The organism is Chamaesiphon sp. VAR_48_metabat_135_sub (assembly GCF_031418915.1).
In the GTDB taxonomy this organism is placed as follows: domain Bacteria; phylum Cyanobacteriota; class Cyanobacteriia; order Cyanobacteriales; family Chamaesiphonaceae; genus Chamaesiphon.
The window spans coordinates 1-52,453 of the sequence record NZ_JANOJV010000186.1; the positions used below are offsets into that span (position 1 = coordinate 1).

Annotated in this window: 50 protein-coding genes and 5 pseudogenes; 39 read left to right on the plus strand and 16 right to left on the minus strand. The window is 44.2% G+C overall.

Annotated elements, in window-relative coordinates:
* Window positions 1–165: 165 nt before the first annotated feature.
* The 6 genes from RMO55_RS13500 to RMO55_RS13525 all read left to right on the plus strand — a co-directional run bounded on the left by RMO55_RS13500 (window position 166) and on the right by RMO55_RS13525 (window position 5,656).
* Window positions 166–246, plus strand: coding sequence for an element excision factor XisI family protein (locus tag RMO55_RS13500; protein WP_310427360.1), 81 nt, complete (start codon window positions 166–168; stop codon window positions 244–246).
* Between the two features lie 133 nt (window positions 247–379).
* A complete protein-coding gene (gene aroC / locus RMO55_RS13505) occupies window positions 380–1,468 on the plus strand; it encodes a chorismate synthase (RefSeq protein WP_310427283.1) in 1,089 nt (362 codons plus the stop codon).
* 181 nt (window positions 1,469–1,649) lie between these two features.
* Window positions 1,650–2,468: a DUF6816 family protein gene (locus tag RMO55_RS13510; protein WP_310427285.1), complete on the plus strand. Its 819-nt coding sequence runs from the start codon at window positions 1,650–1,652 to the stop codon at window positions 2,466–2,468.
* 36 nt (window positions 2,469–2,504) lie between these two features.
* Window positions 2,505–3,281 carry a hypothetical protein gene (locus tag RMO55_RS13515; RefSeq protein ID WP_310427287.1) on the plus strand — a complete coding sequence of 259 codons (777 nt, stop codon included), beginning with the start codon at window positions 2,505–2,507 and terminating at the stop codon, window positions 3,279–3,281.
* A gap of 115 nt (window positions 3,282–3,396) precedes the next feature.
* The gene (locus RMO55_RS13520; protein ID WP_310427288.1) at window positions 3,397–4,752 is read left to right on the plus strand and encodes a DUF697 domain-containing protein; all 1,356 of its coding nucleotides are present in this window, start codon (window positions 3,397–3,399) and stop codon (window positions 4,750–4,752) included.
* A gap of 118 nt (window positions 4,753–4,870) precedes the next feature.
* The gene (locus RMO55_RS13525; protein WP_310427289.1) at window positions 4,871–5,656 is read left to right on the plus strand and encodes a nuclear transport factor 2 family protein; all 786 of its coding nucleotides are present in this window, start codon (window positions 4,871–4,873) and stop codon (window positions 5,654–5,656) included.
* Window positions 5,657–5,733: 77 nt separating this feature from the next.
* On the opposite strand, the gene RMO55_RS13530 is transcribed toward RMO55_RS13525, so the two are convergent.
* The 3 genes from RMO55_RS13530 to RMO55_RS13540 all read right to left on the minus strand — a co-directional run bounded on the left by RMO55_RS13530 (window position 5,734) and on the right by RMO55_RS13540 (window position 7,864).
* A complete protein-coding gene (locus tag RMO55_RS13530; RefSeq protein ID WP_310427291.1) occupies window positions 5,734–6,462 on the minus strand; it encodes a GUN4 N-terminal ARM-like repeat domain-containing protein in 729 nt (242 codons plus the stop codon).
* Between the two features lie 95 nt (window positions 6,463–6,557).
* Window positions 6,558–7,682 (minus strand): THUMP domain-containing protein, encoded by a 1,125-nt coding sequence (locus RMO55_RS13535; RefSeq protein ID WP_310427292.1) that lies wholly within the window; start codon window positions 7,680–7,682, stop codon window positions 6,558–6,560.
* Window positions 7,683–7,735: 53 nt separating this feature from the next.
* The gene (locus RMO55_RS13540; protein WP_310427294.1) at window positions 7,736–7,864 is read right to left on the minus strand and encodes a hypothetical protein; all 129 of its coding nucleotides are present in this window, start codon (window positions 7,862–7,864) and stop codon (window positions 7,736–7,738) included.
* A 15-nt stretch (window positions 7,865–7,879) separates the two neighbouring features.
* Between RMO55_RS13540 and RMO55_RS13545 the strand changes: the two genes are divergently transcribed.
* A complete protein-coding gene (locus tag RMO55_RS13545) occupies window positions 7,880–8,770 on the plus strand; it encodes a metallophosphoesterase (RefSeq protein ID WP_310427295.1) in 891 nt (296 codons plus the stop codon).
* Window positions 8,771–8,828: 58 nt separating this feature from the next.
* Entirely contained in the window at window positions 8,829–9,680 is an 852-nt protein-coding gene (locus RMO55_RS13550; protein ID WP_310427297.1) for a metallophosphoesterase, read from the plus strand.
* 54 nt (window positions 9,681–9,734) lie between these two features.
* Here RMO55_RS13550 and RMO55_RS13555 read toward each other — a convergent pair whose 3' ends face one another.
* Window positions 9,735–10,337 carry a DUF3177 family protein gene (locus tag RMO55_RS13555; RefSeq protein ID WP_310427298.1) on the minus strand — a complete coding sequence of 201 codons (603 nt, stop codon included), beginning with the start codon at window positions 10,335–10,337 and terminating at the stop codon, window positions 9,735–9,737.
* Window positions 10,338–10,471: 134 nt separating this feature from the next.
* Between RMO55_RS13555 and RMO55_RS13560 the strand changes: the two genes are divergently transcribed.
* Complete coding sequence (locus RMO55_RS13560; RefSeq protein ID WP_310427300.1) at window positions 10,472–11,542, plus strand: DUF2817 domain-containing protein; 1,071 nt, start codon at window positions 10,472–10,474, stop codon at window positions 11,540–11,542.
* 75 nt (window positions 11,543–11,617) lie between these two features.
* Here the strand turns inward: RMO55_RS13560 and RMO55_RS13565 are convergent, their stop codons facing one another.
* Together RMO55_RS13565 and RMO55_RS13570 are read right to left on the minus strand one after the other, a co-directional pair.
* Window positions 11,618–12,331, minus strand: a complete 714-nt coding sequence (locus tag RMO55_RS13565) for an ABC transporter ATP-binding protein (protein ID WP_310427301.1) — start codon at window positions 12,329–12,331, stop codon at window positions 11,618–11,620.
* Window positions 12,332–12,515: 184 nt separating this feature from the next.
* Complete coding sequence (locus RMO55_RS13570) at window positions 12,516–12,785, minus strand: hypothetical protein (RefSeq protein ID WP_310427302.1); 270 nt, start codon at window positions 12,783–12,785, stop codon at window positions 12,516–12,518.
* Window positions 12,786–13,207: 422 nt separating this feature from the next.
* Between RMO55_RS13570 and psbD the strand changes: the two genes are divergently transcribed.
* Both psbD and psbC read left to right on the plus strand, forming a co-directional pair.
* Window positions 13,208–14,266, plus strand: a complete 1,059-nt coding sequence (gene psbD, locus RMO55_RS13575; protein WP_310427303.1) for a photosystem II D2 protein (photosystem q(a) protein) — start codon at window positions 13,208–13,210, stop codon at window positions 14,264–14,266.
* Window positions 14,267–14,385: 119 nt separating this feature from the next.
* Window positions 14,386–15,750, plus strand: a complete 1,365-nt coding sequence (gene psbC, locus RMO55_RS13580; protein ID WP_396134305.1) for a photosystem II reaction center protein CP43 — start codon at window positions 14,386–14,388, stop codon at window positions 15,748–15,750.
* 245 nt (window positions 15,751–15,995) lie between these two features.
* Here psbC and RMO55_RS13585 read toward each other — a convergent pair whose 3' ends face one another.
* Window positions 15,996–16,271 (minus strand): cytochrome P450, encoded by a 276-nt coding sequence (locus RMO55_RS13585; protein WP_310427362.1) that lies wholly within the window; start codon window positions 16,269–16,271, stop codon window positions 15,996–15,998.
* Between RMO55_RS13585 and RMO55_RS22280 the strand changes: the two are divergent.
* Window positions 16,263–16,691, plus strand: a pseudogene (locus tag RMO55_RS22280) (hypothetical protein); the annotation flags it as partial. The gene RMO55_RS13585 and the pseudogene RMO55_RS22280 overlap by 9 nt on opposite strands.
* 57 nt (window positions 16,692–16,748) lie before the next feature.
* A pseudogene (locus tag RMO55_RS22285) lies at window positions 16,749–16,848 on the plus strand (IS1 family transposase); the annotation flags it as partial.
* 207 nt (window positions 16,849–17,055) lie between these two features.
* Here RMO55_RS22285 and rbfA read toward each other — a convergent pair.
* Together rbfA and RMO55_RS13600 are read right to left on the minus strand one after the other, a co-directional pair.
* On the minus strand, window positions 17,056–17,484 hold the full coding sequence (rbfA, locus tag RMO55_RS13595) for a 30S ribosome-binding factor RbfA (RefSeq protein ID WP_310427306.1): 429 nt from the start codon (window positions 17,482–17,484) through the stop codon (window positions 17,056–17,058).
* Window positions 17,485–17,521: 37 nt separating this feature from the next.
* A complete protein-coding gene (locus RMO55_RS13600) occupies window positions 17,522–17,731 on the minus strand; it encodes a DUF751 family protein (protein ID WP_310427308.1) in 210 nt (69 codons plus the stop codon).
* A gap of 90 nt (window positions 17,732–17,821) precedes the next feature.
* On the opposite strand from RMO55_RS13600, the gene RMO55_RS13605 reads away from it, so the two are divergent.
* Together RMO55_RS13605 and RMO55_RS13610 are read left to right on the plus strand one after the other, a co-directional pair.
* Complete coding sequence (locus RMO55_RS13605) at window positions 17,822–18,205, plus strand: hypothetical protein (RefSeq protein WP_310427310.1); 384 nt, start codon at window positions 17,822–17,824, stop codon at window positions 18,203–18,205.
* Window positions 18,206–18,285: 80 nt separating this feature from the next.
* Entirely contained in the window at window positions 18,286–19,287 is a 1,002-nt protein-coding gene (locus RMO55_RS13610; RefSeq protein WP_310427311.1) for a folate-binding protein, read from the plus strand.
* Between the two features lie 123 nt (window positions 19,288–19,410).
* Here RMO55_RS13610 and RMO55_RS13615 read toward each other — a convergent pair whose 3' ends face one another.
* A complete protein-coding gene (locus tag RMO55_RS13615; protein WP_310427312.1) occupies window positions 19,411–19,809 on the minus strand; it encodes a PadR family transcriptional regulator in 399 nt (132 codons plus the stop codon).
* Between the two features lie 274 nt (window positions 19,810–20,083).
* On the opposite strand from RMO55_RS13615, the gene RMO55_RS13620 reads away from it, so the two are divergent.
* Window positions 20,084–20,656: a DUF3611 family protein gene (locus RMO55_RS13620; RefSeq protein ID WP_310427314.1), complete on the plus strand. Its 573-nt coding sequence runs from the start codon at window positions 20,084–20,086 to the stop codon at window positions 20,654–20,656.
* A 21-nt stretch (window positions 20,657–20,677) separates the two neighbouring features.
* Here the strand turns inward: RMO55_RS13620 and larE are convergent, their stop codons facing one another.
* Window positions 20,678–21,493 (minus strand): ATP-dependent sacrificial sulfur transferase LarE, encoded by an 816-nt coding sequence (gene larE / locus RMO55_RS13625; RefSeq protein ID WP_310427315.1) that lies wholly within the window; start codon window positions 21,491–21,493, stop codon window positions 20,678–20,680.
* 128 nt (window positions 21,494–21,621) lie between these two features.
* Here larE and RMO55_RS13630 point away from each other — a divergent pair, with 128 nt between their 5' ends.
* The gene (locus RMO55_RS13630) at window positions 21,622–21,930 is read left to right on the plus strand and encodes a DUF3067 family protein (RefSeq protein ID WP_310427316.1); all 309 of its coding nucleotides are present in this window, start codon (window positions 21,622–21,624) and stop codon (window positions 21,928–21,930) included.
* Between the two features lie 137 nt (window positions 21,931–22,067).
* Here the strand turns inward: RMO55_RS13630 and RMO55_RS13635 are convergent, their stop codons facing one another.
* On the minus strand, window positions 22,068–23,009 hold the full coding sequence (locus tag RMO55_RS13635) for a serine hydrolase (RefSeq protein ID WP_310427318.1): 942 nt from the start codon (window positions 23,007–23,009) through the stop codon (window positions 22,068–22,070).
* 99 nt (window positions 23,010–23,108) lie between these two features.
* The gene (gene thiL, locus RMO55_RS13640; protein ID WP_310427320.1) at window positions 23,109–24,152 is read right to left on the minus strand and encodes a thiamine-phosphate kinase; all 1,044 of its coding nucleotides are present in this window, start codon (window positions 24,150–24,152) and stop codon (window positions 23,109–23,111) included.
* Window positions 24,153–24,431: 279 nt separating this feature from the next.
* Between thiL and glpX the strand changes: the two genes are divergently transcribed.
* From glpX to RMO55_RS13665, 5 genes are all read left to right on the plus strand, one after another.
* Complete coding sequence (gene glpX / locus RMO55_RS13645) at window positions 24,432–25,469, plus strand: class II fructose-bisphosphatase (protein ID WP_310427322.1); 1,038 nt, start codon at window positions 24,432–24,434, stop codon at window positions 25,467–25,469.
* Window positions 25,470–25,754: 285 nt separating this feature from the next.
* A complete protein-coding gene (locus RMO55_RS13650) occupies window positions 25,755–27,053 on the plus strand; it encodes a glutamyl-tRNA reductase (protein WP_310427323.1) in 1,299 nt (432 codons plus the stop codon).
* Between the two features lie 145 nt (window positions 27,054–27,198).
* Window positions 27,199–27,684: a hypothetical protein gene (locus tag RMO55_RS13655; RefSeq protein WP_310427325.1), complete on the plus strand. Its 486-nt coding sequence runs from the start codon at window positions 27,199–27,201 to the stop codon at window positions 27,682–27,684.
* A 139-nt stretch (window positions 27,685–27,823) separates the two neighbouring features.
* A complete protein-coding gene (locus RMO55_RS13660; protein ID WP_396134306.1) occupies window positions 27,824–28,057 on the plus strand; it encodes a type II toxin-antitoxin system HicB family antitoxin in 234 nt (77 codons plus the stop codon).
* 8 nt (window positions 28,058–28,065) lie between these two features.
* Window positions 28,066–28,299 carry a type II toxin-antitoxin system HicA family toxin gene (locus RMO55_RS13665; protein WP_310427328.1) on the plus strand — a complete coding sequence of 78 codons (234 nt, stop codon included), beginning with the start codon at window positions 28,066–28,068 and terminating at the stop codon, window positions 28,297–28,299.
* Window positions 28,300–28,660: 361 nt separating this feature from the next.
* Here RMO55_RS13665 and RMO55_RS13670 read toward each other — a convergent pair whose 3' ends face one another.
* On the minus strand, window positions 28,661–29,353 hold the full coding sequence (locus RMO55_RS13670; RefSeq protein WP_310427330.1) for a PEP-CTERM sorting domain-containing protein: 693 nt from the start codon (window positions 29,351–29,353) through the stop codon (window positions 28,661–28,663).
* A gap of 277 nt (window positions 29,354–29,630) precedes the next feature.
* Here RMO55_RS13670 and RMO55_RS13675 point away from each other — a divergent pair, with 277 nt between their 5' ends.
* Together RMO55_RS13675 and recQ are read left to right on the plus strand one after the other, a co-directional pair.
* Window positions 29,631–29,903, plus strand: a complete 273-nt coding sequence (locus RMO55_RS13675; RefSeq protein ID WP_310427332.1) for a hypothetical protein — start codon at window positions 29,631–29,633, stop codon at window positions 29,901–29,903.
* 149 nt (window positions 29,904–30,052) lie between these two features.
* On the plus strand, window positions 30,053–32,290 hold the full coding sequence (gene recQ, locus RMO55_RS13680) for a DNA helicase RecQ (protein ID WP_310427334.1): 2,238 nt from the start codon (window positions 30,053–30,055) through the stop codon (window positions 32,288–32,290).
* Between the two features lie 70 nt (window positions 32,291–32,360).
* On the opposite strand, the gene RMO55_RS13685 is transcribed toward recQ, so the two are convergent.
* Window positions 32,361–32,705 carry a hypothetical protein gene (locus tag RMO55_RS13685; RefSeq protein WP_310427335.1) on the minus strand — a complete coding sequence of 115 codons (345 nt, stop codon included), beginning with the start codon at window positions 32,703–32,705 and terminating at the stop codon, window positions 32,361–32,363.
* Window positions 32,706–32,871: 166 nt separating this feature from the next.
* Here RMO55_RS13685 and pyrE point away from each other — a divergent pair, with 166 nt between their 5' ends.
* From pyrE to RMO55_RS13730, 9 genes are all read left to right on the plus strand, one after another.
* On the plus strand, window positions 32,872–33,483 hold the full coding sequence (gene pyrE, locus RMO55_RS13690; RefSeq protein WP_310427336.1) for an orotate phosphoribosyltransferase: 612 nt from the start codon (window positions 32,872–32,874) through the stop codon (window positions 33,481–33,483).
* A 209-nt stretch (window positions 33,484–33,692) separates the two neighbouring features.
* Window positions 33,693–35,513: an acyltransferase family protein gene (locus RMO55_RS13695; protein ID WP_310427338.1), complete on the plus strand. Its 1,821-nt coding sequence runs from the start codon at window positions 33,693–33,695 to the stop codon at window positions 35,511–35,513.
* 7 nt (window positions 35,514–35,520) lie between these two features.
* A complete protein-coding gene (locus RMO55_RS13700) occupies window positions 35,521–36,312 on the plus strand; it encodes a peroxiredoxin-like family protein (protein WP_310427339.1) in 792 nt (263 codons plus the stop codon).
* 135 nt (window positions 36,313–36,447) lie between these two features.
* Window positions 36,448–37,164: a DcrB-related protein gene (locus RMO55_RS13705; protein ID WP_310427341.1), complete on the plus strand. Its 717-nt coding sequence runs from the start codon at window positions 36,448–36,450 to the stop codon at window positions 37,162–37,164.
* Between the two features lie 160 nt (window positions 37,165–37,324).
* Window positions 37,325–38,173, plus strand: a complete 849-nt coding sequence (locus RMO55_RS13710; protein WP_310427343.1) for a M48 family metallopeptidase — start codon at window positions 37,325–37,327, stop codon at window positions 38,171–38,173.
* A 149-nt stretch (window positions 38,174–38,322) separates the two neighbouring features.
* Window positions 38,323–38,781, plus strand: a complete 459-nt coding sequence (gene rplI, locus RMO55_RS13715; protein ID WP_310427345.1) for a 50S ribosomal protein L9 — start codon at window positions 38,323–38,325, stop codon at window positions 38,779–38,781.
* Between the two features lie 264 nt (window positions 38,782–39,045).
* Window positions 39,046–43,188 carry a replicative DNA helicase gene (locus tag RMO55_RS13720; protein ID WP_310427346.1) on the plus strand — a complete coding sequence of 1,381 codons (4,143 nt, stop codon included), beginning with the start codon at window positions 39,046–39,048 and terminating at the stop codon, window positions 43,186–43,188.
* 106 nt (window positions 43,189–43,294) lie between these two features.
* Window positions 43,295–44,146, plus strand: coding sequence for a dihydropteroate synthase (gene folP / locus RMO55_RS13725; protein ID WP_310427347.1), 852 nt, complete (start codon window positions 43,295–43,297; stop codon window positions 44,144–44,146).
* A gap of 167 nt (window positions 44,147–44,313) precedes the next feature.
* On the plus strand, window positions 44,314–45,240 hold the full coding sequence (locus RMO55_RS13730) for a bifunctional riboflavin kinase/FAD synthetase (protein ID WP_310427349.1): 927 nt from the start codon (window positions 44,314–44,316) through the stop codon (window positions 45,238–45,240).
* Between the two features lie 187 nt (window positions 45,241–45,427).
* On the opposite strand, the gene RMO55_RS13735 is transcribed toward RMO55_RS13730, so the two are convergent.
* The gene (locus RMO55_RS13735) at window positions 45,428–46,414 is read right to left on the minus strand and encodes an ABC transporter ATP-binding protein (protein ID WP_310427350.1); all 987 of its coding nucleotides are present in this window, start codon (window positions 46,412–46,414) and stop codon (window positions 45,428–45,430) included.
* 162 nt (window positions 46,415–46,576) lie between these two features.
* Between RMO55_RS13735 and ruvB the strand changes: the two genes are divergently transcribed.
* From ruvB to RMO55_RS13765, 6 genes and pseudogenes are all read left to right on the plus strand, one after another.
* On the plus strand, window positions 46,577–47,728 hold the full coding sequence (ruvB, locus tag RMO55_RS13740) for a Holliday junction branch migration DNA helicase RuvB (protein ID WP_310427351.1): 1,152 nt from the start codon (window positions 46,577–46,579) through the stop codon (window positions 47,726–47,728).
* A 155-nt stretch (window positions 47,729–47,883) separates the two neighbouring features.
* Window positions 47,884–48,195, plus strand: a pseudogene (locus RMO55_RS13745) (serine/threonine protein kinase); the annotation flags it as partial.
* A gap of 161 nt (window positions 48,196–48,356) precedes the next feature.
* The gene (locus tag RMO55_RS13750) at window positions 48,357–49,052 is read left to right on the plus strand and encodes an IS5 family transposase (RefSeq protein ID WP_396134307.1); all 696 of its coding nucleotides are present in this window, start codon (window positions 48,357–48,359) and stop codon (window positions 49,050–49,052) included.
* A pseudogene (locus RMO55_RS13755) lies at window positions 49,033–49,752 on the plus strand (RNA-guided endonuclease InsQ/TnpB family protein); the annotation flags it as partial. The gene RMO55_RS13750 and the pseudogene RMO55_RS13755, both read left to right, overlap by 20 nt.
* 593 nt (window positions 49,753–50,345) lie before the next feature.
* The gene (gene ltrA, locus RMO55_RS13760; RefSeq protein ID WP_310427356.1) at window positions 50,346–52,151 is read left to right on the plus strand and encodes a group II intron reverse transcriptase/maturase; all 1,806 of its coding nucleotides are present in this window, start codon (window positions 50,346–50,348) and stop codon (window positions 52,149–52,151) included.
* Window positions 52,152–52,207: 56 nt separating this feature from the next.
* Window positions 52,208–52,453, plus strand: a pseudogene (locus RMO55_RS13765) (AAA family ATPase); the annotation flags it as partial.

Below are 52,453 nucleotides of genomic sequence, written 5' to 3' on the forward strand. Positions count from 1 at the left end.
GTAAATCTTCTGGTGAAACTTGGCTTTCCTGTGCTAATTGCTGCAATTTCTGAAGTTGCTCATCTGGAATAGTGACTGTGATAGAAGCCATCGATAATTCCTCAATATTCTAGATATTTAATATTATAACCACTGAGATCGTCTCGATCTGTTAAATTACCAGAAATGGGTATTTCTAAACAAGATATCGTCAATGGGTTCCATTCGATCTATATGCGACAGTTTACGGAATTTGCCGTTGGTTAGAATCGATCGAAAAGCTATTTGTCGATAGCAATCCTATTTGATTTGGGAGTAGGGGCAATTCATGAATTGCCCCTACTCATACCCTCGATGCAAGGTAAACTAAGAACTAGTCACTGAAGATCGATCGAGTAAGATGGGAAACACGTTTGGGCATTTATTTAGAATTACGACCTATGGCGAGTCGCATGGGGGTGGGGTAGGTGTAATTATTGATGGTTGTCCGCCGCTGGTAGAGATTAGTGAGGCGGAAATCCAAGTCGAACTCGATCGTCGTCGTCCAGGACAGAGTAAAATTACGACACCCCGCAAGGAAACTGATACTTGTGAGATTTTGTCTGGGGTGTTTGAAGGGAAGACTACGGGTACGCCGATTAGTATCCTGGTGAGAAATAAGGATGCCCGCTCTCAAGATTATAGCGAGATGGTGCAGACTTATCGTCCTTCCCATGCCGATGCGACTTATGATGCCAAGTACGGAATTCGGAATTGGCAAGGTGGCGGTAGATCCTCGGCGCGAGAAACGATTGGGAGAGTAGCGGCTGGGGCGATTGCCAAGAAGGTTTTACAGATTTTCAATCATGTCGAAGTTATCGGCTATGTCAAGCGGATTCAGGCTATCGAGGCGACTGTCGATAGTAATACGGTTACGCTGGCACAGGTAGAGAGTAACATCGTCCGGTGCCCAGATCTGACATGTGCGGATCGAATGATCGATCGCATCGAAGAGATCGGCAGACAGGGCGACTCGATCGGCGGCGTGGTAGAATGCGTGGTACGGAATGTCCCTAAAGGTTTAGGCGTTCCAGTGTTCGACAGGTTGGAAGCAGATATTGCTAAGGGTGTGATGTCGCTCCCTGCAACTAAGGGGTTTGAAATCGGTTCGGGGTTTGCAGGTACGCTGATGACGGGTAGCGAACATAATGATGAATTTTACACTGACGAACATGGTGAAATTCGGACGCGAACAAATCGCTCTGGCGGTACCCAAGGCGGAATTTCCAATGGCGAGAATATTATTATCAGGGTAGCTTTTAAACCGACAGCGACAATTCGTAAGGAACAAAATACTGTGACGCAATCGGGGGCAGAAACCACGCTAGCGGCGAAGGGTAGGCACGATCCTTGTGTGTTACCGCGTGCGGTACCGATGGTTGAAGCGATGGTGGCGTTGGTATTGTGCGATCATTTATTGCGCCATTACGGACAGTGTAAGGTGTTGTGAGAGATCGTTGGAATTGTTGCGTAGATCTACCCACCCCCCCCTTTGGGTACCCCTGTCTTGTCGTTTTTTTATTCTGGGGTTCCCCGAGAATAAAAACGCCGCTCCAAGGAGGGGATTTTCCACCCCAAGATCTAAGGGGGGTTGTGAGGTAACACCATCTCAAACGAAGTCAGGATCGAGAATGAATAGTTTAGTATCAAAAATTTTAGCTTGTGTCGGCGCGATCGCGATTTGGTGGATGGCTGCTCAGAGTGCGGTCGCTGGGGTTTTGAGCGACAGGATCGATCGATACCCCAATTGGGATACTCAAGCACAAGTCAGGCTGCACGAGGGCGAATTGACCTATCCTGAGTGGTTTCGGGGACGCTGGATTGCTACAAGTACGCTAATCGAACAAATTGCGCCATTAGCACCGGAAATAGTTACGCCTGGATTTGAAAGCAATCGCCAATATATTAATAAGCCGATCGAATTTACCGTTCAATTTGTGCCAATCGATCTGGCTAAAGTCGCCAAGTTTTCGCCGCTTAACTTACCCAGATTAAAATCTAGTTTACCAGAACCACAAATCGTGGCCGATCGCGCGTTTAACGGTTTAAATATCGCCACTGCTTATTTAGGTGCGTCCAATATCGAGTCCGTAAAAATAGATCCTCAAAACCCGACTAAACAAATTACCCAGCTCACCCAAGATCGAGAGTTAGAGGCTTTTGTAACGGGATTCGATTTAGAAAACTTGAATCCTCATCGTTTTATTTCAACCGAACTTTCTCAACAAATTTTTCGGACTAGTTCGACGATTTATCTTAATACTGTCGAAACTACGACGAGTTATCAATTCTCACCTACCCCCACACCCTCAATTACCGCAACTCAGATTTCAGCAATCTATCTCTCCCCTCAAGATCCCGACTATTTCCGCAGCATTGGTAAACTGCAAAATCATCCGGTAGCTTTATATAAATATCGATTAAATTTAGTACCAACGCCCAGAGTGTAGAATAATACCCAGGAATTTATTGATAGAAGTACAATCGTGTTTAATTTAGTTAAGTGGGGCATTCTGAGTAAAGTTTTGCCGTGGACGGGATTATTTTGTATTGTTAAATTGGGAATGCACTGGTTAGATTTTGAGCCGTGGGCATTTGACGCACTAACAGGTGCTTTATTTAGTGCGGCTACCTTTGTCATTGCCTTGATTTTAAGTGGCACACTAACAGATTATCGGGCTTGTGAGGGGATGCCTTCACAAATTGCTAATGCACTAGAAACTATTAAGGATACCAATCACACGATCGCGGCTAGATACCCAGATTATCAGCCGCAGCCATTACAACAGGCTCTTACTAGTGTGAGTAGATCGATCTTAGACTGGCTCAAAGATGGCAAGGAATTCACCGTAGTTGATGACTCGATCGATCGACTCAATCCGTTACTTGCTGAAATTTTAGTCATAGATGGCTGTGCCGGATTTGTCAACTATATTCAATCAGAACAGGCGAAGATTCGATCGATCTCTAGGCAAATGTGTGGTAATCGCGACACCGAATTTTTAGGAGCTGCTTATGTGCTGTTATGGTTATTCTTAGGTGGATCGATCGTTGCTTTATTATTAATTGATGCAGAAAGGTTTAGCGAAAATTTGACCGTCTCCACTTTTATGTTTACTTTATTTGTCTATTTATTATTCTTAATTGAAGATTTAGATAACCCGTTTCAATATGATGGTAAATCTAGTGTCGATGTTGGTTTATCTCCACTAGAGAACGTTTGCCTGAAGCTAACGATCGTGGAAACACCCAAGTTGGAATAAAGGGCTACGGATCAGGCTGTTGGCGGTAAATACTACCGTAATAGTACGCCATCTGGATCGATCGAGTGTTGGATAATTAAGTTAGTAGTTCAGTGCCGTCATTCCCCCCAAGATCGTGCCACAATCACCAGAATCCTCATCAACGACACCGCCAGCAACAGCCATATCCACCGATTTACCCGAACCCAAGTCCACAAATGTTTGGACAGATCGCTTAACAGGAGGCTGGAACGCGGTGACAGATCGAGTGATGCAAATTTTGCCTGTAGATAAAGCAACACAAACAGTCGGACAATGGTTTACCGTTGATGAGACTCAGGTAGCCGAGATATTAGCTAGCGTGCGCGCTCAATTACCGACTACTGAAGCATTATTAATTGGCAAACCCCAAGCGGGGAAAAGTTCGATCGTGCGGGGATTGACGGGGGTTTCAGCGGAAATTGTCGGACAGGGATTTCGTCCCCATACCCAATCGACGATGCGCTATGCTTATCCTTCTAAAGAACTACCACTATTAGTATTCACAGATACAGTCGGATTGGGCGATGTCGATCGAGATACTAATAGCCTAATTCAAGAGCTAGTCAACGATCTCGAAGCAGAAACCAGTCGTCCCCGCATTATCATTCTCACTGTCAAAATCAATGATTTTGCGATCGATACACTCCGCCAAATTGCCAAGGAATTACGTCAAAAGTATCCAGCAATTCCCTGTTTATTAGCCGTTACTTGTCTGCATGAAGTTTATCCCACCAGTCAAACCGATCATCCTGAAGAACCGACTAGTATAGAATCAGTAAGTCGAGCCTTCACAGCTATCCAACAGGCATTTACAGGGCTGTTCGATCGATCTGTGCTGATTGACTTCACTTTGGCAGATGACGGCTACACGCCCGAATTTTATGGCTTAGAGACGATGCGGGAAACTTTAGCCGATTTGCTTCCCGAAGCTGAAGCTAGAGCGATGTCTCAATTACTCGAAGCTGGTGCTTCACCTAGCGGTGGTGAATCGGGTGACAAGCTCGGCAATATTTATCGCGATGTCGCTCGCCGTTATATCTTACCCTTCTCGATCGCGGCTGGAACAGTTGCCGCGATTCCGTTACCTTTTGCCGATTTACCCGTACTCACCGCCATTCAAGTTTCGATGGTAGGATTATTAGGAAAATTATACGGGCAAACCTTGACTCCATCTCAGGCTGGTGGGGTAGTTAGTGCGATTGCAGGTGGCTTTGTCGCTCAATTAGTAGCCAGACAGTTAATTAAATTTATCCCTGGTTTTGGTAGCGTTATTTCTGCTTCCTGGGCGGCTGCATATACTTGGGCACTAGGGGAAGGTGCTTGTGTTTATTTTGGCGATCTCATGGGGGGTAAAAAGCCCGATCCTCAACAAATTCAAGCAGTCATGGCAGAGGCTTTTACTAGTGCGAAAGAACGATTTAAGGTTAGTCGATCGTTGACAAAAAAATAGCATCCCACGCCAGTTGCAACTGCGACTACAATAGTACCTATATTTACGCTTCAGACTACTAGCAACTTGCGCTATTATGTTGTTGCAAATTGTCTACCGTTTTTTCCATCTATAAAATATGTCAACAAAATCTTGGTATCGACTGGTAATTCTGGCACTATCCATTGGTTATCAGCAAGCGGTAATGGTTTCCGCTCGAGCTGAGAACTCACTATTAAGTGCTCCGGCTGCCGTCAAGACAATTCTCACCAAGATCGATGTCGCCGCAAATGGGCGGAAATTGCCAGAACTGTCGCGCTACTATAGCCCAAACTTTACCACTAGTGATGGTTTGAATAAAACAGCATGGCAACAATCTTTAGGTCAATTTTGGCAGAGTTATAGCAATCTCAGCTACGCCACCACATTGGAAAGCTGGCAAGCAGAGGGAAATACTTATATTGCTACCACCACCACCAAAATTACTGGCACTCAAAAGATCGATAGTAGAACCCTCAATCTACAATCAACCATCCAATCTCGTCAAAAGATTGTCGGCGGACAAATCGTGCAACAACAAGTTCTACAAGAACGGACTCAGATATCGAGTGGTGCGAAACCACCAACGATCGAAATCAATCTACCAGATAGATTACAAACTAATGCTGAATATAGTCTAGACGCGATCGTCACCGAACCGCTTGGTGAAGATGTGCTCATGGGGGCAACTCTCGAACAGCCAGTCTCAGCTCAAGGCTACACCCAACCAGCAAACTATAAACTAGAACTGCTCGCGGCTGGTGGCTTATTCAAGATCGCCCGCGCTCCAGGTAAATCTGGCGATTATTGGCTATCTACTGTATTTATCCGTCCGGCTGGTATGACAACTCTCACTCAACGGATACATGTGATCAAAGGAAAATAAGAAAGTGGGGAAGTTGATAGTCGAGCGAAAAAGACAAGGTGCCTAAGGCTCCGCCTAAGACAAGCAGGGCATTGCTTTCAACTTCCCACTTCTTCCCATGCTGGATGAGATAGCAAAGAGGACATCACCCGCACGCCACGTAATTGATTGGATAGGGGTAAATGGCCTCTAGGAGCAGTTAAATCCCAGGTAAACGAGCCTGGATATCTCGTCCAGTTATTACCATTCTTCCAGCCAAGTTTTACCCAGAGTTTGTCCCAGTTTTTCCCCATTCCCACCCACATTTCTCGTTGAATTGAGAATCCAAATTTGCCTTCAGAATGAAACGACCACAAAGCATCGATCGTGTGAAGATCGATTGCAGGTAATTGTTCGACTTCGGTAAAATAGATCCACTTCCGCTTGACGGCATCTACACCAGCTAATTCGCATAGCTTCTCGGTGGTAAGTTTATCTGCGGCTTCAAATTTTTGTTGAGCTAATAATTTTTGTAAATTTGTATAATCAATCCCCCGACTCGATTGTAGGGCTATCATCCCTGTGGGTAACTCTCGCTCGAGATAGTCTCTGGCTGGGGGTAACTCGCTCTGATACAAGGCTTGATAAACTGCTCCCGTCACAGTTGTCGGTTTAGATCCCCGTTGCTGTTGGAGCCATGCCATTAGAATTTCAATGCCTGGGAGTCCAGCATCAAGGAGCTGTGGCAGCATCTGCAACTGATTCTTTGCAGTGCTAGTTGTAAATTTTTCCTGCAACTCGATGACATCTGAAGGCACCGACGGTGAGTTAGTACTGAGATCGGGCATGGGTGGGGATTGACTGTGGAATGGACTAGTCCAGCCGACCATTATACCAAAAATAATGAGCCTACTGTTCCCTCTAAATTTAAGTTGGTGTTAGTTCAATACATTTCATATTTCATCAATTGACAAGGCAAAGTACCGTTATATACCGTAGTCCGTTGGGCAGATTTCAATCCGATCGATTTCGCTAATTCTTTATTTCCACTCAGCACAAACGCCGTCCACCCTTTAAAGCGTTGCTTGAGTACATCGCCCAACAGCTTGTAAAAAGCACCCAAGTCTTCATCGCGTCCCAATCGCTCGCCGTAGGGCGGATTGCAGAGCAAAATCCCACTATCGGCAGGAGCTTCCACATCGGCTAATTCCATCTGTGCGAACTGAATATATTTTTCCACCCCAGAACTACGCGCATTCGATCGAGCTTGTTCGATGATATCAAAATTGCGATCGCTCCCGATAATCGTCGCCTGTAAATCTTGTTTTTCGCCTGCTTCAGCCGACTTTATCAATCGATCGAATAGTTCCGCATCGAAGTCTAGCCAGTTCTCAAAGCCAAACCCATTCCGAAAAATACCTGGAGCGATATTTAGGGCTTGCATTGCTGCTTCTAGGGGCAATGTCCCCGAACCACAGAGCGGATCGATAAAGGCTAAATCGGGTGTCCAACCGGACATTTTCATCAAAGCTGCTGCGAGGGACTCTTTTAGGGGTGCATCGCCCACAGCCGATCGATAACCGCGTCGGTGAAGACTGCTCCCAGAGCTATCTAGACTGACAATACAGACATCCTTATCGATGTGGGCATTAATTCGCACATTCGGATCTTGAATATCGACATTCGATCTTTGCCCAAACTTCTCTGTCTGTTGCTTAGTAATCGCTCGTTTGACTTGAACCGCCGTAAAATGACTGTGATTTAACTGCTCGTTTTTCCCCGTCACCGTGACAGCCATCGTCAGCTCTGGCGTGAGATATTCGCCCCAGTCGATCTGCTGGACACCATCATACAATTCTCGATCGTCATTACTGGGAAATTCCCCTAGCTTGACTAGCACCCGAAATGGCAACCGCGCCCACAAATTGACGCGATACAGTAACTCTCGATCTCCTTGAAAAGACACCCCACAGAAGCCCTGAGCCACATCCTGCGCACCTAATTCGGTTAGCTCCTGCGCGGCTAACTCTTCTAATCCTCTGGCGACTGTGGCAAAGTATTGACTCAAAATAATTCCTCGACTCGTATTCGACTTGCTGACAAGCCACCTTCTATTATTCCTCAAATATCAACATCTAGTTGTTTCAATCTGGGATTTTGGATGATGCCCAGTCTCCCAGTTCCCTGAATCGATCGACAAATTTCAGGAATCGCGATCGATCTGATGGTAGCTAATAGAGAATTGGGCATAATTTAGTCATCAACATGAGCAAACATATTTTGATGCGCTGGCGCAGATTAATTCTCACATCGATTAAATTTCTGCTCGTCGCGATCGCGATTTTATTTGCCACCAGCGTCTATGCTCAAGGTATAGAACCGCGCTGGTTTACCATTAAGACGATCGACGTGACAATCGCCGGATTGAATCCAGTGTTTGAAGGATATAAAATAGTTCAACTGACCGATCTTCATGCTCGATCTGCACTGATGAATCGTCAACAGTTAGAAAAAGTCGCTAGACTCGCTAATCGACAGCAACCAGATCTGATTGCTTTAACTGGTGACTATATCACCAAAGATGCAGCTAAGTCTGAAGAAATGCTCACCAATGCTTTTAGTCAGCTTAAAGCCAATGATGGGGTAGTCGCGATTATGGGCAATCACGATCGTGGTGGAGATAGTATGCCACTCGATCGCGCTTTCTGGAAAAGTAAAGTGATGCTCTTAAATAATGCAGTCTATTCGATCGATCGTCAAGGTCATAAGTTAAATATTGCGGGAGTTGACGATGTGTGGCTCAAGCGGGCAAATCTCCCGAAAACAATTGCCCAATTACCTCCAGATGGCACTAATATTCTACTGGCTCACGAACCAGATTTTGGCGATATCGCTGCCGCTACCGATCGATTTGAACTGCAACTTTCAGGACATTCCCACGGCGGACAAGTAGTTATTCCATTTGTACCTAGAGTCACTGTCACCTGGGCAAAAAAATATATTCAAGGGCTTTATCGTATCGGTACGATGCAACTCTATGTTAGTCCAGGTGTAGGTACTACTGGCCCACCCAAAGCCAGATTCAACTGTCGTCCCGAAATATCTGTTATCGTTCTACACCGATCTTCATCGCTACAAGCTGATGCGTTAACCTGATGGTAGATGCTTAATAAATGGGCATAATTTAATCATCCGAACAAACAAAAATATTTTGATGCGCTGGCGAAGATTAATTCTCACATCGATTAAATTTCTGCTTGTCGCGATCTCGATTTTATTTGCCACCACCATCTATGCGCAAGGGATAGAACCTCGCTGGCTGACAGTTAAAACGATCGATGTTCAGATCGTTGGGTTAAATCCAGTGTTTGAAGGATATAAAATAGTTCAACTTAGCGATCTTCACGCTCGATCTGCGGTGATGGATCGCCAACAGTTAGAAAAAGTTGCGATGTTGGCAGATCGACAACAACCAGATCTAATTGCGCTCACTGGCGACTATATCACCAAAGAGGCTGACGATTCTGAAGAAATGCTCGCCAACGCCTTTAGCAAACTCCAGGCGAAGGATGGAGTAGTCGCAATTATGGGCAACCACGAGCGTGGTGCTAGAGATATTACGCCGATCGAAAGTGCGCTCCAAGCTAGTAAAATCAAACTTTTAAATAACGATGTCTATTCGATCGACAGGCATGGTAATTTGTTAAACATTGCTGGAGTTGATGATTTCTGCTTCAAACGGGCGAATCTGCCCCAAACGATCGAGCAATTACCCCAAACGGGAACTAATATTTTACTGGCTCACGAACCAGATTTCGCCGATCTAGCTGCGGCTACCAATCGTTTCGGACTGCAACTTTCAGGACATTCTCATGGCGGACAAATAGTTCTACCCTTCCTGCCCAGAATTGCCCCTCGGTTAGCTCAGAAGTATATCAACGGACTCTATCGCATCGGTGATTTGCAACTCTATGTTAGTCCAGGTGTGGGTACGACTGGCCCACCAACAGCCAGATTTAATTGTCGTCCCGAAATATCTGTAATAGTTCTGCACAAATCCAAATAGGGGCAATTCATGAATTACCCCTACAGTTGGTGAAAACTTAGGAGCTAGCGAATCTTACTCATCTCCCGCCATTGCCGATCGACCTTGTTTGCCCAGACGGACAACTAAAAAGTAAACTAAGTACAGAGTGTAAGTAATCAAACCCAGAATACCCATAAAGGTGAGAAATCCTGGACTGGAATTACCGTGAAAGAATTGGTAATAAAGCCAGGATGGTCTAAACCAAACTTGACAATAGTCTGTTTTTGCGCCATCAACTGCACATGATAAAAATGGGATCGTCGCGATCGCGCCTAAGCTAGAATAGAGTGTAGTTGCCCATCGCCAAGCCAAAAATCCTAGTTTGAGTGGACGGGGGGATAAATCGGCAACTTCTTCATTGAGATCTGCCCAAAACCACAGGGAAATAGGAATCAGGGCTTGCGCGACAAAAGCCGTGACAAAACTAATTGGCATCGAACCGATCGCCAAATATACTGAGATTGCCAGTAAGCTAGCTACTCGCCAATAAATAATTAATAAACTCTGGATTGCTAGGGTTTTTTGAGCGAATGCCCATAACAGCAGAATCAGTGGAATTAGGACTGTAAATATTACCGCCAATCGAAAATCCATCCAGATTAACGGTTCAAACCATAATTGAGATTGATTAGGCATTAGATAGATCTAAAAATGGGTAGTTTGCTCCTGATGACTGGTTGTGTACTTATTGACCAAATTCAACAGATTTTATTCCCCAATCTTGACATATATTCTCCCGATTCAGTCACTTGCTACTTTAACTACCAATTATGTCTTATTTTTCCCCTGACTACTTTACCGCTCGATCTCGTTGGCGATCGGCAGCAAGTCGGCTGGGGTGTAGACTAGAGTCACAAGAGATCGATGCAGCATCACCAATCAATGCTCCGCTAACGATCGATATCGCTATATTAGGCAATCCTTTGGCACATAAAGCGATCGTTATTTCTAGTGGTTTACATGGGGTGGAAGGATTATTTGGCTCGGCAGTACAGTTGGCTCTAATCGAGACGTATTTAGCCGACAACCGATTATCATCAGATTTAGCAGTAGTAATGATTCACACTCTCAATCCATTTGGCTGTGCCTGGTATCGCAGGTGGAATGAAGATAATATCGATCTCAATCGCAACTTTCTGGTAGGTGATGAGGTGTATCAAGGTTGTCCTCCTGCTTATCCACAACTCGATAGTTTCCTCAATCCTCAATCGCCACCATCTCGACTCGAACCTTTTTTAGCTAAATCCCTGGGATTAATCGGTAAATATGGAATGTCTACCTTGAAAAATACCTTACCTGTCGGACAATATGAATTTCCCCAAGGTTTATTTTTTGGTGGGAAGGCTCGATCGCAAACTCAGCAAATCCTCACTGCTCATCTCCGTCGCTGGTTAGGATTAGCCCAACAGGTGCTCCATCTAGACTTACATTCAGGGTTGGGTAAATGGGGAAACTATCAACTTTTTTCCAATCTCACAGCAGATTCTCCGCGCTGTCAATGGTTGTACCAGCAGTTCGACAGAGAGAAAATTCTAACGCTCGATTCTGAAAATTCAGTTTATCAGCCGTCCGGTTCCCTGGGTAACTGGTGTCAAAACTTATTTCCCGATCTTACCTATGACTTTCTCTTAGCAGAATTTGGTACTTATTCCATGCTGCGCGTACTCAAAGCACTCCGCGCCGAAAATCGCGCTCATTGGTGGGGAAAACCAGAGGATAAATCTTATCAGCAGGCAAAACAAGAGTTATTAGAAGTCTTTGTGCCCCAAAGCCAAAAATGGCGCGGGATCGTGCTCCAGCAAGGCGTAGACTTATGCTTGTCCGCAATTAAATTAGTTTAAAGCCATATCTCAAGTAGGGGCAATTCATAGATCGGGTTCTAAGTCCCCCTCTCAAAGCTTTCAACTTTCAACTTTTTAAGAGCCTATTTCTCTCATTAATCTTTGGCGCATTCGTTCGGGGTTGCCGCGATCGACTAACTTCCCATGTTCTAATAGAAAAGCACCATCGCAATAGTCTAATTCTTCGAGTCGATGTGTGACCCAAAGGGCGGTTAAACCACGACTTTTGACGAGTTCGCGGACTTGAGCGACTAAATCCAGTTGGGAATCGGGGTCTAGCAATGCTGTCGGCTCATCAAATAAAATTACATCGATTTGCCTCGCGATCGCTCCAGCAATTGCTACACGTTGCTTCTGACCACCGCTGAGAGCATAAATTGGGCGACGAATTAGATCGACTAGGTTTACGGCTGTTAGAGCCTCGGTGACGCGGTGGCGGACTTGACTAGAAGTAAGTTTTTCACCAACTAGTCCAAATGCCACGTCAGCACCGACAGTGGGCATTACTAACTGAGTATCAGGGTTTTGGAAGACAATACCTAAACCGCCATGAATATCGATCGATCCCACTTGGGGAGCTAATAATCCAGCGATTAAGCGGAGTAGGGTAGATTTACCGCTACCATTGGTACCCAACAGCATCCAAAATTCGCCGCGCGGTACTGATAGCGAACAACAATCGAGTACGGTTTTACCAGATGCCCAAGCAAAGGATAGATCCTTGACCTCGATTGCTGTCGCAGACGGCAAGCCGTTCGCGGATAATGATGTTGGTAAAGATTCTGTCATGCACCAGGGAAATTGATGATTGGGTCACAGGGACTCGTAGGGGCGGGTTTATACCACTCGTCAAAACGAAGCCAAAAATTTCGTTTGAACCCGCCGTACCCCACTAGATATGCTGGTGTGTTAGGCGGTAGCCGTAACACACCCTACGATACACAGCACTTTGAACGATCGAGCGACACAAATATCAAGAAGCCGCAAAAGCAACGAAACCAGGGGTTTTACCCGAAGCCGCCGCACCAGATTTTTCGTACATTTGAGCGGCAACGATCGAATCGGTCATCACAGCGATTTTCTTTTCAGGCTGACGATCGCAAGACAATTCTAGCAGGTTGCGATCGCCCGATTTCATTGCTGCCAATACCTGTTCGTAGACGGTAGTCGCTTCCTCAACAGTTTTCCGTTGTACAGACATGGGCATGGCTGTGTTTTTGAGCAGAATTTCGATGACGTACATATATATGGTGGGGAAATTTTGGAGCCAGCCTTTATTGTAAGTCTAAGGATAATTTCGTGGCTAGTGTCGATCGCCCACTTATTTAGAGAAGTTGACCAGATGACGATATGATAACCGCTCGATCGCACTGATAAGCACAATGCAAAGACAATCGATCTCCAAGCTAATTATCTATAAGTATTTATACTTATTCATTCTGCTCAAATGAGAGAAAATCGAGTAGTTTCTATTCAAAACATTAAATTTTACCGAAAAATCGTCAAAGACCCTGCCAATCCAGACACAATTACATTAAACTTAGTGAAGAAACGTAAACTGATTTAATAAATCAGCTAGGTTCTCGCGGCCTGACTGTGTAATTAACATATATTAGTCGATCGCGTACAATAATGTCCCTATAATATCTGGAGTATTGCTGCACAATGACCATCGCAGTTGGCAACCAGCAATCCGAAAGAGGCATCTTTGATGTCTTAGACGACTGGTTAAAAAAAGATCGGTTCGTATTCGTCGGTTGGTCTGGTATCTTACTATTTCCTTGCGCGTTCCTAGCCTTCGGTGGCTGGTTCACGGGCACTACATTCGTTACTTCTTGGTATAGTCACGGTTTGGCATCTAGTTACCTCGAAGGTTGTAACTTCCTCACCGCAGCACTTTCCACTCCTCCAAACAGCGTGGGTCACTCCTTAATGCTACTTTGGGGTCCTGAAGCACAAGGCGACTTCACTCGCTGGTGTCAACTCGGCGGTCTGTGGGCATTCGTTGCTCTACACGGCGCGTTTGGTTTGATTGGCTTCATGCTCCGCCAGTTTGAAATTGCTCGTCTAGTTGGGATTCGTCCTTACAACGCGCTCGCTTTCTCTGGTCCAATCGCAGTGTTCGTTAGCGTCTTCCTAATTTACCCATTGGGTCAATCTGGTTGGTTCTTCGCTCCTTCCTTTGGTGTAGCTGCAATCTTCCGCTTTATCCTCTTCTTACAAGGTTTCCACAACTGGACTCTCAACCCCTTCCACATGATGGGCGTTGCAGGGATTCTCGGCGGTGCGCTGCTGTGTGCGATTCACGGTGCGACTGTAGAAAACACCTTGTATGAAGATAGCGACTCTTCCAACACCTTCCGGGCGTTCGATCCTACGCAAGCTGAAGAAACTTACTCGATGGTGACTGCAAACCGTTTCTGGTCGCAGATCTTCGGCGTAGCTTTCTCCAACAAACGTTGGCTGCATTTCTTCATGCTGTTCGTTCCTGTAGCTGGACTCTGGTTTAGCTCAGTTGGTATCGTTGGTTTAGCCCTAAACCTTCGCGCTTATGACTTCGTGTCTCAAGAATTGAGAGCCGCTGAAGATCCTGAGTTTGAAACGTTCTACACCAAGAACATTCTGCTCAATGAAGGTATCCGTGCATGGATGGCTCCACAAGATCAACCACACGAACAATTCATCTTCCCAGAAGAAGTATTACCTCGTGGTAACGCACTCTAAGCTTTGAAACATCGGAAGATAAATGTACAATTATATTTATCTTCCGGTTTTTTTAAATTCCGTTATTTATATTCATCGATCGAGGTACTGCAAGAGTGGAAACGCCCTTTAATACTACAATGGTTTCAGGTGGCGGACGCGACATCGAATCATCAGGTTTTGCTTGGTGGTCGGGTAACGCGCGTCTGATCAACCTGTCTGGTAAGCTGTTGGGCGCACATGTTGCCCACGCTGGTTTGATTGTGTTCTGGGCTGGAGCGATGTGCTTATTTGAAGTCGCTCACTTCATTCCCGAAAAGCCAATGTATGAGCAAGGTATCATTTTGCTTTCTCACTTGGCTGCACAAGGTTGGGGTGTTGGTCCTGGTGGTGAAGTCGTGGATACATTCCCGTACTTCGTCGTTGGGGTCCTACACATTATTTCTTCTGCGGTACTGGGTGTTGGTGGCTTGTACCACGCATTGCGCGGTCCTGACACACTAGAACAGTATTCTTCTTTCTTCGGTTACGACTGGAGAGACAAGGACAAAATGACTTCAATCTTGGGCTTCCACCTAATTATCTTAGGTTGTGGTGCATTATTGCTCGTCATCAAAGCGATGTTCGTTGGTGGTTTGTATGATACCTGGGCACCAGGTGGTGGAGATGTTCGCATCGTTACTAATCCTACTCTCAACCCGGCAATTATCTTTGGTTATCTGTTGAAAGCTCCCTTCGGTGGCGAAGGCTGGATCATCAGCGTCAATAACTTAGAAGATGTTGTTGGCGGACATATCTGGGTTGGCTTAATCTGTATCGCTGGTGGTGTATGGCACATCCTGACCAAGCCTTTTGGTTGGGCGCGACGCGCACTAATCTGGTCTGGTGAGGCTTATCTGTCTTACAGTCTCGGTGCAGTATCCTTGATGGCGTTTGTAGCGTCAATCATGGTTTGGTACAACAACACTGTTTATCCTAGTGAATTCTTCGGTCCTACTGGTCCTGAGGCTTCTCAAGCGCAAGCATTAACCTTCCTGATCCGCGACCAACGTCTGGGTGCAAACATTGCCACAGCACAAGGTCCGACTGGCTTGGGTAAATACCTGATGCGTTCTCCTTCGGGCGAAATCATCTTCGGTGGGGAAACCATGCGGTTCTGGGATTTCCAAGGTCCTTGGTTAGAGCCACTACGTGGTCCTAACGGTTTGGACTTGAGCAAGGTGAAGAATGATATTCAACCTTGGCAAGCACGCCGTGCGGCTGAGTACATGACTCACGCACCTCTGGGTTCCTTGAACTCGGTTGGTGGTGTCATCACTGAAACCAACGCATTCAACTACGTTTCGCCTCGTGCGTGGTTGGCTTGTTCTCACTTCGTCTTAGGATTCTTCTTCTTTATCGGTCACTTGTGGCACGCAGGACGCGCTCGCGCTGCTGCTGCTGGTTTCGAGAAAGGAATCGACCGTGATAATGAAGCTACTTTATCCTTGAATGATATCGCTTAATTGATATTATTAATTAGGTAAATTCTCAAAAACTCCTGTCGATTCGGCAGGAGTTTTTGTTTGTGCTGGATAATTGCGTAGGATATGTTGTGGCAATTGCCAAGGCTGTTAGGACAAAAACAGCGATTGAAACCATCCTAACGGATACGCTCCGCGAGTGCCGCTCAGAATGCAAATTCCGCCTACGCGGACTAATCAAAAAACGTCCTAACGACCTTGGCTACTGCTATAACAGACCAAAACAACTATTGCTCGATCTTTACAAATGTTGCTTTTAATTGCTTCTGCATACTGAAAGGTTTGCGTACTGGTGCAATTTTCGCAGTTGTTGGCGTGACTGTCCAATCGTACTTTTGCAGCAATGTTGAGAGTATAACTTTCATCTCCATCTGGGCGAGTTCTACCCCGATACAACTATGAACGCCGCCACCAAAGCCAATTAAGGAATAAGGTTGTTTTTTATCTTCCTCACGCGGTGGCGCAAATCTATCGGGATCGAAGGTATCTGGATTTTGGTAAATCCAGACAAGTTAGCAATTTTTCACGCTTTATTCCAAGAGCATCTACGACAGACAGATATCCTCGAAGCTAAATTTTTTAAAGGAGATCTAAATCGTCCGATCATCCAGTGTATTAGTGAGTATATAGATGCTTATACTAGCTACTTTGAGCAGCCGATTCCACGCTGTATTGCCTTGCAGGAATACTTACAGCCGATCAAAGGACTGTCAACCTTAGTTGCAGATTTGCCAAATCGAGTATCAAGCTTAATCGAAAACCACGCTAATCTCTATCGACAACGCAACCCTAATTTAGGCGTATCTAAAAGCAAATTGCTGGCAGAAGTAGCTCAACATATGTGTACTAGCCTATTTTTTCGGGCGATCCAAAGTGATGAACAGCATCGCCAAGAACTATATGCCGAGATTAAAAATGTCCTCTATGTCTATCTCAATCCCCACATCGGCGACGATCTATTAGTCTTGCACAGTAATAAGATGATATGTCCAGATTGTCAGAGCGATCGAGTCGCAAAAAATGGTCGTCAGCAGGGCAAGCAACGCTATATCTGCAGGGGATGTGGGCGGCAACTTGTTGATAATTATACCGATCGGGGACATCCTCTAGAGATTAGGCAAAAATGTCTCGATCTCCACGCGCAGGGGATCGCTTTTCGAGAAATCGAACGCAGTACTGGAGTTTCCCACAATACGGTGATTAATTGGGTCAGAAATATTCAGCAGCAAAGTTAATCAAAGTAGGGGTAATTCATGAATTACCCCTAGTGGATTTGAATTACTTGGTTTATTCTGTAGCTAGAACAGTAGATTCACTATCCAATTCTGAATCTATATCTGCATCTGGATCGATCGATTCAGCCCGCTTTAAACTAAGCTGGTTAATTAGTGACAAGACGCTAGTGGCTCGATCGAATGATGTATCTTCGATAAAGATTATGGTGGGAGTGCGTCTGAGTCGAACTCGCTTACCAATTTCACTGCGGACATATCCAGTGACGGCTTTGAGTCCTTCCATCGTCTCGGCGCGAACTTCGTCGCTGCCGTAAATACTGACAAAAACTTTGGTATGCTGAAGATCGCCAGCTACATCTACAGCCGTGACGCTGACCATCCCAGCACCAACCCTGTCGTCCTTGATATCAAAGAGGATCATCTGACTGACTTCGCGCTTGATTAGTTCGGCGACACGCGATACGCGACGAGTATTAGTCATAATTTTTATTATATCTTGCTATCCGATCGACTCAAATTTAGGAGATCGGTGTAAACCCTAACATTGCTCTAAACGTCAAAATTACTGTCATGACGGTTCCCACCAAAAAGCCAACCAGCGCGATTGCGGTAATCGGCCGTTTCCACAACGGTGCTACCCAGCCAAACGCTGAGATGAAGATACCGAGGATAATCGTAATAAAGTAACTTCCGTATCGTCCTACGTTATCAAAAAAATCACCAAACATTACACTTTTGATTCTACTAGCTGCCAGCAATCATTATAACCGAATTCCAAAGACGCGCTCGATCGTCTTTAAACTAACATTTTTACTTTTATGCAGCCCAAATTTGCGAGTGAATTAGCTTGGCAACAAGCGGAGTTTCTGATGCAACCGATATATATTCGGATTATCGATCGCATCCGCCAACAGGCGGAGGTTTCAACCTGGGAGGTCAGCTATGAGGAGGTGAAGGAGCCGCATCCGACTAATTATCTCTGTCTGAAATCTCCAAATGGGCAGTTGAAGTTCGATATTTGGGATTTATGCTATCAGGTCTGTTTTCTCAATTATCATGGCAGTCATAGCGAGATCGGCAGTCAGGTAGTGGAGGTGGATGCTAGTCTAATTGACATGGAGGCGCAGATTCCCGATTGGACTCGGTTGGATAATAAGGCGAAGGATGTAATTGTTCGTGTCTTTGAGAATTTGCCTTCGTAAGATAACTGGCGGTTTAAACCGCCGCTCATGGTGCAAAGTCTGCCTACGCAGACTAACTAGATCTACATGGAAAAAGTAATTTGAATAATTTACAGACAACACTGCAAGCGGCTAAAACTGGTGCTGCACTTTATGACAGTTCTGATTGGGGAAAAATCCTCGTTGGCGATCGAGACAGGCTCCGTTTTTTGCACAATCAAAGTACGGCAGATTTTGAGAAACGGCAAGCGGGGGAAGGTTGCGATACGGTATTTGTGACTTCGACGGCACGGACGATCGATCTGGTGACTGGATTGGTGTTAGATGATGAAGTGTTATTAATCGTATCGCCCAATCGTCGCGAATATTTATTTAATTGGCTCGATAAATATATCTTTTTTGCCGATCGAGTGACGTTAAAGGATGTTACTGATAGTCTAGCTAGTTTTACTTTGATGGGTGCCGAGAGTAGGTCGATATTAGAACGATGGGGCTGTCGAAATTTAATACACTCACCCCACGATAGCCATCAATTATATCATATCGATGGAATTGAGGTGCGTATCGCGATCGGGACTGAATTGGGCTTACCTGGATATCGATTAATTGTCGTTGGCGGAGCCTCTCCAGAGGAGAATCGATCTAAGTCAGCAGCATTACACCAGAGTCTGACTAATTTAGGTGCTGTGAAACTCGATGAGGATGCCTGGGAATACCTGCGAATTGCGCAAGGCAGACCAAAACCTGATGCGGAGTTAACGGAGGATTATAACCCCTTGGAGGTGGGTTTGTGGCAGACTATTTCGTTTACAAAGGGCTGCTATATCGGCCAAGAAACGATCGCGAGGCTGAATACCTATAAGGGTGTCAAACAATATTTGTGGGGTGTCAAATTATCAGGAGTCGTGGCTGTAGGTACGGCAATTACCGTCGATGGGGACAAAGTGGGTGTTTTGACTAGCTGTCAAGAGATTGGCGAGGAAATACTGGGATTGGGCTATGTTCGATCGAAGGCTGGTGGGGTAGGTTTAAAGGTAATGTTAGGAGATATCGAGGGGGAAATTATTAATATTCCTTTCGTTCGACACGAATATCCAGTTTAAATTTATGCTTCAATTTCCATTGAGTTGAGCATCGGTTTTCGATAAAAAAGCAGGTATCGCACCTGCTAATAATTTATTTTTGATATTAAAGCAGCACGCATAAATTGAGAAATTTCCCGATTTCTAAATACCGATCGATAAGGCTCGACTATCAAAAGACGATGCCCCATCTGTTGAGGTGGAATGAGCATGAGAGTAACGTTCCCAAAAATGGGCGAGTTCCCTGGCTTTATTTATCCACTCAGGTTCGATTTGATACATTCGGCGCGGACGACCGCGACCTTCAACTTTTTTCCAGTAACCAACAATGGTACCGTTTGCTTCCAAGAACTTAATCGCACCGTACAAAACGGTATCGGAAAGACGATAGGTTGAAGATTCACGCTCCAATCTGGCAATCAATTCAGTACCATAAGAATCGCCTTGAAGCAGAATATCGAGAATATAACAAACCGCCAACTCTTGATTGAGATAGAGTGGTGGTGGATTGCGGAAAAAGCAATAGATATCTTCAAAATTCATAGCTGTTACCACCTTATAATGTTGGTGTTAGTTGGTTCGTTGGCTCCAATCCTCACTTAGCCCTAAAGCTCGATCTAGTGTCAATAAGCGTAAATATGGTCTTGGTATGTCGAGATAACTCGATCGAAACCGGACAGAGAAACAATTCTTACGGGTAACGGGGGTTAGCAAATTGTCTGAGGAAAATATAGATACCCAGTTTTTAGCTTAACTCATCTAATTTACGCCAAGGGATAATTATTCTATTTTCTTTTGAATTCCTTAACTAATTTTTATGTCAGATCTGGAAATTAATGGCAATACGCCACAAACTGTGAGGAAAATCGCCGCTCAACTCCGACGGGTGGGTTGGATGGGATTTTGGCTACAACTTGTTTTGGCTGTGGTTTCTACCTTGATTTTTCTGTTTGCAATTCCCTTTGCTAGCACAGGAGCGAGTAATCCTGGTACTGGTGGAAGTCTCCTATTTGCGGTGGGTGGATTGCTGGTGCTGTATGCTAGCACTTACTGGTCATTTCGCTATGTGATGACTTCTCGTAAGCTCAAAAACCCCGATCTCCGTCCGAAAAAAGCCGATACAGTTAAACTCGTGCAATGGGGTTTATTATGTTCGGTATCAGGGATGGGATCGAGTGTGATGGGTGCTGAATCGATCGCGGGAACGCTACTGGGTAAATCGTTATCTTTGGCGCAACCTTTTGCGGTATATAGTCCCGATGCTTTGAGTAAAATTATTCAACCTTTAGATATTTTCATCGTGCTGGCAAATACCCACACGATTACCGCTCATTTTATTGGGATTGTTAGTGCGTTGTGGTTGTTAAGTCAACTTAATAAACAGGGTTAGTAAATTGAAAGTTGAAAGTTATTAATTAGTAAATCGGGGTAATACTTGATTTAATTTACCACTACGATATCCTTCCAGATCTAGGGTGATATAGACAAATCCAAATGACTGGAAGGTTTCAATTAGTTTTGATAGATTAGTATTAGCTATAAACTGTTGAATTAATTCGCTTGGTAATTCAATTTTGGCAGTATCCCCTGTCGAGCGAACGCGGATATTTTCGTATCCCAATCGACGTAGATATATCTCAGCTCTACCAACGCGATTTAATTTGGGAATCGTAATCTCTTCCCCATAAGGAAAACGAGAACTCAGACAGGGTTGTGCGGGTTTATTCCAGCAGGATAGTTCGAGAAACTTAGCAATTTCGCGGACTTCTAGTTTGGTAATTCCTAGTTCGGCTAGTGGAGATCTGGCACCCCGTTCTCTAGCTGCTTGGATACCTGGACGATAATCTTGCAAGTCGTCGGCATTGACACCATCGATGACATAGAGATAACCAAGTTCCAGAGCTAATGGCTTGAGTGTATCGTGGAGTTCACTCTTGCAAAAATAGCAACGATTAACTGGGTTGGATGAATAATTAGGATTTTCCATCTCGTGAGTTTCGACAATTTGATGGGCGATGCCGATCGATTTTGCTTGTTCGATCGCATCTGCTAATTCTTCAGGTAATAAAGAGGGTGATTTCGCAGTGACAGCCAAGGCTCGATCGCCTAAAATATCATAAGCGATTTTAGCAACTAAGGTGCTATCAATTCCGCCAGAATAAGCGATTAATCCTCGTTCCATTTCCCTAAATAGATTGCGGAGTTTCTCTAGTTTTACTTCTATCATCCAATGCTACTCCTACCGATCTATGCAAAAGAATTAATCTTGTCTATAGTAATCCTAAATCATTTTTAAGATTGCGAGCACTCTGTTCCCGATTCCCTAATCCCTAATCCCTAACCCCTAGCCCCTAAATGACTGGACAAGAATTAAGAGAAATTATCGTTGCTAAATGGGGCTATTCCTATGATGTCCAGATGCGGAAGACTCCAGGTAAAATATTTTTGCAGGTAATGTGGAAATATCAAGAACAGGCTTCCTTTCCGCTCTCTGAAGCAGATTATCTTGCTCATTTAGATACCGTCGGCTCTTATCTCGCCGCGATGGGTAGTGTCGGACAAGTCCAAAAATTCATCGCAACAACTACCGAAAAGCCACGACTGGGTAAAGCCGTAAGTATTTTGCTCGATTTAGGAGATCGCGCATCGGAATGGATATTATGAACGCAAATCCAGCTCCCTATTACTAGGCGGCGCAAGTTGAGAGTAGCATTTTGTCATGGCGATACAGCGACTGGACGATTCCCGATTCCCGATTCCCGACGCCTGCCCAATAGTCCCTTTATTTAAGCCGCTCAGTACTAGAGTTGAGACATGGCTGCGACAATTCGATCGGATATAAATGGCAGAATTTGTCGATTTTGACTGTTAGCTGTTCCTTCTGTGAAGACAATCAATAGGCAAGGTTGTCGATCGACTAGTTCGATATAGGCCGCATCATGGCGTACCTGAGATGTCCAGCCTGCTTTAGACCAGATTTGACTTCCAGGTGGTAAACCTGCGCCGAGAAAGCCATTTAGCTGGTTCTCCTCGCCTGGATCGGGAGTGACTCCAGCCAAGTTAAGATCGCGCTGAAATAGTTGCATCATTTGGCTCGATCGATCCCCACTCACAGCGGCTCCACCGATGATACTATGCATGAGTCTAGCTACAGCATCGGTGGTGAGCATATTCCGATTTTCCCGCATCTCACCAACGAATATCCGTTCTCGTCCATACGGACCATCGCTCCACGTCTTTTGATTGACATTGATCGAGTCTAATTCCGACCAGCCGAGGGATTGATAATAGCGATTGATGAGGTTACGCTGTGCTTGCCAGGTAGTAAATGGTCCAGGGTTTAATTCTGGCCCGCTGGTAGTACCTGTGAGGGTATCGACGACGAGACTAGTGGCATCATTACTAGAATCGATTATCATATCTCGCATGGCTCGATCGAGTTCGGCAGAAGGACTTGCCATCCCTTGTTCCAGCCACTCGTGCATCGCTAATAAATAAAATAATTTGACGATGCTCGCTGGATAAATTCGCTCCCCCCCGCGATAGTTAAATCCCCTGACTGGATATTTCCACAATTCATCGGGGGTAATTGCCCCTCCAGTATTAACCGGAATCGGTCGATCGTATACTAGCCATGTCAGGGCAATCTGTTCTGGCTTTAAGTCGGGAAATTCTGCCCAAGTGTCGGCGAGAACTCGATCTGCAAGGATAGTTAGATGTGAGTCAGATTTGTAGAAAGGCATGAATTACGGTGGGTTGCAGAGATTACTAGTGTGGAATAACCTTGGTTTGGGGGCGCGATAGACATTCAAGCTTAATAGTTAATTATCTTGCCGACCGAGCTAAAAATGCTGAAATCCTGCTGCTTTTGCAAGATAAATGGGGGGAGATCCAGTGATATCATCGACTAAAATAATATCCGGCGATCGTGTAATTTTACCGACAATTGCTGCACCTTTACCCATGAGATCGACTAATTCTAAGGCGATTGATGCTGGTAGACACAATACTAGTTCAAAGTCTTCCCCACCATACAGAGCCGATTCAACCGTTGTAGCTGGAAACATTTGGGATAGAGATGGCGAGATCGGCAGCATAGATCGATTCAGTATAGCTCCGACCCCACTCGATCGACAAATTTGCTCGATGGCATCTGCTAATCCATCGCTACTGTCCATGCCCGAAATTGGGAAACTCTCACCGGCACTCGCTCTGACTCGTTGGCGTAGCCTCTCGGCAAGAGCATCGAGGAGCGGTAGAATATCCAATCTAGGTTGGGGACGTTGATGAGCTGTAATTAAGATTTGGCGATGTTGTTCGAGATCTGCTGTATTTGTAAACTTGCTAATATCTCGTCCTAGTTCGGGATCGAGAAGCAACTGTAAGCCAGCATGAGAATCACCATGATCGCCCGTCACCACGATTAGATCGCCAACCCGTGCAGTCGATCTAGCAATAATCCGATCCGCTGTTACCGCACCTAAAGCCGTAATTGCTACAGTAATAATACTCGATCGAGTCAAATCTCCGCCAATAATCCCCGTATCATATCGCTGCAAACATGCCTGCATTCCCGCATAAAGCTGCTCTAGCCACACCACAGGCAAGTCTGGGGGTAAACTCAACCCCACCGTAATTCCCAAAGGCGTAGCACCCATTGCTGCCAGATCCGATAAATTTGCGGCTACCGATCGCCAGCCTACATCAAAAGGGCTAGTGGTTCGATCGCTAAAATGTACCCCATCGACCAGAACATCGGTAGTCACCACCAACTCACAACCCAATGGCGGATGGACAATCGCCCCATCATCTCCGATCGTCTTTGGCAGACAATAAGGTTGAATTAATTTTAATAATCCGCGTTCGCCCAGATCCCTAATTAACATTTCGCTACTTCCGCCTCCGCTCCAAAATTATAGATTAGACATCCCAAATAGGTAAAAACATAAGACTTTTCAGTGCTATTTTCGTCAAAAATCGACCCAAATCCCGAATCCCGAATGCGAGTGCGTCTCGGAACGAGAATTCCCGAACTCCGAATCCCCCGCGATCCCCACCAGATCCAATCGAGATAAAAACCCAAAAAACGCTCACATGTCCCCACGCTCTGGTAGACTTGTAGACTGAAATCCCTATAAATAAAGCTTCTTGGGAGCGAATTAGCAGTGGAAAATAGTTTAGGTTTAGAAATTATAGAAGTAGTTGAGCAAGCCGCGATCGCGTCAGCACGCTTGATGGGTAAAGGCGACAAAAACGAAGCCGATCGTGTTGCAGTTGAAGCGATGCGCGAACGGATGAATAAAATCTACATGCGCGGACGCATTGTGATCGGTGAAGGCGAGCGGGATGATGCACCCATGCTCTACATCGGCGAAGAAGTAGGGATTTGTTCTCAGCCTAATGCTGCTGATTTGTGCAGCATCGACGAACTAGTCGAAATCGACATTGCTGTCGATCCTTGTGAAGGAACCAACCTTTGTGCTTACGGACAGCCAGGCTCGATGGCGGTACTCGCGATCTCCGAAAAAGGTGGTTTGTTTGCTGCTCCTGACTTCTACATGAAGAAACTTGCTGCGCCTCCTGCCGCTAAAGGTAAAGTAGATATTAATAAATCTGCCACTGAAAACCTCCAAATTTTATCTCAGTGTCTCGATCGATCGATCGAAGAATTAGTTGTCGTCGTCATGAAACGCGAACGTCACAACGATCTGATTGCAGAAATTCGGGCTGCTGGTGCGCGGGTAGCTCTAATCAGCGACGGTGATGTTGGCGCGGCGATTAACTGTGGTTTTGCTGGAACTAACATCCATGCACTGATGGGTATCGGTGCGGCTCCTGAAGGCGTAATTTCTGCAGCAGCTCTTCGTTGCTTGGACGCTCACTTCCAGGGTCAGTTGATTTATGACCCTGCGGTCGTTAAAACTGGATTGATCGGTGAAAGCAAAGAAGCTAACATCGCTCGTCTCCTTGAAATGGGTATCACCGATCCCGATAAAGTTTACACGGCTGAAGAACTCGCTTGTGGTGAGAACGTCTTGTTTGCTGGTACTGGAATTACCTCTGGTAACATTATGGACGGCGTTCGTTTCTTTAAAGGTGGCGCACGTACTCATACTCTGGTTATTTCCAGTCAGTCTAAAACTGCTCGGTTTGTCGATACCATTCATATGACTGGCAATCCTAAGAGTGTCAGTCTCCACTAGAGAATAGGGGATAGGGGATAGGAGTCAGAATGTCTAGTTATTAGCATGGGCTGCCCCACAATTGCAGCCAATTACTTATCCCTCATCCCTGATGAAGAAGCATGTAGAATCATTTACAAATCCCAGGTATTCATCGAAGATAGACAGCAATTATATAGAATGCCCGAATCTTGCCGTGGAGAAAACACTCTTGCATTTAGAGATAGTGCCCTATTAAAGGCGATCGTGTCCGTAACTTAAATAACAAAACTTTAAAAATCATCCTTTTTTGAACGCGGAGTACACATGAATATTGCTGTCATCGGTTTGAGTCATAAAACCGCACCTGTGGACGTACGTGAAAAACTCAGCGTTCCCGATACGCAGATGGAAGCAGCGATTCATAACCTCTGCAATTATCCCCATATCCAAGAAGCGACAATCCTCAGCACCTGCAATCGGCTAGAGATTTATATCGTGACACCAACAGCCGATCGAGGCGTACAGGATGCGATCCAATTTCTGGCAGAATTTAGTAAGCTACCACTCAAAGATCTCAAACAGCATTTATTTACCCTCCTCCATAAAGATGCGGTGATGCACTTAATGCGCGTCGCTGGGGGGTTAGATAGTCTAGTTTTGGGTGAGGGACAAATCCTGTCACAAGTCAAACAAACCCAAAAAATTGGACAGCAGTATCAAGGGATGGGACCGATTCTCAATCGGTTATTCCGACAAGCATTAACTGCGGGGAAAAGAGTCCGCACGGAGACGAGTATCGGTACGGGTGCGGTCTCGATCAGTTCGGCTGCGGTAGAATTGGCACATATGAAAGTCGGTAATTTTGCTAATCATCGAGTCGCAATTCTCGGTGCTGGTAAAATGTCCAGACTACTGGTACAGCACCTGATCTCTAAAGGTTCTACCGATATTACGATTTTAAATCGATCTGTAAAACGCGCTGAAGATCTCAAACAGATGTTTACCGCGATCGATTTGCAACTGCAACCGATGAGCGATATGATGACGGCAATATCGACTTCAACGATCGTTTTTACCAGTACCTCCGCAACGGAGCCATTATTAAATGCGGCTAAATTAGCAGCCGTACTAGATCCGCATCACTCCCTGATGATTTTCGACATCTCCGTACCGCGTAATGTCGATAGCGATGTGAATACCCTCACAAATATTCAAGCCTTTAATGTAGACGATCTCAAAGCCGTCGTAGCCCAAAACCAGGAACGCCGACAGCAAATGGCTCAAGAAGCCGAAGGTATCCTCGACGAAGAAGTAGGTAACTTCGATAGCTGGTGGCAATTGTTGGAAACCGTCCCCACAATGAACTGTTTGCGAGATAAAATGGAGAATATTCGGACGCAAGAGTTAGAAAAAGCTCTATCCAGATTGGGATCTGAATTTGGTGAACGTCATCAAGAAGCGATCGAAGCCTTGACTAAAGGGATTATTAATAAAATTCTCCACGATCCATTATTGCAACTCCGCGCTCAAGAAGATATCAACACTCGTCGCAAAGCCCTGCAAACACTTCAGGTATTATTCAACCTCGACAGCGAACAGATTAGTGCAAATACTAATGTCTAGATAATTGTAAGGTGTGTTAGGCGCAAGGGGTAACGCACCAAAAAACATGACGATCTCGAATTCCTCTCTACTAGTGCAAGCTATGAGAACGTGCGTTATGGCTAACGCCTAACACACCCTAAGAATTGCTATCCCTAAAGCCTAAATGGATATATCGATCGAACGTGCTATCGCTACCTATTTTAGTCAATGGCTGGCAGCACATGCCTATTTAGCTTGGATTATTTCCCATCCCCTACCTAGTTTTGGTTTGTTCTTGCTGACAATCTTCTCTCTGTGGGGGCTAATTAAGGCAGTAGGACGGGGGATCGAGCAAATATGGCTATTTCTACTGACAACACCATTTAAACTGCTGCTGGTAATTTTTAGACCGATCTGGAGTTCGATTCGGCGAATATTTGGGCACAATAATTTTAGCGACGAACAGCAACGCTCCCTAGTGATGCCAAATACAGCACCAGAGCAGATCGACCGCATTATCGATCGACTGCATCGTCTCAATCAAGAACAAGAGATCCTGTTACGAGAACTATCCGCACTTGCAGATCCGGCCTCAGTACGATCGGCAGAAGGAATAGTATCAGATACTCAGTACAGAGATCTGTCAGCTAAGTTACCGAAATTTAACTAACTATGGTCTCTGTTAACTACTACTGTCTAGATAGATATGCGATAATTAACATGTGAATATATAAATATGGATCGGGTAGCACTACTTGACTTTGCTAAAACCTTTTACCAAAACATTAAAATTGCACGATTTGAATTCAGTGGAAAGATTAATTAACGTACACATCGAGAAATTGCCTGAAGGCTACTACCTAGCCACTTCCGATGCTTTGCCTGGATTGATTGCTCAAGCTCCAAGTCTCTCTGAAACGCTAGAAATTGCCCAGGATGTTGCCAAACAACTGCTTGCTGCAATGGCGGATCGAAATCAGCTAGTCGAATGTTTCCCGATGCTAGCGGACGAATTTGATTGTCCGCTCATACTAACTAGATAATAGGTGAGATGGGCAGGTTATCGGGATTCAGATATCGTGAAGTAGCGAAAGTGTTGCGAGTCTATGGATTCGCACTCGATCGTCAAGCTTCTGGCAGCCACGAAATCTGGTTTAATAACGACAGTGGCAAATATACCACTGTCCCCAATCACAATGGTGATATGCCCGAAGGCACTCTCCGCCAAATCCTCAAACAAACGGGGATTGAGGCGGATGATTTTTTGTATCGGACTAGGGGATAGGAGTGACACATACCCAACTTTTCGGAGAAATCATGGATCGGCACAAAATTTAGTAGGGGTAATTCATGAATTACCCCTACCCTAAATATTAGAAATTTCCGCTCAATCTAGATCGTTGCCGAACTTAGCAACGCCATTACTTACTTAATGTCATTTCATGTTAAGGATCTCACCATTCAAAGATTGCTAGCTCCGCTCTCACACCGCCCTCAAATGAATTTGGGGCTAATAGCAAAAGTTCGTTAAAACGAACTGCCAAATTGATTAGTTCGTTTTAACGAACTTGAGCTATTAGCCCGAACTTCTAGTTCAGGGCGGTGTTTGAACGGAGCAGATAGATTTTCCTTATCCCGAACTCAGGTTACTTACCAACCGATTTGAGTTTCTTTCTCATCCGTAGTGCTGTCGTACCGCCAACCAATGTACCGATAACGGTAAAAGGTTCGGGAACAGAGGTAGCCGCAGCACTAGCAGTGCCAAATGTGACATTATCAAACAATCTGAGATACCCGCTGGTAGGGCGTACAAAAAAATAAAGAATATTTTGAGTAGAAGTAATGCCAATAAATTGACGACTGTGAGTGAGATATTGATAGTTGAGCGGAATATCTACTGTAATTGTCTCAAACGATGATGCGCTACCTGATATATAGTTACTCAAGCCGAAATCAAATGTGAATCGATCAAAGCCCGTTATTGCAGGAGCAAGGCTCATAAAATCGATGCCAACCGCATTTACCCCAGTGGGTAAATTCCGTAGATCTACTAGCAACCCTCTTAATGGATTGATGCTAAGAACTGCGCCAGATCCCCAATTATATTGACTCGCATACGCTGAATCTACAACCAGGCTTGAGTAAGTACCATTACCATATACATCGTAGTTAGCAATCCCAACTCCTGAAATATTCTGTAAATTGGTAGTGACAGAACCTCCTGCTGGAGCTATTCCTTCAAAGTCGATATTTGTCAGTCCAGTCGTATTTGCTTGAAAGGATGCCAAATCTGTAAACTGTACTGTCGCTGCTTGGGCTGAATTTGTAGCAGCTAACAAGGATAGGGAAGCTACTGTAGCGGTACACAAATTAAGTACGATGCGATGCGATGCGATGCGATGGATGTTTTCACAAAAGTACTCGTGTTGGGGTTATGAAAAAGAACGATACAGAAAGAAAGGTCATTTGTCTACCTTTGTATTTATGTTTCCCAAAATTCATCGCTCGTTAACAAGCACCGTTACGATTTAGATTACATGGACTAGACCGAACTCGATCGATATCCTTTAAAATAGAGATAGTCACACCAGCGATCGAATCTCGCCATCGGCAACTATGACTCAATCGCAAAATCCAGAAGACAGGGATCGGCAAGCAGATCGTGAGTTGAGAGCTTTAAACCGCAGAGTAGACAGACTAGAATATACTCAGGTATCGCCCCAAGAGTTTCGACAAGCCTTTGAGCGGGTTTATGAAGAGATCGACGATCTTCATGACGAGGTAAGAGCGGCGAATGAAAAAATCGATCGAGTGAGCGTCAGGCTCGATTCTATTGATGCTAAATTCGATATTGTCATGCGTCATATTACTGGACAAGGAAACGTTTAGGTACCGGAAGATCTCCACTATTACTAATATTTATATACTAATGAAGCTGTAAGTAGATAAAACGAGAGGTCTGCTGTATACTCTTTGACATAGCAATGTGAGTCTCTCCTTACTCCTTACTCCCCACACCCATCCACCCTCTACCCCTCATGCTCGGTTCTACCCAATTTGAAAGCCTAGAACAGGCATTAAAGCATTATTTTGGGTATGATAAGTTTCGATCGGGACAACGGGAAATTATTACTACGGCTTTAGCTAATCGGGACTTATTAGTAATTATGCCAACGGGTGGTGGTAAGTCTCTGTGTTTTCAGTTACCCGCACTCTTAAAGCAGGGCGTGACGATTGTTGTATCGCCATTGATTGCCTTGATGCAAGATCAAGTTCAGCAACTGGCAGATAATGGGATTCCAGCTACTTTTTTAAATAGTAGCATTACGACAGAAGAAAGACGCGATCGAGCCGCAGCAATTTACAATGGTGAGATTAAGTTATTATATGTCGCACCCGAACGTTTGAATCAGGAATTTATTAGCAATTTTCTGGTAGATTTACATCAAGAAGTTGGAATTGCTGGATTTGCGATCGATGAGGCTCATTGTGTCTCGGAATGGGGTCACGATTTTCGTCCTGACTATCGAAAACTATCTCAATTACGCCACTATTTCCCCAAAGTTCCTTGGTTGGGTTTGACAGCTACTGCAACCGATCGAGTCCGCCAGGATATAATTAAGCAGCTAGATCTCAAAGATCCAGATGTTCATGTTGCTAGTTTTAATCGTCCTAATTTATATTATGAGGTGCGTCGTAAAAGTACCACTCCATACAAAGAACTACTCGCGCAGGTAAAACAGTCGGAAGGATCGGGAATTATCTACTGTCTGAGTCGAAAAAAAGTAGATGAACTGACAACGAAACTTCAACATGATGGTATTAAAGTTTTACCTTACCATGCGGGGTTAGATAGTCAAACACGAACTAATAATCAGAATAGTTTTATCCGCGATGATGTGCAGTTAATGATCGCCACAGTCGCCTTTGGGATGGGAATTAATAAACCCGATGTGCGGTTTGTGATTCACTACGATCTACCGCGAAATATTGAAGGTTACTATCAAGAATCTGGACGAGCTGGACGGGATAGCGAACCCGCTCATTGTACTCTATACTTTGGGATGGGCGATATTAAGACGATCGAGTATTTAATTGCCCAAAAAGTCGATCGAGAAACTGGGTTAGCACTCGAAGAAGAACAGCTAATTGCCAAACAACAATTGCGCCGCGTAATTAATTATGCAGAAGCCACTGAATGTCGCCGGATTATTCAATTGGGCTACTTTGGTGAGAGCTTCCCTGGTAACTGCGACAACTGCGATAACTGTAAATATCCTAGACCGATTTCCGACTGGACGATCGAATCCCAAAAACTATTATCATGTATCGCTAGATTTGATAAGCAGGGGCGAAATTTTGGATTAGCTCACACGATTGATGTGCTGCGCGGATCTAAAAACGATAAAGTATTAAAAAATGGACATGATACCCTCTCCACATATGGCATTGGTAAAGATCGTACCGCCAATGAGTGGCGAATGTTGGGTCGATCTCTAATTCATCAAGGCTTAGTTGATGAAACTAGCGACGGTTATTCAGTATTGAAACCCAACGCTTTGAGCTGGGAAATTCTTACCAAAGGGCGCAAAGTCGAAATTGCGATTGCGCCAACTCTACCCACCGCCGAAACCCAAGATGTCAGTACGAATACCGCCGAAATTCAGTCTCTATACAACCGTCTCCAAAAACTCCGCAAACAATACGCCGATGCGAATAAAGTTCCACCCTACGTCATCTTCGCCGATTCCAGTCTCAGACTAATGGCACAACAACAACCCCAAACCCTCGCCCAATTCGCCCAAATATCCGGCGTAGGGGCACGAAAACTCGCTCAGTATGGGGAAATGTTCACAGGCGAAATCAGAGCCTTTAGAGCCGAATCTGGCTTGTCTGTTCAAACTGAATCAGATCCCACGCCGCCGTTACCTGTCGCTCGCGCCAGGAAAAGTGACGTATCCAATACCCACTTAGAAACGTTGGATTTTTATCAACGGGGGATGAGCATCACCGAAATCGCCGCAAAAAGATCGATGCGGGACAATACGATTTTCGATCATCTGCTGAAATTAATGGAATGCGGCTATGAAGTCAAGATCGATCGAATTGTATCACTCGAAAAGGCAACTGCGATCGAGCAAGCAATTAATGCCGTCGGAGCCGAACTACTCACCCCGATTAAAGCACATCTTGGGGATGACTATAGCTATGAAGAAATTAAGATAGTCAGGGCTAGACTGAATCTTAAAATGAGGGAAGTTGGGAGTTTGGAGTAGAGATGCAAATGTCTTCCCACTTTCCTGAAACTCCCGACACCCTCATCTCAACAATTTAAAGATTCGCTCTTTAATTTTTAGGAGGACTGCTTAAGAGAGAGCTATTAAATGGATTAGGTAAATCTCTGGTAATAACAGGTTCGCTACCACGTTGACGGATTGCGTCTTTATAGATTTTGTCTACAGACTGAGTATCAGCGAGAGCTTCATGATCGGGATAGCTCAAACCAAAGAATAGTACTGCTTGACGATCGATTCCAGTGTTGCGATAGATATCGCCAGACTTGTTAAATAAAGCCTTGGTAATTGTATCACCGATCGCGTCGGGAGCTGATTGAGCCTGCGCTTGGGTTGCAAAACAACTAGTCATTGCTACGACTACTGCTACAAAACCGATAGCATTCAATTTTATCATGAGTTTAACCTCTATATCACTTGTTTACATTATTCAACCGATCGATGACTAAATCAGGAACATTAGAGAGTTGAAAGTTGAAAGTGGATGGTGGATAGTGGATGGTGAAGAAAAAGTTTCACATCTTACTCTCCCCAACACCTCCACACCCCTACTCTCCTAAATTATGAAGTCATCTGTTGGCAATATTCCCTACTCAACGATCGATCTAACTACTTTGCGCCAACATTTACTAGATTTGCTCTGTAAGTTGGCTTATAAGGAAGGAGATTTCGTCTTATCTTCTGGTCAAAAAAGTACTTACTATATCAATGGTAAACAAGTAACCCTGCATCCTGAAGGTGCTGTAGCCACTGCGCGCATCTTGCTATCGATGCTACCCGCCGATACCGATGCGGTAGCTGGATTGACACTCGGTGCAGATCCGATCGTGTCGGGCGTAAGTGTGGTATCTGTCTATGAAGGTAAATCTATTCCCGCATTAATTATTCGCAAAGAAGCTAAAGGACATGGTACCCAAGCTTATATCGAAGGAGCAACCCTCAAACCAGGTGCGAAGGTAGTCGTTTTAGAAGATGTGGTGACAACCGGACAATCGGCAATGAAAGCCGTAGAAAGGCTCAGAACTGCCGGTTATAGTGTCGATCGAGTGCTAACATTAGTCGATCGAGAACAAGGTGGTGCCCAATTCTACGCTGCTCAGGGATTGCAGTTTGAGACGATATTTACCATCCGAGATTTACAGGCTAGATATCGAGAGCTGTCATTACCTATGTAGTTAAATCGAGCATAGCGGAATCAGGGTAGGGGTAATTAAAGAATAATGGCCTCTATCCTAAATTTTAGGGGATTGCAGCTAGTACTCGGCGGCGTAAATAACATTACTATTTGGGGCAAAGGGGGGATTTGAATCCCCATCGATCCAAATGGGTACCCTAATTTTGAGTAGCAATCGATCGTTAGCTATAAATTTCTAGGAGTAGTTTCATGTCTCTATTTGAATATCGCCCTTATATTGACGGGTTACGCGCGATTGCAGTCAGCTCTGTTTTGCTGTTTCATTTTCACAAAAATCTACTCCCTGGGGGATTTGTCGGCGTTGATGTCTTTTTCGTTATTTCAGGATATTTAATCGCCTCGATTATTATTGGCGAGTGCGAAAATGGTCAGTTTAGCTTTTTGCGGTTTTACCAACGGCGCATTTCCCGCATATTTCCAGCCTTTTTTCTAGTATCGCTCGTCACATTAATTGCAGCATCCTGTTTATACACATCCCAGGATTTTGCTTCTGCTGGGGCGGTGATGATGGCAGCAGCCTTATCTGTAGCCAATCTCAAGTTGATGCTCCAGGGAAATTATTTCGAGTTATCACCCGATGCTCAACCTTTGCTCCATTTTTGGTCCCTATCGCTTGAGGAGCAATTTTACTTTGTATTTCCGTTAATTGTTTATCTGGCATTTCGGCTGAAAGTGACACGCCACAACCTGGCGTTTATCCTGATTGCGCTCGCTGCAATGAGTTTTGTCGGTTGCATTGCCCTCACTACCAAAAATCCCACCTGGGCATTTTATTTATTACCGACAAGAGCTTGGGAACTGCTGGCGGGATGTATACTAGCAACCTATCGTCCAGAGCAACGCAGCGGAAATCCACGTTTGGAAGGGATACTCTCAAATCTGGGATTGCTATCGATCTTTATTTCTGTTGTGGCGATTAATGAAGGGATGCCATTTCCAGGGTTTGTCGCAGCACTACCTGTATTTGGCACCGTTTTGTTTCTGGGCTACTCCAAAAATAGGCAAAGTATCGCCGAACGATGGTTGTCCCATCCATCCCTGGTGCTAGTCGGAAAAATGTCATATTCTTTATATCTATGGCATTGGCCGATCTTTTGCTTTGTTGATTATGCTCTGTACACGAGATCGTTTATCATTCGATCGATCTTAAAAATCTGCCTAACTCTTGTTTTTTCGGTCGTGTCATATCGTTGGTTCGAGAACCCTATTCGATCGTATCTAAATAAACCTAAACAACGAGTTTTCAATTTCGCGATTTTTGCAATTGGCGCGATCTCCTTTGTCGCAATTGGATTTTTAATTAGTAGTAATAACTATATCAATGCCAGTTTCGATAAAGTCAAAGACGGTGGTGTCGCTTTTAACTCAACCTCGTCCAAGCCAGTAGTCGTATTGATGGGAGACAGTCAAGGATCGATGTATGGACGAACCGTCAAAGAAATTGCTGATGAAATGGGTTTAAGAACTCATGTGCTTAGTGTTGCAGCCGGAGATCCACTGCCTAACGCACAATTATACGAGGATTCGTTGTTATTCATCAACCGTAATAACCCAGAAATTACGATTTTTGCGGCTGATTGGGCGAAAAAAATTGGTAACAATAGAAAGCGATTTGAAATAGCATTATCTGCGCTACTCGAAAAGTCGCAGCACGTAATTGTGATAGCACAACCACCAGCTTTACCCAAATATGCATCGCGACAGCATATTCGTGAGTCTGGTCAACAGCCGATTTTTGAAGATGTTAAATCTTCGCAGCTTCGCAAAGAGACAAATACATTTTTGCTTTCACATCGCAATCGTCGAGTGCATGTTTTAGATATTAATTCTCTATTTGAAAAACCAGATGGATCGATCCGGTTCACAGGTTCCCAAGGTCAGCAGATTTATAACGATGCTGGGCATCTTGCTGGTTATGGCAGTAACATGGCTAAACAGCTAATTGTGAGTGAGATTTCCCAAATCCTGGCATTGCCATCGGATCGGGGTAAGGTAACTGCATCCAAATAACTAGACAATGAATATTTACACCATCTTCCAGCAAACAAATCTTCAGCGCGTTAGCGATGGGGAGATCGTACCGATGATCAGTGGGTGTGAGACAGCTAGGCGGCTGCTAGTCATCGTTTGTCCGCAATTAGGTGATTTTGATAGTCTCGAATATGCTTGGTGGCTCCAACGGGAACGTGGGCAACTGGAATCTATGGGTGTCGCCGTGCGAATGGTGGGCATTGGCGATCGATCTGCTGGCAAAAAGTTCTGTGAATTTACGGAATTCCCCGCCGAATATTTATTTGTTGATGCTCATGCCGAGCTACATTCTCAGCTCGATCTTTATGCTGGTTTATCACTCAAACTACCCAGCTTTTCAGCAACCCAAAATGCTTGGGTTAACCTCATCTTAATGTGTGCGGGGATTGGCAGTCCTGGCACTCTGCGCGAGGTATTTCGCGGATATAGAGGCGATCGATCTGCGCCACAATTAATTGCCGATGAAGAGATTATTAATGCCAAACCATTACCACCAATCGCCGGATCTTTTTTTAAATTAGCAGGTGGGAGTGGTTTTCAAAGACCATTTGAATTGGCAACATTGAGACTCCGAAATATGGCAGAGGTGCTGGGTAATTGGCAAACTTATGTACCCGATCCCACTTACCTCACCCAGCGGGGTGGTACCTTCTTATTTGACAATCGAGAGGTGCTATTATACGAACATCGCGATCGCGGTATTCTGGGGTTTGCTGCCAATATGAACCAACCGCTCTCATTTCTGGACTCAAATCTATCCCGCACTGAAGTTAGTTAGCGAAGAACGTATGTGCTCGCGGAGATGTTTGCATGACGATCTAGAACACACCCAATTAGGTAAGTAAGAATTACAATTCGATCGAAACAGTAGCTTTTCGCGCTGTTACGACTTCACACTTACGAGGCACCTCCAATGCGTTTTATTCACTCTGGAATTAGTTTCACAATCGCACTATGTGGACTGAGTGCTAACAATCTGACTGCTATTGCGGCACCATCACCAGCGGCTCTCCAGATTCAGGCTCCAAGTTCTAGCCTAGTAATGCTCCAAGAAAGCAAAAATCCCACGAGCGAAAAAACAGTCATTGAAGGTAATGGGGTGGGATTTACAGTACCCGCAGGATTTAAAGGTGGACTACCTTCTAGTGCCGATACTAAAGCTATTACCTCCGAAGCTGCGAAGATGTTTCCATCGATGGCTTCGATGATGCAGGCTTTCGATAACGATCCTGGATTTTTCAGGGCAATTGCCATTAATACTGCCAAAGAAGGGAATCCCGATCTCGTTCTCGTCACCCGTTTACCGATTCCCGCAAATGTGCCATTGTCATATATCCAGGAGATGATGACGAAATTGATGCCCTCAATGCTCCCACCTCAGTTTAAGCTAGTCAGTACCAAAACCGTCACTATTGGCTCGCGCCAAATTGTCCAGTTGACAGTAGATGCGAATATTCAAGGCTCCAAAATTAAGGAATCGATCGGGTTGTTTAAGCAAGGAGATGAGGTATTTCAAGTAACTTATGTATATGCTCAGGAGAATTCTCAACAAGCTATTCCCATCTTCGAGCAAATAATTAATACTTTTCAAGCTACCCCCAAAGCACCAGTTCCCAGCCAACCAATCTAGAATAACTCGTAACTACTCTCTTTCCATCGAGAATCGTTTACGCTTCCCTAACTTCTAAGGCAACATAGATCGCCAAACTGCCGTCAGTAATAGTGATAGTTGTTAAAATTAATTTAGCTATCATTGCTCCGACTCACATCACTCATTAGGGAAAAGATTTATGTTCGCTAGAGTAGTTTCACTCAGACAGTGGTTGCAACGACGGTGGTTATATCCCTGCATCTCTATACTTACAATCGGTTTTGTCACTGTGAGTCAACCACAGATCGGGCAAGCTGCTGAATGGTGGCAATTACTGATTCAAGGTGCCCAAATCGTGCAGTTGTCTAATATGTCCGATGCACAAGAAGCTAGTTTAGGCTTGCAGACTAATCAATCTTTACTGAGTGGCAAAGTTCAAGTCTCTCAGAATCAAGCTGTTAATAGTTATATCGATCGAATCGGTCAAAAATTAGCCAGAAATAGTGCCAGACCAAATATTAGATATACCTTCCAAGTTGTCGAAGACGATGCGATCAATGCGTTCGCGACGATGGGTGGATTTGTCTATATCAATACTGGTACGATTAAAGCCGCAGACAATGAAGCCCAGTTAGCTGGCGTAATTGGTCATGAAATTGGCCATATTACTGGTCGCCATGCAGTCCAACATCTCAAGCAAGCAGCGATTACCCAAGGGATTAGTTCCTTAGCCGGGGTCGATCGAGATACATACGTCCAGATGGCGGTACAATTAGCTTTGACACTTCCAAATAGCCGTCAAGATGAATATGATGCCGATCGACGTGGCTTGACAACGATGATTCGGACTGGTTATGCACCCACTGCGATGCCTGAGTTTATGAAGAAACTCATGCGAGGTAATTCGGCTCCAGAATTCCTTAGCAGTCACCCAGCGGTGAGCGAACGAGTGAATAATCTCCAAAAGATGATTTCTCCAGCTTATAAAAGTCGGACTGAGGGCTTAAATGCTAATACTTACAAACAAAATTTACGCAGTTTCTTTTAGCAGCAGTCAGCTCATTCCGCTGGGATTTTTAAATTTGGAATTGCCAGATCTTGCAGATAACTACTGACAAGGGCTAATCTTGTATGGTAAAATTATAGGTTTGTGGCACTATCTCAAATATAGCTTAGAAAGCTTAAATAGAAATTTATATGGCAAAGCGCATACAGTTAGTTTTAACCCAAGATGTTCGTAAATTGGGCAAAAATGGCGATTTAGTTGAAGTAGCACCTGGTTATGCTCGGAACTATCTCCTCCCCCAAAAAATTGCTGCAAATGTCACTCCTGGCATCCTCAAGCAAGCCGAAAAGCGTCGCGAAGTCGAACGTCTCCGCTTACTCGCATTGAAAGAAGTCGCTCAAACTCAAAAAGCAGCAATTGAGAAAGTTGGTAAATTCTCGATTTCCAAGCAGGTTGGTGAAAACGATGCAATTTTTGGTACTGTCACCACCGCTGAAGTCGCCGAAGTCATCAAAGCAGTTACTGGACAAGAAATTGATAAACGCGACATCACTATCCCAGATGTAGCTAAAATCGGTACCTACAGAGCTGAACTCAAGCTTCACCCTGAAGTTGTCGTCACTGTCGAGATCGAAGTCGTCTCTAAGTAATTTTAGCTTCTATCGACTGAATCAGGCTGCACCCGCAGCCTATTTTTATATCTAACATATTTTTAGTACGCTAGTGCTACCAGTAGCTGGCCGTAGCAGTAGGGTGTGTTGGCGATAGCGTAACGCACCATTATTAGTGAAGCCTCAATCCAACCGACTGGAAAAAGATTTGTCTTTAAACATTTCTGGCAAGATGGGCGGGTTTAAATTAAATCTTTAGCTTCGTTCGAGTCAATAGTATAAACCCGCCCCTACAGATATTACATGTCAGATACACCTAGCTTTCGATCGACAAGTCTGATTCCTCCCCAGAATATTGAGGTTGAGGAAGCCATTCTAGGGGGTATCTTACTAGATCCAGAGGCGATCGGACGGGTAGCCGAAAAACTAGTTCCAGAAGCCTTTTATATTCCCACTCATACAGATATTTATAAAGCAGCCTTAGCTCTAAATGCTCAAGGTAAGCCAACAGATTTACTAACTATTACCGACTGGTTGATCGACCAAAATCAACTCGATAAAATTGGCGGACAGGCGAAATTAATTCAATTATTAGAAAGAACGGTTAGTGCTGTAAATATCGATTCCCTCGCTGTACTTGTGATGGATAAATATATCCGGCGCGAACTAATTAAAGCAGGTACAGAAGTCACTCAATTGGGCTACGCAGCCGATCGACCCCTGGAAATTGTTCTGGATGAGTCGGAACAACAAATTCTGAATTTGACCCAGGCTAGACCCAAGCAAGGGTTAACTCCGATTAAAGAAATTATTAAGACCACCTATCAAGATATTCAAGATCGTCACGATCAACTTATCCCACCTGGATTGACAAGCGATTTTAGCGATTTAGATGGAATGACAGGCGGATTTCAACGATCGGATCTAATTATTATAGCTGGTCGTCCGTCAATGGGGAAATGTCTGGCTTATGATTCCCAAATCGTGCTAGCTGATGGATCGATCTCGACCATCGAACAATTATATCATCAGCAACAAGCAGAGATTTTAACTCTCAATAATAACTGGCAATTTAGTCTGACTAAACCATCTGCATATGTTGATGATGGTGTTAAACCAGTGTTCAAAGTTACGACGAGGTTGGGTAGATCGATCGAAACCACAATTACCCATCCTTATTTAACATTAGACGGTTGGCAACCATTATCAGCATTACAAGTAGGGGATAAAATAGCTATTCCTAGAATAATCCCTGTATTTGGCAAAGAATTAATTCGAGAGTGTGAGGTTAAACTATTAGGCTATCTGATTGGTGATGGCTGTTTGACTCAAAGCAGAGTTATTTTTACTAATATTAATCCACTTATCCAAGCAGACTTTACGGCTGCTGCGATAGAATTTGGCGATCTTAAAGTTCGAGTAGAAACATCAAATGGAACTCGTGCGGCAAGTTTATTCGTTACAGCCAATTTAGAACAATCTCAAATCAATCGACAACAATTTGGAGTAAGACTAAAACAGCTTTTAGAAATTAGGAGCAAAATTTCAGACAGACAACTTGCTCAGGAAATTGGAGTTAGTCCATCTTTACTTTATCAATGGCAAACAGGAATTTCTGCTCCTACGCCAGAAATGTTAAACCGATTATGCGAACAACTGAAAATAGATCCCACTGAATTAGTCGAACCAGATCTAGATATTAGTTCTGATAATAGTTTGCTGTGTTGGCTCAGATCGATTGGTTTAGCAGAGCAGACAGCGCATCATAAATTTGTACCCGATTTTATCTTTACACTTAAAAAATCGTTAGTAGCATTATTTATCAATCGTTTATTTGCTACAGATGGTTGGGCTTCGGTACTTACCAGTGGACAAGCACAGCTAGGATTTACTTCTGTTAGTGAGAAATTAGCACGCCAAGTTCAACATCTATTATTAAGATTTGGGATTATAACTCAACTCAGATATAGATGCGTCAAGTATAAACAAGAGCGACATGATGCTTGGCAATTAGATCTTACAGATGCTCGCTCGATTTTTACATTTATTACAGAGATTGGGATATTTGGCAAAGAAACGGCAATAGCACAAGTTCGAGAAGTATTATTAACTAAAAAATATCAAACTAATCGAGATCTAATCCCGATATCAGTTTGGCAAAATCTTAATATTGCGAGAGGAAATGAAAGTTGGCAATCAGTAGCTACCTGTACAGGTATTGCGGGTACATCTAATATTCATGTTGCTAAAAGAGCACCAACACGAGATAGATTGCTACAATTAGCAACTGCTGTTAACTATTCAGATCTCAAAGATTTAGCAACTAGTCAAGTATACTGGGATGAGATTGTCTCGATCGAATATACTGGTGAAAAGCAAGTATACGATCTAACTATTCCTGGTACTCACAACTTTGTTGCTAACGATATCTGTGTTCATAATACTGCGATCAGTTTGAATATTGCCTATAATATGGCAAAACTCCATCAACTCCCAGTATTAGTATTTAGCTTGGAAATGTCCAAGGATCAATTGGTACAAAGATTGATTGCTAGCGAGGCGGGAGTAGATAGCAATCGCTTACGTGCTGGGCGAATTAGTCCGAATGAATGGGACTCTGTATATAAAGCAGTAGACAGAATTTCTGAGCTACCAATTTATATCGATGACAATGCCAGTATGATGCTGATGGAGATGCGAAGTCAAGCACGAAAATTGCAAGCCGAGCATGGTGGAACGTTGGGATTAATTATGATTGATTACCTACAATTGATGGAAGGTAGCAGTGATAATCGCGTGCAAGAAATATCGAAAATTACCCGTGGTTTAAAAGGATTAGCACGGGAATTACAGGTACCATTGATTGCTTTGTCGCAATTAAGTCGAGGTGTAGAAGCCAGAAATAATAAGCGTCCAATGATGTCAGATTTGAGAGAGTCAGGTTGTTTAACTGGCGATACCTTAATTACCCTAGCTGACACTGGTATTCAGATTCCTATTCGCGATTTAGTTGATAAATCTAATTTTGCGGTATGGGCACTAGATGAAACAACGATGCAACTTGAACGAGCAGTTGTCAGCCATGCTTTTGCGACTGGAGTTAAGCCAGTATGGAAATTACAAACACAGTCAGGTAGAACAATTAGAGCAACCGCTAATCATCAATTTCTAACTATTCACGGTTGGAAGAGATTAGATGAATTAACAATTGATGACAGACTAGCAGTACCTAGAAAAAATCTTTGTCCCAACTTAGAACAATCGATGAAGGATGGGGAACTCGCTTTGTTAGGGCACTTAATTGGTGATGGATGCACTTTACCCCGCCATAGTATTCAATATACGACTAGAGAGCCAGATTTAGCTCAAATAGTAGCAAACTTAGCAACGGAAATATTTGGAGATCGGATTATTCCAAGAATTCAACAGGAACGAGATTGGTATCAGGTATATCTAAGTGCAGGATTCCGGCTAACGCACAATGTTAGAAATCCTATTGCTCAATGGCTAGATAGTCTAAGTGTCTTTGGACTACGTTCCCATGAAAAATTTGTACCAGATCGAGTTTTTTCTCAGCCTCAAGCTGCGATTAGTTTGTTTATACGCCATTTGTGGAGTACGGATGGTTGTATTTACATCAATAAAGATTACTTGAATAGTAAAGAGACTAATCAAAATATTTACCCTGCGATTTATTATTCATCCAGTAGTTATAGATTAGCCGCTAATGTACAATCTCTTCTGTTGAGATTAGAAATTAATGCTACGTTACGCACAGTTCCTCAGACGAGTACAGGCAGAAATCAATATCATGTATCTGTGAGTGGCAAGCATGACATGGAAAGATTTATTACTTTGGTAGGTGCTGTCGGGGAGTACAAGCGAAAATCTCTTTCTCAAATTGCTGATTATCTCAGCAACAAAACAGCAATTACTAATCGCGATATCATCCCTCATGATTTTTGGCGAATGTATGCTGTGCCTGCAATGAAGGAATCTGGATTGACTAATAGAGAATTTCAATTACAGTTAGGGAATAATTATTGCGGGACTAGTTTGTACAAACATAATGTTAGCCGTGAACGAGCATCAAAAATAGCTACTATTACTAAATCGATCGAAATCGAAAAGCTAGCTAATAGCGATGTTTATTGGGATAAGATTGTGGCGATTGCTCCTGATGGCGAATCGGATGTGTACGATCTGACGGTACCGCAATTTCACAATTTCATTGCTAATAATATCATCGCGCACAACTCGATCGAACAGGATGCAGATTTAATTATGATGCTTTATCGTGATGCTTATTATAATCCCGATACACCCGATCGAGATATTACAGAATTAATTATTACTAAGCATCGAAATGGCCCAACTGGAGTAGTAAAATTAGTCTTCGATCCGGCTTTGACTAAGTTCAAGAATTTGGCACGCCCGATGAATTAGCACGGATCGAAACCAAACTAACACGTCAACACCTTAGAAATGTTGGCTTTCATTCTTCAACCCAACCTACCGTAGAAAGATTTATCCCTCAATTAGAATCGAAACAGTGAGCAAATTATTAACTATTAGTGGTAAAAGTTTTGACTGGGGTAGTCGAACGTATATTATGGGCGTGTTGAATGTCACGCCTGATAGTTTTAGCGATGGGGGACAATTTCAGGCGGTGAATGCGGCGATCGATCGAGCTGCCAAAATGGTAATCTCAGGTGTAGATATCATCGATATTGGTGGGGAATCTACGAAGCCAGGGGCGATACCTGTAGATATAGAGACGGAATTGGCGCGGGTGATTCCAGTAATTAACGCAATTCGTCAGCATCCTGAAGTTCGGGATATCCCCATCTCGATCGATACCACTAAATCAGTCGTTGCTCAAGCAGCGATTGCGGCTGGTGCGGATATTGTCAATGATGTGTCGGGTGGTGAAGCTGACAGTCGGATGTTTGCGACTGTCGCAAAATTGGGCGTACCCTATATCATGATGCACATGCGCGGTACGCCAATGACGATGCAACAGATGACTGAGTATGGGGATGTGGTTGGAGAGATTATCGCTTTTTTTGAGACGCAGATCGATCGAGCCATCAAGTCAGGAATCAGTCGATCCGATATTATCATCGATCCAGGGATTGGGTTTTCAAAAACCTACGACCAGAATATCGCATTAATCCGTCAGCTCGACAAATTTCAGATCCTCGATCTGCCCCTATTAGTCGGTGTATCGCGTAAAAGCTTCATTGGTAAGGTTTTGAGTCAACCAAACCCCGAACGACGGTTGTGGGGCACAGCAGCCGCTTGCTGTGCATCAATTGCGGGCGGTACAGACATCCTGCGGGTTCATGATGTTGCGGAAATGGTGGATGTGAGTAGAGTGGCGGATGTAATGTTTAGATCTTAGATTTGGATGAGTAAATTTCTAGTGATGTGGGGGAAAGGGGTTGGTGATATTCGCTTCGTTCGAGTACCGCCAACGACTAAAGTCGCTGATTAACAGGATTGGTATTAATCGAGCGAATCGATCGATAATTAAAGATATGGACACAACCAGGTATATAGACAACAATTGTGCAGATTGACTCATCGCTTGCGAATATATTGACTCCGACGGCGATTGCGCTGGGTAACTTTGACGGGATTCATCGGGGTCATTTGGAGGTGATTCGACCTGTATTAGAATGGGATAATGCTGATGTTTATAAAACAGTGGTGACGTTCGATCCGCATCCCCAGCAATATTTTACCGAACAACAACGACAATTACTTACGCCCCATCAAGAGCGGGAAATAATTTTAGAACAGTTGGGGATTCAACAACTGATTTTATTACCATTCGATCGAGACTTGGTGAAATTATCGCCCCAGGAATTTGTCGATCGAATTCTATCGCAACAATTACAAGCTAAATTTATTAGTGTGGGTGAGGATTTTCGGTTTGGCAATCAGCGTGCGGGGAATGCTACCGATTTAGTAACGCTGACGGCGGCGGCTGGAATACCGACAAGGATTGCACCGCTAGAAATGGATGGTGATAGTCGGATTAGTAGTTCGCGGATTCGGGCGGCGTTATTGGCGGCGGATTTGATACTGACACAAGAATTATTAGGACGATATTACTCGATCGTCGGTACGGTCGTAAATGGTCAAGAAATCGGTCGATCGATCGGCTTTCCAACTGCTAATCTCAAGTATCCGCCCGAAAAGTTTCTGCCGCGTCAGGGTGTCTATTGCGTGCGGGTAGATACACCCGCAGCTAAACAATTACCAGGGGTGATGAATATCGGAAAACGTCCGACAGTAGACGGGGTAAATACCACTGTAGAAGTTCATTTACTCGATTGGGAAGGAAATCTCTATGGTCAACAATTAACAGTTTACCTCCATCACTTCCTGCGATCGGAACAAAAATTCCCATCCCTGGCTGCGCTCACCAATCGAATTCAAGCCGACTGTGATACTGCTAGAGTATTTTTTCAGCTTAATCATCCCAGTTAGATCGAATTTTAGGTGTTTTTCGGCCTTGACAGCTAGTGAGGACAGAAACCCAAATTCTTTGAACAGTCGGGTTTCTAGCAGTAAAAGTAAAAATGCTCAGATTAAGGCTCTGAGCCAAGATCTCTGATATGTTGTTGAGACTGTCCCCACCAGCTTGACAATTCTATCGGTAGCAACTTGTACTAAATTAGCTACTCGATCTAATCCCTCGGAGTTCCATTTGTTCCATAAAGAATTCTTCTAGCGATGCACGTCCTTGTCTAAGCGAGAGCAATTCGGCATCTAATAACTGCAGTGTGGCCATAAATTCTTGAGGTTCGCCCTGCATTTGTCCAGACCAAACATCATCATGATAAGTGATATTTTTCATCCACCGATCGAGTACTTCTCGATTACCACCGCGTCCAGAAACATAGTAATATTTATCGTCATTTGTCAGTAGTTCGCCTAAGGTCCCACAGCAAATGAGTTCGCCTTGGGCTAAGATACCCACTCGATTACAAATTTGTTCTACTTCAGTCAGCACGTGACTATTAAAGAAGACAGTTTTACCTGCATCACCCAGAGAGATGATGATCTCGCGCATCTGTTTTCGCCCCAATGGATCGAGTCCAGACATGGGTTCGTCGAGAAATACGAGTTCTGGGTCATTAATTAAAGCTTGCGCCATGCCAACCCGTTGTACCATCCCTTTCGAGTACTGACGAAGTTGCTTTTTCTGCGCGGCAGATCGAGCTAAACCGACTAAATCTAATAATGCCGGAATCCGGTGTTTTTGGATCGATTTAGGGATTTCAAATAATCCAGCGGTGTATTCTAATAATTCCCAACCAGTGAGAAAATCATAGAAGTAGGGATTTTCTGGTAAATAACCAATTTTTTGTTTGGTCGATCGATCTCCCAACGGTTTACCGAGCAAGAATCCTTTACCACCAGTAGGTTTGACGATGCCTAATAGTGTCTTGAGTAGAGTAGTTTTTCCCGCACCATTTAAACCCAACAATCCAAAGGTTTCACCCTGGTAAACTTGCAATGTACATTCTTTTAATGATTCCACCTTGCGATCGAGCCAAAACCCAGTGCGGTATACTTTACGTAATCGATCAGTTTCGATCGCTGCTTCGATCGAGTAGGTTTCGGTCGATCGATCCGATCTTTGAGTGGTTACAGTCATAATTATCAGAATCGGGGTTAGAGTGTTGAAGGGATAGAAGTGCAGGCGAACTATCCTACTCTGTTTGCTTCTATCTGTTATCTGCTAGTTTAGCAGGCTGTTTTACCATCCGCTTTGCAACATAGGGACAATCCAAAATCGTAAATCCAAAATCGACGTGAAATGGCAATTATCTCTTCTAAACAGCCAGCCTCCGATGCCGAACAACCACCACAGACTCGGCAGCAAAGTACACCCAAACAGCCAGCTAGCCCCAAACAGTTAACTGATGTAGCTGCTGTTGATTCGGAGCTATTGCAAGCTGACATCACCAACTCCGAAGAAAAGATCCAGGAAGAAACCCTCAGACCTAGTAGTATCACCGAATATATCGGTCAAAAAGATCTTAAGGGCGTGCTCGATATTGCCATCCAAGCGGCAAAAGTCCGTCAAGAATCACTCGATCATCTGCTATTATATGGCCCACCTGGATTGGGAAAGACTACCATGTCCCTGATTTTGGCGACGGAAATGGGCGTAAATTGTAAGATTACGGCGGCTCCAGCACTGGAACGTCCCCGCGATATCGTCGGCATTTTGATGAGCTTACAACCTGGAGATATTTTATTTATCGATGAGATCCATCGCCTACCTCGGATGACGGAAGAAATTCTCTATCCCGCGATGGAAGACTTCCGACTGGATATTACGTTGGGGAAGGGTGCAACAGCCAAAATTCGGAGTATTCCCCTACCGAGATTTACCCTAGTGGGCGCGACAACCAAGGTCGGTTCGTTGACATCGCCATTACGCGATCGATTTGGACTGGTGCAGAAGTTAAGATTTTATGAGGTGGATGAACTAACTCTCATTGTCCAACGGACGGCGGAAATTCTGAAAACAGTGGTAACTCCAGCAGGTGCGGCAGAAATTGCCAGACGAGCCAGAGGAACGCCACGGATTGCCAATCGGTTATTAAAACGGGTGCGAGATTACGCTCAGGTAAAAGGACATACCCAAATCGATGGTGAGATCGCGAGTGCGGCAATGGAGATTTATAATGTAGATCCACTCGGATTAGATTGGGTCGATCGATTGTTACTGACAACAATGGCAGAACAGTTTAATGGTGGCCCAGTGGGATTAGAAGCTTTAGCAGCATCTACAGGCGAAGATCGTCACACGATCGAAGAAGTATACGAGCCTTATCTATTACAAATTGGCTATCTTCAACGGACTCCACGCGGAAGAGTTGTAACGGCGGCTGCGCGAAAGCATTTGGGTTTGAAAGGGGGAAATGATCATAGCGAACAGTTATCTTTATTAGATCGGTAAAAGATCGTGGATACCGTAATTGATGTCCCCGTCGCCTCCTTTCTGACGATTTTGCTGAGTAAATGCTAGGAGATCGATACTTATTATTCTTTGCTGGGCACAATATCTATACATGTGGTAGTAAGTATGGAGATTGGCTGAGTTTACCAATCTTGGAAGATCTAAAAATCCAAAATACCAATATTTTAGAAGGGACGCTAGCATATATTTCTCCAGAGCAAACCGGACGGATGAATCGCGGGATTGACTATCGTAGTGATTTTTATTCTTTGGGAGTGACATTTTATCAATTATTGACAGGAAGATTACCATTCTATTCGACAGATTCGTTAGAATTGATCTACTGCCACTTGGCAAAACAACCAATTTCAGCCGATCTAGTAAATATAGATATTCCGCTTGCCCTGGCGCAAATTGTTGGCAAACTGATGGCTAAAAATGCTGAGAATCGCTATCAGAATGCCTTAGAGGATGTTTGGAAAGTATAAATAGAGACCAGTAAAAAAAGCTTCCTAGAATTGTTAGGCTGGATAAAATTCAAAATCTAGACAGCCATCGAGGAAGCCATGACTCCAGCCTACACTACGGAACTAACAGTAGAACAGTATGAGTTGCTTTGCTTTCACTATTGCCGCCGGAAATTAAGACAGGTAGACCGCGCACAGTGAATATGATGTTGGTGATTCAGGGGATTCTATATGTTTTGGTGAGTAGCTGCGCTTGGCGATTAATGCCAAAAGAGTATCCACCTTCGTCAACTGTTTACTACTACTTTAGTAAATGGAGCAAAGACGGAACGAGGACGCGAGTTCACGACCATTTAGTAGGATGGGTGAGAGTAGCAGAAGACCGAAATCCTAGCCCTAGCGTTGCTAGCCTAGATTCACAAACAGTTCCAACCGCAGTAATGGTGAGTGATTCAGTTGGCTATGATGCGGGAAAGAAAACCAAGGGGCGAAAACGCTTCACGATGGTAGATACATTAGGATTACTGTTGATAGTGAAAGTAGTTGCAGCAGATGTTCCGGAGCGAGAGGGTGCAAAACAATTGCTCACGAAGATGAACGAAGAACGTCACCGAGTTCCTCGGTTAACTCGGATCTGGTTTGATGGTGGTTTCTCTGGTCCAGATTTCTTGCACTGGGTGATGGATATTTGTCACTGGATTGCGGAGTCTTTCCGGTCGGGTTCCCCGACCATGGAAAAGACCCAAGCAGTTGATGTGGTCTTGCGGCCTAATGGCAGCAAAGGTTTTGTCCTGCTACCTAAACGCTGGACAGTTGAAAGAACTTACGGTTGTCAACACCAGAGTCTCTGGTGTTGACGTGGGTATGAGATATCTGGCAGTAGAAACAGATTTACAAAATAAGTCTAAATTCTACTCAGGGAAAGACGCTAGGCATAAAGCTAACCGCTATCATAAAGCACGGATGACTCTTCAGCGTAAAGGCACTCGGCAGGCAAAGCGGAGACTAATCGCTTTGTCTGGAAGAGAAAGACGGTTTATCGTTGATGTGAACCACCAAATCAGCAAGGATATTGCAAAGCCTAACAGCCTAATCGGACTAGAAAACCTGACCGGAATACGGGATAGAACTAGAACCAAATCGGGCAAAAAGGCAAGTAAGAAGAGGCGTAGGGCTAATCGAAACAAGGCTAAATGGTCGTTTGCCGAATTGCATGGCTATATCGACTATAAGGCTAATCTAAATGGTTCGTTAGCAACTAAAGTTCCCGCTCATTACACATCGAAAAGTTGTCATAAATGTGGACACACATCAGATGCCAATAGACCTAATAAAGGGCTGTTGTTCCGCTGCGAATGTTGCGGTCATGAGTTACACGCTGATTTGGTTGGTGCGCGAAATATTGCAATGAGAGCGTTGCTAGTTCGGCAAGACTGGACTAGTACGGGTACCTTGTCAGTGTGCCCTAATGTGTCAGACAGTGAAACCAAAACTGAGATCCTGTCTAGGTTTTCAGGACTGCGGTGGAGTCTAGATACAAGCGTGCGATTCGTTTAATCTAAATACATCTGCATTAACAGATAGTAGGGACGATTAGCTAGTTTCACGTAGTTGACATCGACAAAACGAAACTAGACAACTTCATATTGATGGGGGTGAAAGTCCCTCCCCTGTGGACACTCAGGTGGCAGCATTTCCCCTACGGTAGCGACTAGCCATCAATCCGTAAAGCGGGGATAAAAGCCCCTCTAACTACTAGCCTAAAGCGGTTACGGGCAAGCAAGTACCCATGTTGACGAACAGGAACCCTATTAAATCATCGTCACTACGGAAACCAGCGAAATAAGGCTAACTGTCTCTTCGAGACTAAACGCTGGAGCCAAAAGGCAAAGGATAAAGGATGAGCATCTGCTTGTATGACTCATCAGTGTCTCAAACAAACCCGGTGAAGTTAGGGCAACTAAAGGTACAACCAATCAGTATGCGGAACGAATTAACCCCATGTATGCTCTCAGGTATATCTTGAGTAGGTGCTAACCGTATGTGTCATGGGAAAGGATTGTGTAAGAAGCTAACGCCCAGAGTAATGTCTGGAATACGCCGACGTACACACTATTGTATGAACTGTAAAGCTACCAAGTAGAGTCAATATGTCTAATACAGATTCAGTTGTAGAACCGAATACTGTGGAATGGAATAAACTGAACTGGAAGAAAATCCAAAAAAGTGTATTCAAGCTCCAAAAGCGGATTTACAAAGCATCCCTAAGTGGCGACACGAAGGAAGTCCGAAAATTGCAAAAAACGATGACGCGCTCATGGAACGCCAAACTGTTGGCTACGCGACAAGTGACTCAGGACAATACAGGTAAGAAAACGGCAGGAATAGATGGGGTTAAATCCGTCTCACCTAATAACCGCTCTCAAATAGCACAACAGCTAAACCTTAATCAACGTCCATTGCCAGCCCGCAGAATCTATATTCCAAAGCCAGGTAAAGACGAAAAACGTCCTCTGTCAATACCAGCTATGCGTGACCGTGCCTTGCAAGCACTGGTAAAATTTGCACTTGAACCGGAATGGGAAGCTCGATTCGAGCCTAACAGTTACGGTTTTCGTCCTGGTCGTTCCGCCCACGATGCGATAGCGACTATTTATAACAGCATCAAACAAAAAGACAAATATGTCCTAGATGCTGATATATCAAAGTGTTTCGACCGCATCGACCACAGCTACCTAATTAATAAATTAGGAACCTATCCTACACTGGCAAGATTAATTAAATCATGGCTAAAAGCAGGATGGGTATTCAAAGGAGTCAAAGAAGAAAGCACCGAAGGAACTCCCCAAGGTGGCGTAATCAGTCCTCTATTAGCAAATGTGGCACTTCATGGCATGGAGAATAGATTGAAGCAATATGCAGAAAGTCTAAAAATCAAAGGTCGGAGCAAAAGCAGCAATCGAGATTCACTCACGTTTGTAAGATATGCAGATGACTTTGTGGTACTCCATGAAAATCAAGATGTGGTTTCTCAATCAAAAGAGATAATAACAGACTGGTTAAAAGAAGTGGGATTAGAGCTAAGTGAAGCAAAAACCCGAATCAGCCACACACTGAACCCTACTGGTAATAATAAAACTGGATTTGAATTCCTCGGATTCAATATCAGACAGTACCAAATGGGGACTCACCAGACTGGCAAAAATCCTCACGGGATTAAACTGGGTTTCAAAACACTTATCAAACCATCAACTAAAAAGATAATCGAACACTACAAGAAAATAGCAGACATCATCACACAACATAATGCAGCACCTCAAAAGGCTCTTATTATGAAATTAAACCCAATTATCAGGGGTTGGGCTAACTATTATTCAGCAGTAGTAAGTAAAGAAATCTATGGGAAAATCGACCAATTAATCTGGTTGCGATTAAAAAGATGGTGTCAGCGTCGTCACCGAAATAAAAACGCCACATGGTCACTAAAAAAATACTTTAAGACCATCGGCAATAGAAACTGGGTGTTCAGTGAAGGCGATACCGCGCTCACATCCCACACGGAAACCATCATCATCAGACACGTTAAAGTAAAAGGCTCTGCCTCACCTTTTAATGGAGACGATACTTATTGGGCTTCCAGACTGGGCAAACATCCCGAACTGCCAACCAGAATAGTAATACTTCTGAAGAAGCAGAAAGGAAAATGCAATCAATGTGGATTAACCTTCAGAGACGGCGAACAATTGGAAGTAGACCATATTATCCCCAAAACAAAAGGGGGTAAAGACTACTACTCAAATCTCCAATTACTACACCGTCACTGCCATGATGTCAAAACTGCCAACGATGGTAGTGGATGTACCCATGAAAAGGGTCGTACCGTAGAGGAGCCGTGTGAGGTGAAAGTCTCACGCACGGTTCTGAAGACGAGCGGTTCTCGCGAGGGAATCGCTTAGTTTAACCCCCATCATAGCGGTACTCCGCTTGATGGTGGGTAATTGACTTAAATACAACCAGTCGGATCGAAGAATTTGCTTTGGCTTCGCGGGATACGATCGACAGATTTTTAATTCCAGAACGACTCTATGGTCGAGCAGAGGAAGTAAGCACACTACTGACTGCATTCGATCGGGTTAGCACTGGCAAGACTGAAATGATGCTAGTTGCTGGCTATTCTGGTATTGGTAAAACAGCCGTTATTCAAGAAGTTTACAAGCCGATTTTCCGTCAGCGCGGCTATTTTGTCAAGGGTAAGTAC

Bases quoted from the DNA above. Each gene is read 5' to 3' on its own strand.
- RMO55_RS13500 (WP_310427360.1), top strand. From the start codon at position 166: ATGGGTATTTCTAAACAAGATATCGTCAATGGGTTCCATTCGATCTAT.
- aroC (WP_310427283.1), top strand. From the start codon at position 380: ATGGGAAACACGTTTGGGCATTTATTTAGAATTACGACCTATGGCGAG.
- RMO55_RS13510 (WP_310427285.1), top strand. From the start codon at position 1,650: ATGAATAGTTTAGTATCAAAAATTTTAGCTTGTGTCGGCGCGATCGCG.
- RMO55_RS13525 (WP_310427289.1), top strand. From the start codon at position 4,871: ATGTCAACAAAATCTTGGTATCGACTGGTAATTCTGGCACTATCCATT.
- RMO55_RS13530 (WP_310427291.1), bottom strand. From the start codon at position 6,462: ATGCCCGATCTCAGTACTAACTCACCGTCGGTGCCTTCAGATGTCATC.
- RMO55_RS13540 (WP_310427294.1), bottom strand. From the start codon at position 7,864: ATGCCCAATTCTCTATTAGCTACCATCAGATCGATCGCGATTCCTGAA.
- RMO55_RS13545 (WP_310427295.1), top strand. From the start codon at position 7,880: ATGAGCAAACATATTTTGATGCGCTGGCGCAGATTAATTCTCACATCG.
- RMO55_RS13550 (WP_310427297.1), top strand. From the start codon at position 8,829: ATGCGCTGGCGAAGATTAATTCTCACATCGATTAAATTTCTGCTTGTC.
- RMO55_RS13555 (WP_310427298.1), bottom strand. From the start codon at position 10,337: ATGCCTAATCAATCTCAATTATGGTTTGAACCGTTAATCTGGATGGAT.
- RMO55_RS13560 (WP_310427300.1), top strand. From the start codon at position 10,472: ATGTCTTATTTTTCCCCTGACTACTTTACCGCTCGATCTCGTTGGCGA.
- RMO55_RS13565 (WP_310427301.1), bottom strand. From the start codon at position 12,331: ATGACAGAATCTTTACCAACATCATTATCCGCGAACGGCTTGCCGTCT.
- RMO55_RS13570 (WP_310427302.1), bottom strand. From the start codon at position 12,785: ATGTACGTCATCGAAATTCTGCTCAAAAACACAGCCATGCCCATGTCT.
- psbD (WP_310427303.1), top strand. From the start codon at position 13,208: ATGACCATCGCAGTTGGCAACCAGCAATCCGAAAGAGGCATCTTTGAT.
- psbC (WP_396134305.1), top strand. From the start codon at position 14,386: ATGGTTTCAGGTGGCGGACGCGACATCGAATCATCAGGTTTTGCTTGG.
- rbfA (WP_310427306.1), bottom strand. From the start codon at position 17,484: ATGACTAATACTCGTCGCGTATCGCGTGTCGCCGAACTAATCAAGCGC.
- RMO55_RS13600 (WP_310427308.1), bottom strand. From the start codon at position 17,731: ATGTTTGGTGATTTTTTTGATAACGTAGGACGATACGGAAGTTACTTT.
- RMO55_RS13605 (WP_310427310.1), top strand. From the start codon at position 17,822: ATGCAGCCCAAATTTGCGAGTGAATTAGCTTGGCAACAAGCGGAGTTT.
- RMO55_RS13615 (WP_310427312.1), bottom strand. From the start codon at position 19,809: ATGAATTTTGAAGATATCTATTGCTTTTTCCGCAATCCACCACCACTC.
- RMO55_RS13620 (WP_310427314.1), top strand. From the start codon at position 20,084: ATGTCAGATCTGGAAATTAATGGCAATACGCCACAAACTGTGAGGAAA.
- larE (WP_310427315.1), bottom strand. From the start codon at position 21,493: ATGATAGAAGTAAAACTAGAGAAACTCCGCAATCTATTTAGGGAAATG.
- RMO55_RS13630 (WP_310427316.1), top strand. From the start codon at position 21,622: ATGACTGGACAAGAATTAAGAGAAATTATCGTTGCTAAATGGGGCTAT.
- RMO55_RS13635 (WP_310427318.1), bottom strand. From the start codon at position 23,009: ATGCCTTTCTACAAATCTGACTCACATCTAACTATCCTTGCAGATCGA.
- thiL (WP_310427320.1), bottom strand. From the start codon at position 24,152: ATGTTAATTAGGGATCTGGGCGAACGCGGATTATTAAAATTAATTCAA.
- RMO55_RS13650 (WP_310427323.1), top strand. From the start codon at position 25,755: ATGAATATTGCTGTCATCGGTTTGAGTCATAAAACCGCACCTGTGGAC.
- RMO55_RS13655 (WP_310427325.1), top strand. From the start codon at position 27,199: ATGGATATATCGATCGAACGTGCTATCGCTACCTATTTTAGTCAATGG.
- RMO55_RS13665 (WP_310427328.1), top strand. From the start codon at position 28,066: ATGGGCAGGTTATCGGGATTCAGATATCGTGAAGTAGCGAAAGTGTTG.
- RMO55_RS13675 (WP_310427332.1), top strand. From the start codon at position 29,631: ATGACTCAATCGCAAAATCCAGAAGACAGGGATCGGCAAGCAGATCGT.
- recQ (WP_310427334.1), top strand. From the start codon at position 30,053: ATGCTCGGTTCTACCCAATTTGAAAGCCTAGAACAGGCATTAAAGCAT.
- RMO55_RS13685 (WP_310427335.1), bottom strand. From the start codon at position 32,705: ATGATAAAATTGAATGCTATCGGTTTTGTAGCAGTAGTCGTAGCAATG.
- pyrE (WP_310427336.1), top strand. From the start codon at position 32,872: ATGAAGTCATCTGTTGGCAATATTCCCTACTCAACGATCGATCTAACT.
- RMO55_RS13695 (WP_310427338.1), top strand. From the start codon at position 33,693: ATGTCTCTATTTGAATATCGCCCTTATATTGACGGGTTACGCGCGATT.
- RMO55_RS13700 (WP_310427339.1), top strand. From the start codon at position 35,521: ATGAATATTTACACCATCTTCCAGCAAACAAATCTTCAGCGCGTTAGC.
- RMO55_RS13705 (WP_310427341.1), top strand. From the start codon at position 36,448: ATGCGTTTTATTCACTCTGGAATTAGTTTCACAATCGCACTATGTGGA.
- RMO55_RS13710 (WP_310427343.1), top strand. From the start codon at position 37,325: ATGTTCGCTAGAGTAGTTTCACTCAGACAGTGGTTGCAACGACGGTGG.
- rplI (WP_310427345.1), top strand. From the start codon at position 38,323: ATGGCAAAGCGCATACAGTTAGTTTTAACCCAAGATGTTCGTAAATTG.
- RMO55_RS13720 (WP_310427346.1), top strand. From the start codon at position 39,046: ATGTCAGATACACCTAGCTTTCGATCGACAAGTCTGATTCCTCCCCAG.
- RMO55_RS13735 (WP_310427350.1), bottom strand. From the start codon at position 46,414: ATGACTGTAACCACTCAAAGATCGGATCGATCGACCGAAACCTACTCG.
- ruvB (WP_310427351.1), top strand. From the start codon at position 46,577: ATGGCAATTATCTCTTCTAAACAGCCAGCCTCCGATGCCGAACAACCA.
- ltrA (WP_310427356.1), top strand. From the start codon at position 50,346: ATGTCTAATACAGATTCAGTTGTAGAACCGAATACTGTGGAATGGAAT.